This is a genomic window from Edaphobacter sp., assembly GCF_028283685.1.
Classification (GTDB): domain Bacteria; phylum Acidobacteriota; class Terriglobia; order Terriglobales; family Acidobacteriaceae; genus Edaphobacter.
Genome location: NZ_JAPWKF010000005.1, coordinates 1 through 57,671, shown reverse-complemented (window position 1 = coordinate 57,671; position 57,671 = coordinate 1). Strand labels below are relative to the sequence as shown.

37 protein-coding genes and 1 tRNA gene (1 of these 38 running past the window's edge) are annotated in these 57,671 nt (G+C 54.8%); 14 read left to right on the top strand and 24 right to left on the bottom strand.

Going from position 1 to position 57,671, the window contains the following annotated elements; all coding sequences use genetic code 11:
• Positions 1–1,629: the 3' end of a TonB-dependent receptor gene (locus PW789_RS07335; RefSeq protein ID WP_299373671.1), read on the top strand. It extends 1,707 nt beyond the left edge of the window; the window shows 1,629 of its 3,336 coding nt (coding positions 1,708–3,336); its start codon lies beyond the left edge, outside the window; it ends in the stop codon at positions 1,627–1,629.
• A gap of 18 nt (positions 1,630–1,647) precedes the next feature.
• On the opposite strand, the gene PW789_RS07330 is transcribed toward PW789_RS07335, so the two are convergent.
• Entirely contained in the window at positions 1,648–2,466 is an 819-nt protein-coding gene (locus PW789_RS07330) for a hypothetical protein (RefSeq protein ID WP_299373670.1), read from the bottom strand.
• A gap of 343 nt (positions 2,467–2,809) precedes the next feature.
• On the opposite strand from PW789_RS07330, the gene PW789_RS07325 reads away from it, so the two are divergent.
• The gene (locus PW789_RS07325; protein WP_299373668.1) at positions 2,810–3,697 is read left to right on the top strand and encodes a hypothetical protein; all 888 of its coding nucleotides are present in this window, start codon (positions 2,810–2,812) and stop codon (positions 3,695–3,697) included.
• Between the two features lie 78 nt (positions 3,698–3,775).
• Here the strand turns inward: PW789_RS07325 and PW789_RS07320 are convergent, their stop codons facing one another.
• Positions 3,776–4,189 carry an iron-sulfur cluster assembly accessory protein gene (locus PW789_RS07320; protein ID WP_299374380.1) on the bottom strand — a complete coding sequence of 138 codons (414 nt, stop codon included), beginning with the start codon at positions 4,187–4,189 and terminating at the stop codon, positions 3,776–3,778.
• Between the two features lie 168 nt (positions 4,190–4,357).
• A complete protein-coding gene (gene iscU, locus PW789_RS07315) occupies positions 4,358–4,777 on the bottom strand; it encodes a Fe-S cluster assembly scaffold IscU (protein ID WP_299373665.1) in 420 nt (139 codons plus the stop codon).
• 131 nt (positions 4,778–4,908) lie between these two features.
• Between iscU and PW789_RS07310 the strand changes: the two genes are divergently transcribed.
• Entirely contained in the window at positions 4,909–6,129 is a 1,221-nt protein-coding gene (locus PW789_RS07310; protein WP_299373662.1) for a phage tail sheath C-terminal domain-containing protein, read from the top strand.
• A gap of 2 nt (positions 6,130–6,131) precedes the next feature.
• Here PW789_RS07310 and PW789_RS07305 read toward each other — a convergent pair whose 3' ends face one another.
• From PW789_RS07305 to PW789_RS07265, 8 genes are all read right to left on the bottom strand, one after another.
• The gene (locus PW789_RS07305; protein WP_299373659.1) at positions 6,132–6,662 is read right to left on the bottom strand and encodes a hypothetical protein; all 531 of its coding nucleotides are present in this window, start codon (positions 6,660–6,662) and stop codon (positions 6,132–6,134) included.
• 485 nt (positions 6,663–7,147) lie between these two features.
• A complete protein-coding gene (locus tag PW789_RS07300; RefSeq protein ID WP_367182510.1) occupies positions 7,148–8,362 on the bottom strand; it encodes an IscS subfamily cysteine desulfurase in 1,215 nt (404 codons plus the stop codon).
• A 137-nt stretch (positions 8,363–8,499) separates the two neighbouring features.
• Positions 8,500–8,964, bottom strand: coding sequence for an Rrf2 family transcriptional regulator (locus tag PW789_RS07295; RefSeq protein ID WP_299373653.1), 465 nt, complete (start codon positions 8,962–8,964; stop codon positions 8,500–8,502).
• A gap of 395 nt (positions 8,965–9,359) precedes the next feature.
• Positions 9,360–9,944 carry a CDP-alcohol phosphatidyltransferase family protein gene (locus tag PW789_RS07290; RefSeq protein ID WP_299373650.1) on the bottom strand — a complete coding sequence of 195 codons (585 nt, stop codon included), beginning with the start codon at positions 9,942–9,944 and terminating at the stop codon, positions 9,360–9,362.
• Positions 9,945–10,148: 204 nt separating this feature from the next.
• Positions 10,149–11,513: an L-fucose:H+ symporter permease gene (gene fucP / locus PW789_RS07285; protein WP_299373647.1), complete on the bottom strand. Its 1,365-nt coding sequence runs from the start codon at positions 11,511–11,513 to the stop codon at positions 10,149–10,151.
• A gap of 57 nt (positions 11,514–11,570) precedes the next feature.
• Positions 11,571–12,704, bottom strand: coding sequence for a GntR family transcriptional regulator (locus PW789_RS07280; RefSeq protein WP_367182498.1), 1,134 nt, complete (start codon positions 12,702–12,704; stop codon positions 11,571–11,573).
• Positions 12,701–13,783 (bottom strand): hypothetical protein, encoded by a 1,083-nt coding sequence (locus PW789_RS07270; RefSeq protein WP_299373644.1) that lies wholly within the window; start codon positions 13,781–13,783, stop codon positions 12,701–12,703. Before PW789_RS07270 ends, PW789_RS07280 begins: the two co-directional genes overlap by 4 nt.
• Positions 13,784–13,797: 14 nt before the next feature.
• Positions 13,798–14,745 (bottom strand): PfkB family carbohydrate kinase, encoded by a 948-nt coding sequence (locus PW789_RS07265; protein ID WP_299373641.1) that lies wholly within the window; start codon positions 14,743–14,745, stop codon positions 13,798–13,800.
• Positions 14,746–14,955: 210 nt separating this feature from the next.
• Between PW789_RS07265 and aroE the strand changes: the two genes are divergently transcribed.
• A complete protein-coding gene (gene aroE, locus PW789_RS07260) occupies positions 14,956–15,840 on the top strand; it encodes a shikimate dehydrogenase (RefSeq protein WP_299373639.1) in 885 nt (294 codons plus the stop codon).
• A 532-nt stretch (positions 15,841–16,372) separates the two neighbouring features.
• Positions 16,373–16,449, top strand: a tRNA-Val gene (locus tag PW789_RS07255).
• Between the two features lie 235 nt (positions 16,450–16,684).
• Here PW789_RS07255 and PW789_RS07250 read toward each other — a convergent pair.
• Positions 16,685–18,856, bottom strand: a complete 2,172-nt coding sequence (locus PW789_RS07250; protein ID WP_299373637.1) for a hypothetical protein — start codon at positions 18,854–18,856, stop codon at positions 16,685–16,687.
• A 137-nt stretch (positions 18,857–18,993) separates the two neighbouring features.
• Positions 18,994–22,779, bottom strand: a complete 3,786-nt coding sequence (locus PW789_RS07245; RefSeq protein ID WP_299373635.1) for a carboxypeptidase-like regulatory domain-containing protein — start codon at positions 22,777–22,779, stop codon at positions 18,994–18,996.
• Between the two features lie 488 nt (positions 22,780–23,267).
• On the opposite strand from PW789_RS07245, the gene PW789_RS07240 reads away from it, so the two are divergent.
• Together PW789_RS07240 and PW789_RS07235 are read left to right on the top strand one after the other, a co-directional pair.
• Positions 23,268–24,224: a winged helix-turn-helix domain-containing protein gene (locus tag PW789_RS07240; protein WP_299373633.1), complete on the top strand. Its 957-nt coding sequence runs from the start codon at positions 23,268–23,270 to the stop codon at positions 24,222–24,224.
• Entirely contained in the window at positions 24,217–25,512 is a 1,296-nt protein-coding gene (locus PW789_RS07235) for a hypothetical protein (protein WP_299373631.1), read from the top strand. Before PW789_RS07240 ends, PW789_RS07235 begins: the two co-directional genes overlap by 8 nt.
• 643 nt (positions 25,513–26,155) lie before the next feature.
• Here the strand turns inward: PW789_RS07235 and PW789_RS07230 are convergent.
• From PW789_RS07230 to PW789_RS07220, 3 genes are all read right to left on the bottom strand, one after another.
• Positions 26,156–28,045, bottom strand: a complete 1,890-nt coding sequence (locus PW789_RS07230) for an alpha-amylase family protein (RefSeq protein ID WP_299373628.1) — start codon at positions 28,043–28,045, stop codon at positions 26,156–26,158.
• Positions 28,046–28,059: 14 nt separating this feature from the next.
• Positions 28,060–30,309: an acetylxylan esterase gene (locus tag PW789_RS07225; protein WP_299373626.1), complete on the bottom strand. Its 2,250-nt coding sequence runs from the start codon at positions 30,307–30,309 to the stop codon at positions 28,060–28,062.
• A gap of 106 nt (positions 30,310–30,415) precedes the next feature.
• Positions 30,416–33,646 (bottom strand): TonB-dependent receptor, encoded by a 3,231-nt coding sequence (locus tag PW789_RS07220; protein ID WP_299373623.1) that lies wholly within the window; start codon positions 33,644–33,646, stop codon positions 30,416–30,418.
• A 147-nt stretch (positions 33,647–33,793) separates the two neighbouring features.
• Here PW789_RS07220 and PW789_RS07215 point away from each other — a divergent pair, with 147 nt between their 5' ends.
• Positions 33,794–34,573, top strand: coding sequence for a glucosamine-6-phosphate deaminase (locus tag PW789_RS07215; RefSeq protein ID WP_299373620.1), 780 nt, complete (start codon positions 33,794–33,796; stop codon positions 34,571–34,573).
• A gap of 104 nt (positions 34,574–34,677) precedes the next feature.
• Positions 34,678–35,391, top strand: a complete 714-nt coding sequence (locus PW789_RS07210) for a GntR family transcriptional regulator (protein ID WP_299373617.1) — start codon at positions 34,678–34,680, stop codon at positions 35,389–35,391.
• 10 nt (positions 35,392–35,401) lie between these two features.
• On the opposite strand, the gene PW789_RS07205 is transcribed toward PW789_RS07210, so the two are convergent.
• Positions 35,402–36,319 (bottom strand): hypothetical protein, encoded by a 918-nt coding sequence (locus PW789_RS07205; protein WP_299373614.1) that lies wholly within the window; start codon positions 36,317–36,319, stop codon positions 35,402–35,404.
• Positions 36,320–36,485: 166 nt separating this feature from the next.
• On the opposite strand from PW789_RS07205, the gene PW789_RS07200 reads away from it, so the two are divergent.
• Positions 36,486–37,856 carry a sodium:solute symporter gene (locus tag PW789_RS07200; RefSeq protein ID WP_299373611.1) on the top strand — a complete coding sequence of 457 codons (1,371 nt, stop codon included), beginning with the start codon at positions 36,486–36,488 and terminating at the stop codon, positions 37,854–37,856.
• A 286-nt stretch (positions 37,857–38,142) separates the two neighbouring features.
• Here PW789_RS07200 and PW789_RS07195 read toward each other — a convergent pair whose 3' ends face one another.
• Positions 38,143–40,344 (bottom strand): winged helix-turn-helix domain-containing protein, encoded by a 2,202-nt coding sequence (locus tag PW789_RS07195; protein WP_299373609.1) that lies wholly within the window; start codon positions 40,342–40,344, stop codon positions 38,143–38,145.
• Positions 40,345–40,628: 284 nt separating this feature from the next.
• On the opposite strand from PW789_RS07195, the gene PW789_RS07190 reads away from it, so the two are divergent.
• From PW789_RS07190 to PW789_RS07175, 4 genes are all read left to right on the top strand, one after another.
• The gene (locus tag PW789_RS07190) at positions 40,629–44,000 is read left to right on the top strand and encodes a TonB-dependent receptor (protein ID WP_299373606.1); all 3,372 of its coding nucleotides are present in this window, start codon (positions 40,629–40,631) and stop codon (positions 43,998–44,000) included.
• Between the two features lie 97 nt (positions 44,001–44,097).
• Complete coding sequence (locus tag PW789_RS07185; protein WP_299373603.1) at positions 44,098–45,489, top strand: alpha-amylase family glycosyl hydrolase; 1,392 nt, start codon at positions 44,098–44,100, stop codon at positions 45,487–45,489.
• A gap of 849 nt (positions 45,490–46,338) precedes the next feature.
• Positions 46,339–47,739 (top strand): sugar porter family MFS transporter, encoded by a 1,401-nt coding sequence (locus tag PW789_RS07180; protein ID WP_299373598.1) that lies wholly within the window; start codon positions 46,339–46,341, stop codon positions 47,737–47,739.
• Between the two features lie 188 nt (positions 47,740–47,927).
• Positions 47,928–49,472, top strand: coding sequence for a mannitol dehydrogenase family protein (locus PW789_RS07175; RefSeq protein ID WP_299373595.1), 1,545 nt, complete (start codon positions 47,928–47,930; stop codon positions 49,470–49,472).
• A 35-nt stretch (positions 49,473–49,507) separates the two neighbouring features.
• On the opposite strand, the gene PW789_RS07170 is transcribed toward PW789_RS07175, so the two are convergent.
• The 6 genes from PW789_RS07170 to PW789_RS07145 all read right to left on the bottom strand — a co-directional run bounded on the left by PW789_RS07170 (position 49,508) and on the right by PW789_RS07145 (position 57,508).
• Positions 49,508–50,194: an HAD family phosphatase gene (locus PW789_RS07170; RefSeq protein ID WP_299373593.1), complete on the bottom strand. Its 687-nt coding sequence runs from the start codon at positions 50,192–50,194 to the stop codon at positions 49,508–49,510.
• Positions 50,195–50,439: 245 nt separating this feature from the next.
• Positions 50,440–52,206, bottom strand: a complete 1,767-nt coding sequence (locus tag PW789_RS07165; protein WP_299373591.1) for a hypothetical protein — start codon at positions 52,204–52,206, stop codon at positions 50,440–50,442.
• A complete protein-coding gene (locus tag PW789_RS07160; protein WP_299373589.1) occupies positions 52,163–52,450 on the bottom strand; it encodes a hypothetical protein in 288 nt (95 codons plus the stop codon). The genes PW789_RS07165 and PW789_RS07160 overlap by 44 nt, the downstream gene beginning before the upstream one ends.
• Before the next feature lie 70 nt (positions 52,451–52,520).
• The gene (locus tag PW789_RS07155; RefSeq protein ID WP_299373587.1) at positions 52,521–55,943 is read right to left on the bottom strand and encodes a carboxypeptidase regulatory-like domain-containing protein; all 3,423 of its coding nucleotides are present in this window, start codon (positions 55,941–55,943) and stop codon (positions 52,521–52,523) included.
• A gap of 13 nt (positions 55,944–55,956) precedes the next feature.
• Positions 55,957–56,502, bottom strand: a complete 546-nt coding sequence (locus PW789_RS07150; protein WP_299373584.1) for a hypothetical protein — start codon at positions 56,500–56,502, stop codon at positions 55,957–55,959.
• Positions 56,503–56,533: 31 nt separating this feature from the next.
• Entirely contained in the window at positions 56,534–57,508 is a 975-nt protein-coding gene (locus PW789_RS07145) for a glycosyl hydrolase family 28 protein (RefSeq protein WP_299373581.1), read from the bottom strand.
• Between the last annotated feature and the right edge of the window lie 163 nt (positions 57,509–57,671).

Sequence of the window (57,671 nt, the reverse complement as noted above, 5' to 3'; positions counted from 1 at the left end):
CTGTTTACCAACCAGAGCGGCATCACAAACTCAGGGAATCCGCTGGCGAGTTTCTTGCTGGGGCAGGTCAATACTTTCTCCATCGATCTGCAGAACAGCACGATCCGGCCAAGAGCGAAGATCGCGGAACTCTTTGTCCAGGACGACTGGAAGGCAACGCCTCGTCTGACTCTGAATGTCGGGCTGCGCTGGACGCTGAACTTTCCCTCGACCGAAGCCAGCAACCAGGGCGCCGTCTTCAATCTTGCGACACAGCAGTATCAGTACCTGGGCAAAGACGGGTTTTCGCGTTCGGCGCGCGAGTTGCACTATGACAACTTCGGCCCGAGGCTTGGATTCGCCTTCCTGGCGACGCCGAAGACGGTGATCCGTTCGAGCTACGGCCTGGTGTTTATCGAGATGACAGGCATCACGACTCCGTTTACGACACCGCAGTTTCCTTTCCTGCAAACGGTGCAGCAATCAACGCTGGACAGCATCAACCCGGCGTTTGTGCTGTCCAAGGGGCCATCGGTGACTCCCATTCCGCTTACGGCAGACGCGGGGCTGGGGCAGGGTGTCTTTACAGTCGATCGCAAGCTGGGTTCGGGGTACGTGCAGCAGTGGAACCTTGCCGTGCAGCGGGAACTGACGCACGATCTTACCCTGGAGGTCGCCTATACCGGATCGGTCATTACACGCGTTGGCATTCCGGATACCAATCTGAATCAATTAACGACCCGGCAACTGGCCCAGGGAGCGTCGCTGACGGCGACGGTGGCTAATCCGTACTACCAGCAAATCCCCACATCCTCGTCGATCGGAGGAAGGACGATCTCGGTGGCCCAGTTGATGAAACCGTATCCACGTTTTCTGACGGTCGCCTCCTTCCGAAAAAATACGGGACGTACAAATTACAACGCCGGAATGTTGAAGCTGGAGAAGCGGACGAGCTTTGGACTGACGGCCCTGCTGAGCTATACGCACTCGAAGCTGATGGACGATGCATCATCGGTCTTCGATTCGTCGGTGTTGACCGGCCCCGTGGCGAACTTTCCCGTTGCGGACAGCTTCAATCCGACACTGGAGCGAGACGCTTCCCTGGGAGACATGCCGAACATTACGGTCGGGTCTGTGGTGTACGCGATCCCGATGGGCAAAGGGCACCGCATCGCGCACGCGGGCGTGCTGCGATATCTTCTGGGCGGATGGAATACGAATGCGATCCTGACGCTGCAGAGCGGCATGCCGTTTGCAATCACGCAGCAGACGAACTTCAACGCGTTTGCAGGATTCGGTACGCAGCGGCCAATGATCAGCGGCAAGGCAAACTTATCGGCAGATCAGCGCACCGTGGCACGGTTTATCAACACCAGCGCGTTTTCCATTACGCCACAATTCCGGCTGGGGAATGCATCACGCGACCCCGCTCGTGGACCGGCTTATCGTGACCTCGACCTTGGCCTGGTAAAGAACACGCCGATCGGCGAAAGACTTAATCTTGAGCTAAGAGGAGAGCTGTTCAACGCGACGAACACGCCTGCCTTTGCACAGCCGAATGCGACGGTAGGCGCCACCAACTTTGGCTCGATTACGGCAACAGCATCCGACCCGCGCGTGGCACAGGTGGCAGCAAGGCTCCATTTTTAATGGGTGCTTCGAGCGCCTCTACTGCTTATTCTTCTTCAGCTTTGAGAGCTTGTTATTGATATCGGGCCAGAACTCCTTGAAGGCGTAGTTGGCCGAGTCGATGATGACAGCTGTCAGCCACTTCTGTCCGACCTTGGTCCAGGTCCTGTACTCGGAGGGGTAGTAGAGCGTGGCGATACCCTGGGCGGAGCCGGCACCGATGATCTCAGAAGCATTGAAGCCGTTGCGGCCAGAGTCGTTGCGTGTAACCAGGACGCGGGTTGCGGCGTAGAAGGCGCGCCGCTTGAAGCTGCCGTGACCGAGCGTGTAAAAGCGGTTGTCCTGGTGAAAGAGGACGGGCCAGAGACCGGCGACCATGAAGTTGGCATCCGCTGTGTCGAGCAGCGTGTGGTAATAGTACTGGCCGTAGCCTCCGACTCCATGACCGAACTCGGGATAAGAGCTCGACGCCATGCTGATGCCTGACTGGATGCCCGCGATGATGAACGAGGAGTAGTCGAAGCTGTTCTTCGCGGCAATGACGAACTTTTCTTTAACCGTCTGCGGCGGCAGTTTCGTGTCGGCAGAGACTGCGCTGAAGTTCGGCATAATGCCCATGATGCGCTTGGTCTGCTGTGGAGGAGCACTCTGTGGAGGAGCCTTCGCGGATGCGGTTGGCGATTCACCCTGCGGAGGCGGCTGAGACACCTGCCCCGAAGAAGAGGACGGGGAGGAAGTAGATTGCTGAGCCAGCAGAGCGCTCGGGGCATCCGGGAGATCACGAAGCGACGTCACCGCCAGGGACGAGACCGGGTCGTCCTGCTCTGCAAACGAGGTGCCACAGGAGGACAGAGCCATGCAAAGCAGGAGGGTGGACGAGGCGGCCACTCCCCAAGGACGCCATAGGTTGAAGAGCATAGTCACAATAGTCCCATATGACGCAGCTTATTCAGTCAGGACGGGTACGGGAAACAAAATAAATTATTTGCGGGCATTTGACTCCGACAACCGAGTAACTTTCCAGCCTCCATCGAGGCCAGCCGCATTCCCTTGGCCCGGTTATGGGCAGTAAGAAAGCAAGGGGACGCATCTAACAAATCGAAGTATATGCAGACACTTCCTCACCCACGTAAGGTGGTGTCTGTCCGAATGACAACACACCATTCGAGACTTTTTGAACGGAATGAGGTCCGAGCACATCATGAATCACTCCCCATTTTGGAAGCCTGCAGCCGTCCTGGGACTGGCGTTGGCTCTCTTAGCCGGTTGCACCTCCAAACAGGACAAGGCCATTGAGCAAGCCAAGAGACAAGCCGCGATAACCGGTCAGACCCAGCAGGTCATCTCGGTCGACAAGAGCGGCAATACCGTCACGACGACGATTCAGCCGCCCGCACCGGGCCAGTCCGGCCAGGAGGTTACGACGACGGTGACACCGGCGTCGAGCGTTGCAGCGAATACACCGGCGGTCGCTGGTCAGCCAGCTTCGTCAGAGGCACGGGTCATGGCCAACGGTCAGCCAGAAACGGCGGCGGCAGCACCCACTCCCGGCAATCCGGTGATCGTTCCCGCCGACGTGAAGATTCCGGCCGGAACGACGCTGGCGATTCGCATCAACCAGCACATCAGCGTAAAGACAAGCACCGCGGGCGACCGCTTTGACGGCGAGATCGTCGATCCCGTCATGAGCGATAACGGCCAGGTGATCGTTCCCAAGGGAACCCCGGTAGGTGGTGTCGTTGCCGCATCGCACCGGCGCGGGCACTTCAAGGGCGCGTCCATCCTGCAGCTGCGGCTGACCTCGATGACGCTGAACGGCACACGCTATCCGTTGGATACCAGCAGTCTGACGCGCACCAAGAAGGGTAAAGGCAAGCGCTCCGCTGCATTTATTGGAGGTGGTAGCGGTCTGGGCATGCTCATCGGTGGTGTCGCAACCGGAGGAGCCGGGCTGCTGATCGGCGGACTGGCGGGAGCTGGTGCAGGTACGGCCGCAGCAGGCCTGACCGGCAACCGCGATATCGACATCCCCTCGGAGACGATCATCCACTTCAAGCTGGCGGATACCCTGCGGGTGCAGCCGTCATAGCGTCATCAGAGAACGCGAAAAGCCCCGGTATATACCGGGGCTTTTCTATGTCTTGTGGTGTTCCTAAGAAGAAAAGTTCTACGCCGAGAAGCTGGAGCCGCAACCACAGCTCTTCGTGGAGTTGGGATTGATGAAGTTGAAGCCCTGCCGCATGAGGGTCTCCTCGAAGTCGAGCACCATGCCAGCCAGATAAAGGAAGCTCTTGGGGTCAACGAAAACCTGAACCGGCTTGCCGCCACTGGGATCGCCGGGCGTCTCAACGCCTGTGCCAAAAACAAAGACCCGGTCACGCTCACGCGGCTGCGAGTCGAAGCGAATGGAGTAGCTCAAGCCGGAGCAGCCGCCGCCCATGACTCCCAGGCGCAGGCCGCCCTGCTCGGGCGAAACGCCCTCCTTGGCCATGGCCACACGGATGCGCTTCAGGGCATTCTTCGTAATCTCGACGGCCGCTTTGGCTCGGGGCGCGTGACCCTCCGCGTTAAGTAGCGTCATCCCGGCAAGCGGGTCTTTGGACTCCGCCGAAGCGCCAAGCGGCGGGGCAGAAGTTCCGGGTTGAAGGAGGGTGGATGCCATCGTTACCTCAAACTCTTTGGTAGCAGACTAAAACAGCAAGGACCGACGGAGCATTGCTGCCGTCGGTCCAACTGAGGTTTCCGGAGATTAGTGAGCGACAGCAGCAGCTGTCTCGGTCTCGGCAACGTTGTTCTTCTTCTTCCAGTCGCCGATCGCCGCGCGGATGGCGTCTTCCGCCAGCACCGAGCAGTGGATCTTGACCGGAGGAAGAGCGAGCTCCTTCACGATGTCGGTGTTCGAGATCGCCAGAGCCTCGGCGACCGTCTTACCCTTCACCCACTCGGTTGCGAGCGAGCTGGAGGCGATAGCCGAACCGCAGCCGAAGGTCTTGAACTTCGCGTCTTCGATGACCTGGGTCTCGGGGTTCACCTTAATCTGGAGGCGCATGACGTCGCCGCACTCGGGCGCGCCAACCAGGCCAGTGCCAACCTCGGTTGCGCCCTTGTCGAGCGTGCCTACGTTCCGGGGGTTGTTGTAGTGGTCTACGACCTTGTCGCTATATGCCATGGTAGGTTCCTCGTCTTGTTAGATGATAACTCCTATTGTTTGGCTTCACCATAGAACCGGGCAAAATTCATCGTTGTGCGAAAACCACAGCAAAACGTGCATAACTCCAATGGCAGGAGTAATATGCTGGCGTGCCGCCGCCTGACAATCCGGATGCTTCTCCGAAGTTTATTGCGCCCGGTGTGTATATCGAGGAGATCCCGTCGCGAACCCGGCCAATCACCGGTGTCGCCACCAGCATTACCGCCTTCGTCGGTCTGGCTTCCGATGGCCCGGTCAACCAGGTATCAGAGCCTTTCGCCTCGTACACCGACTTCAAAGCTTCATACGGCGATGCCTCGTTAATTACGCTTGCCGATCAGACGCAGGTGAGGAACTACCTGGCGCTTGCCGTACAGGCGTTCTTCGAGAACGGCGGTACAAAGCTTTACATCAGCCGGGTCACGGCAGCGGATGGCACTAACTCCGCGCAGCCGGTTGCGGACGACTACGGCCGCGCGCTGAAGCTGCTCGAACCCATTACGGAGATCGCAATAGTAGCCGCCCCGGGGGCGACGGTAGCGAATGCCAGCGGTATCGCCTCCGTAACGCCGGTACATGCCGCGTTGATCGCCCATGCGGAGCGGCAGAGCGCATACCGGTTTGCGGTGCTCGATCCTCCGCAGGGCTGTTCGGTAGCCGATGTGCAGTCACTGCGAGCACAGTACGACACCAGGAGTGCCGCGCTCTACTACCCGTGGGTGAATGTGCCCGATCCATCTCCCGCAGCAGGAGCAGGGGCGCAGATCAGCCTGCCGCCCTCCGGTTTTCTCTGCGGCATCTACGCTCAAAACGATAATGCGCGCGGTGTCTTCAAGGCTCCGGCCAATATTGCCATCAAGGGCGCGATTGGCTTTGAGACAACGATCAACGACCAGATCAATGACGTGCTCAATCCTCTCGGCATCAACTGCCTGCGCAGCTTCCCCGGCAGGGGAAACCTGGTGTGGGGAGCGCGAACGCTCTCCTCTGATCCAGAGTGGAAGTATGTGAATGTCAGCCGGTATCTCCTGTACCTGGAGCAGTCGATCGATGAAGGAACGCAGTGGGCGGTCTTCGAGCCGAACGCCCAGAACCTATGGACTGCGGTACAGAGCAGCGTCTCCAGTTTTCTCTACAACGAGTGGCGTAGTGGTGCGCTACTGGGAACTAAACCGGAGCAGGCGTACCTCGTGAAGTGTGATCGCACGACGATGACGCAGAACGATATCGACAACGGCCAGCTGATCTGCCTGGTGGGAGTCGCTGTGATTCAGCCTGCGGAGTTTGTGATCTTTCAGATCAGCCAGCTGACGAAGCTCCCGGGCAGTTAGGACTAGCTTGAGCTGCGGGATTCTCCCCAGTGCTCCGACTGAATGGGCTGCAGGTTGTGCAAATCGACCAACGCCGAGTTCGGCGGCGTGACTGGTGCGATCAGCTGACGTAAGCGCGTGGCAGTCTGTGCGGGCAGGATGAGCATGTAGATCATCGATCCATTCCTGACGTGCCTGTCCACGACCATCGAAAGTATCGCCACAAACAGCAGAAGAAATGCAGACCAGGCCCAGTATGGCTGCGTCACCAGCGATTTGGTGGACGCCATTTCGGCTTCGGTCCACTGGAAGTTACGAAAACCGCTGTTGAATCGCATCTCGGCCTTAATCGAGATAGCGATGCCCAGCGCAAACGGCAGCAGGAACGCAGCGATGCGAAGACGATCCGCCCAGAGCATTGCCCCAAATCCGCATCCCACCGGCAACAGCTTTGGTATAGGGACGAAGCTCAGGAACCATGTGGAGCCTGCGAGACCAGCTCCGGCGATTGCCAGAATTGCCAGCGACCTCGGACTGAAGTCTCGCTTCATCATCGCGACTGAAGTATACGTCGGTTCTGTGCCGATTTAGGAAGGTGGCGCATTCATGCTGTCTCATCACACGAGCGAGATGGATCCCGCAAAGACCCCTTCTTCAAAACTCACCGGAACGCAATCCCTGCCGAGCGAAAGACCTGTCAAGCCTCATGAAATCGTAACCAACTCATTCCAAAGCAAATAAATACCAAAAAATCTGCCGATTCGCTCCCCTCGTTTAGCTAACATTTAAACCAGAAGAGAAGCCGCATGCCCAAAACCCAAAACAGCCAGCCGGTAAATCTTTTAGAAACAAGATTTTAGCTGTAAGTCATTTCAATGCAAGACTTTGACAAATTGAAACAAATTAAGCCTCATCGAATGAATACTTTACGAAAAAAGTATGGGGGGGGGTACCCTTGGGTCGGAAGACTCTTTCGAGCGTTAAACAGACGAGGGGCGCAGACCAGGCTGCGCCCCTTCTAGTGTGTTGATCGCCGTAATTAGTGTGCAGCCCACTCGATCTTCGAGAGGTCGATGCCTTCCTTGACCATCTCGTAGAGCGGCGAGAGTTCGCGGAGCTTCTGAACGACGTCGATGATCTTGTCGGAGACGTAATCGACCTCGGCCTTGTTGTTGAAGCGTCCGAGACCGAAGCGGATGGAGCTGTGCGCAACATCGTCGCCGAGGCCGAGCGCCTTGAGCACATAGCTGGGCTCGAGCGTAGCCGAGGTGCAGGCCGAACCGGAGGAGACAGCAATGTCATTGATGCCCATCAGCAGGCTCTCGCCTTCCACGTAGACGAAGCTCATGTTCAGGTTGCCCGGCAGATGGTGATCCATGTTGCCGTTGACGTGAACATAGTCGAGAGCCTTCTCGAACTTGGCCTTGAGATAGTCGCGGAGCTCCTGCTCGCGCTTGCCCTCGGCCTCCATCTCGTTCAGAGCGATCTCGCAGGCTGCTCCAAGCCCCACGATGCCGGGGACGTTCAGCGTGCCGGAACGCATGCCGCGCTCGTGACCGCCGCCGTTGATCTGCTCGGAGATCTGGACGCGCGGGCTGCGGCGACGGACATAGAGAGCACCGACACCCTTGGGGCCGTAGATCTTGTGGCCGGAGAGCGAGAGAACGTCGATGTTGTCCTTCTGCACGTCGACGGGAATCTTACCAACTGCCTGCACACCATCGGTGTGGAAGATGATGCCCTTCTCGTGGCAGAGGGCGCCGATCTCCTTGACCGGCTGGATAACACCGATCTCATTATTGGCATACATGATCGAAACCAGGATGGTCTGGTCATCGATGGCGCGCTTGAGATCTTCGATGTCGATAAGACCGTCGGCCTGCACCGGCAGGTAAGTGACGCGGTAGCCCTGCTTCTCAAGCTTCTTACAGGTGTCGAGGACGGCCTTGTGCTCGGTAACCTGGGTGATGATGTGGTTGCCGCGCTCGCGGTACATCTCGGCGATGCCCTTGATGGCGAGGTTGTTGGACTCGGTCGCGCCGGAGGTGAAGATGATCTCCTTGGCAGTGGCGCCGATAAGCTTTGCAACCTGTTCGCGGGCCTTATCGACAGCCTTTTCCGCCTCCCAGCCGAAGCTGTGGTTACGGCTGGCGGCGTTGCCGAAGATGCCGGTCAGATAGGGCATCATGGCTTCAAGTACGCGTGGATCCAGCGGCGTGGTCGCGTGGTTGTCCATGTAGATGGGAAGATGCACACCCTCTGGGAGCGGCGTTGCCGACTCCGCGATGATTACTCCAGTTCCATTGCTGCTCATAAGGTCGTTCTCCAGAAACGTGTTGTCTCAAATCTTCATAGCGGCCACAGGGCGGGCCGATTGATGGCTGCGCTCGTCTAAAGAGCGATTGTGACCAGGCCGCCGCCAACGGTCACGCCACGCGAAGGGGCGTTTTCCGACGATTCGACCAGGTCAGAGATATAGATTCCGCTCAACAGCTCTTTGATGCTGTCATTCACCTTGCGAAGCGGCTCTTTAATCGTGCAGGTGCTGGTGAGATCGCAGGCACCGTGGATGGTGATGCAGCTGGTGATGAAGAGCGGTCCGTCGATGGCACGGATAACCTCGAAGGCCGAGATATCCTTGGGCGCCTTGGCCAGCGCATAACCACCGTTGGTTCCTGCATGCGAAACCAGAAGGCCGGATTTGGCCAGTGTCTGAAGGATCTTGGCCAGCAGCTGCTGCGGGATATGGTAAGCCTCTGCAATATCCTTAGCGCTCTGCGCGGAACCGTCGTTCTGCTCTGCGAGGTACTTCAGGGCCATCAGGCCATAGTCGGCTTTTTTGGTCAGCCTTAACATTGCTTGATGTCTCCCCCTAGCCGTAATGCTGACGGGGTCAGCCTGCCGTGAATAGCACCTTCGGCGCAGCAACGGCAAATTACGGTCTATAGCCAGTGTATGACTGCTTGAAGACTGCCGCAAGCGGGACCGAGGGGAAGACTCCATCCCCAGCAGTCACAACGTGGGTTGACAAGCCGCCGGACCAAAGGCAAAATCCAAAGCATTCCCACCAAACTCCCTTATTCCATGATGACCCAATGCAAACACCCCATCGTAAAGATAGTGTCCCGAGACGAGGACGCTGAATTTGTCGAATGTCAGAGCTGCGGCGAGATCTTCGATTCTTCCGAATTCAGCGATATGGCGATTGAAGACGCAGCGGAAGAAGATGCCGAAGAAGAGACTGGGCAGAGCTAAACGGCGGCAGGCGTGTCGATACGGCGCAGGATGATCCAGGCATATTGAGCCGCCGACAGCGGAGCCAGGACAGCAATCATCCGCAGCAGGCCGCCGGTAAGCGGAGTCATCCAGCGCGCCGCCTCCCAGCCGGAGGTGACCGTAACCCGCTCGGTCATCACCGCGACCAGCCCGACGATCTGTATGAGCGTGTTGAGTTTACCGAGTATGCTGGGTCGAAAATCGCGTAGTGCGCCGGTCGCAAAAAGCAGGGTCGCAATCAGCAGAATCCCAAGGTCCCGGCTGAAGACCAGGACCGTGACGTAGCGCGGAATCAAGTCAACGTGCGTCAGCACCAGGAAGAGCGTGCTCAGCAACAACTTGTCGGCGATTGGATCGAGATATTGGCCAAGCGTCGTCTTCTGCCTGAGCCAGCGGGCGAGCAGGCCATCAAGAGCATCGGTAAGCCCGGCGAACAGAAAGAGTGCGAAGGCGATCCGGTAATCACCATCCAGAATCTCGATCACGATGAACGGCACAATAAAAAGCCGCAGAAGCGTCAGCAGATTGGGGGTTGCGCGAACTTGAGCGAGAAAGGGCACGATTCTTCAGAAATCTATAGTCAGGGTCACCTTATGTTAAATGACGAAGACGTCTTCCGAAGAATATCTGCTTTTGTACGAAGAAATGCCTTCCTCGGTTTGGTTGTTCCTTAAAAGGGCGCACAACTTCTTCGTCGTGCGCCACCTGGGAGTAAAAGGAAGCTACGCAACGGACTAAATCTTCCGAACAGTGAGAACGACGGACTACGTCCTTGCGACGCTTCTCGCAGCCGGCTCGGATACTGATTGCCGCGGCCTGATGCGCGATCCGATGAACGAAAAATATGAAACCACCAGATAGCACATGAGAGGAATGTAGAAAGCCTTCGCCGTACTATTCGTGTGCTCTGCGAGCCAACCCAGCATAGGCGTGCAGACGGCACCTCCAATGATCGCCATCACAATAACGGAGGCACCCAGCGTCGTATTCGGACCAAGCTGCTTCAGCCCCAAGGCGAAGATGGTGGGGTACATCAGAGACATGAAGAAGCTCGTCAACATCAGAGCCCACAACCCAGCCCAACCAGGAAGATGAATCGCGATAGAGAGCAGGGCAACGTTGATGAGAGCAAACGTTCCCATCAGCACATTGGCGCGAATGTACTTCATCAGAAATGTAGAGGCAAAACGTCCGAGAGCAAAAAGCAACAGCGTTCCACTCAAGAAATAACCGGCCACCTTCTCAGGCTGGTGCGCATATTCCTGCACGTACTGGATCAGGAAGCTCCATGTCCCCACCTGCGCTCCGATGTAGAAGAACTGAGCAACAACCGCCCAAAGGAAGTGGGGGATGCGTAGAAGGCTGACGGCAGTGCCGCGCTGCTCATGGGGGAACTGCTCCTGGCTAAGCGTCTGCGATGGGAACTTTACTCGGAGAAGAACCATCGCGACGATGAATCCAATCACAGACAGCACGAGATATGGCGTGATCACCCGCATGGTTTCCGTATGAAGATAGCCGGCATACGTTCCCGCGGATTTCATCGCTTGCACTTGAGCAGTACTCGGTTCGATACCGGAAAAGATGAAAACAGTTCCGATGAGAGCACCCACAATGGTGCCCGGAGGGTTGAAGGCCTGCGCAAAGTTAAGGCGGCGTTCCGAGGTAGAGGGATCTCCGAGCTGTGCGATGAAAGATGCCGCTCCCGTTTCAAGAAAGGCCAGCCCCGCCGCAATGACGAAGAGTGCCATAAGGAAGAAGCTGTAGCGATTCACCATAGCAGCGGGCCAGAAGAGAAAGCAGCCCAGCGTGTAAAGAAGAAGGCCCGTGACCAGCCCAATGCGATAGCCGAATCGCCGCAGCACAAGCGCGGCCGGCATCGAAATACAAAAATAGCCGAAATAGAAGGCGGACTGTACGAGCCCTGCTTGCAGCCGTGATAGCTGAAACGACTTCATGAACTGACGAATCAGCACATCGTTCAGATTGCTCGGTAACGCCCAAAGAAAAAACAGCGCCGTCACCATCATGAACGGGATGCGATAGCGTGAATCGAATAGCTGCGGCTCGTTCGACGAATCGTAGACCTTGGTGCGTGGGGATTCCGAGAGTTGCGTAGGCGAATACATTGAGGTGTTCCTAAGATGAAAATGTTTAGCCCGCGAGGGGCACAGTTGCTGGCCTTGCTAGCGCGAAATTTTCTTGCGCGAGGACGAAGCGTTCGTTCGTGCTGTAGACATGCGGGAGACGAGGCTGAAATCGAGCAGGATATCGCGCGCCGGTAGTTCTGGACGCGCGACACGCTCCAGCATCGCGGCAATGGCTTCTGCCCCAATCTCCATGCATGGCTGGTGGATCGTCGTAAGCGGTACGACGAGGAGCTCAGCGTGCTTCACATCGTCGAAGCTCGCGACCAGGAGATCGTCGGGAACGGTATAAGCATTTGCGGCCAGTGATTGCATCAGGCGCATTGCCGTGACGTCATTCGCACAGATGATAGCCTGCGGCTTTTCATGGCGCATGATGGTTGCGATCGCTTCTTTGTCACCAGGATCCATCGACTTGACGTCGTCCACACTGCATTGCAAGCCATATTGGAAGAGCGCATCGCGATATCCCATGATGCGTGCGTCTACTGTGGAGGCAGAACCAGGGCGCGCGAGAAAAAAGATCCGCGTGCATCCCTGCTCCAACAGGTGCTGCGTCAGCATGTACCCAGCACGCCTGTTATCGATACCGACAAGGTCGTACCGGCTTCTCCTGGGATACGCTTCAAGATCACGGTCAAGCAGGACCACGGGAATTCCGGCTTTGTCGAAAGCCTCTACGATCCGTTGGTTGACTTCGTTGCGGGCCTTCGTAATCTCAAAGGGCGCAAAGAAGACACCGGATACACCGAGTTCAAGAAAGCGCTGGCAAAGATTCTCTGCCTGTATCTCTGAAGCAGAGTGCGGGCCAAGGCTGCCGCCCCACACCAGCGAGAAGTGCCTCGAGGCCCGTTGCGTCTGCGCCATTCCACTGCAGATCGGCTCAAAGATCTCCGTGCGTCCCAGGTCGGGTATCAGCAGGCCAAAGCTTAGCTCCTGCTGGGCCTCTGCGGAACGAACATACGTTCCGTCGCCGACGCGACGCTCTACGTAGCCTTTCATGTGCAGTTCCTGAAAAGCCCGGGCCACCGTTATGCGCGATGTCTCATGCTGATTCGCGAGATCGGCTTCGCTGGGCAGACGCGATCCAGGCAAATACCGCCCGCTTTCGATGGCGTCACGTAGCAGATCGTAGATCTGACGATACTTCGGTTGGATAAGATCGCTGCTCATAGCGAATGCTCTTCACTGTCCTCGAAACGAAGCGTCACATTCGTAGCTCCGTCCCACTCGACGGCGCTGGGAAGCGCGTCAGCCGCGCGGACGAATGCACAATAGTGCGCGCTATAGGTGGCTCTGGCTCCGAGCCAGCGGAAGGTTGGCGTGTCGAACATCGTGGCGCGCTGCACGATCTCGCGCCGGTTCTCTACGAACGGGGACACACCAAACTCCAGCCCCAATGCAAATCCCTCACCATTCCAGGGCGCCCACGAGCGCAGATGGTTTTCCTCCCACCGTGCAAGCCAGGGGAAGTCCTCGCGCCGCCAGACATAGCCGATCAAAATCCTGGAGGATGGCGACCATGCGACAAAATAGGCATGCTGCCTGGCACGATCCATCTGATGCGCCGTCATTCCGCCGGAGTGCGGCTCCGAGGTCAGGATGCTTAGATCGTCTTCGCCGCTGTCGCGCCGTGGCGCGTGGGGCCAATCAAAGTCTGCATCCGGAACGCAAAGCCCCAGGCCTTCATTGAACTGCGCACCGATGACACGCGAACTCTTCGCCGACAGGAGAAACTGCGTCAAGCCTGGCTCCAGAAATGGCTTGCCCAGCGTCACATGCTGCGTCCAGGCGATCGGCCTGTCCGTGCAGGAGAGATTCTCCACTGCTTCACAGATCGAGACCACCCCCTGCGATGCCAGACGTACTTTGCGAGTAAATCGCATCTCTGCCAGGGGCAGCGATGTGTCCAGTACCACGCCGCCATCGCTCGCTTCGACATCATAACGGGCCGTGGCTGCTTCACCATGCACCGGCATGCCTGCAGCTGCCTCCTCTGGTGTAGGAGCACCGAAGAGATCCAGACAGATCATATGACCGAGCATGCCGGCAACGAGGCGCGCTTCGTTACTACCGCCAAAGCCAGGATACTTTTCGCCGTTGAACTCTGAGGGCTCGATGGAAGGCCAGGTCGGTGCCCACATGGGATCCACGCCGGTCGCCTTATGGCGAATCGAGGCAATGTGTCCACCTTCTTCCGTTAGAGTCACGACCAGAGTGTCATCTTCCAGTTCGACGGCACGACGATTCAAGTACGAGGTCTTCTTCACCGGGCACCTGCCAACAGCTCTGCCTGGGTCTTGGCAAGGATGCCCTGGATCCTTTCCGCAATCTCTGGCGTAAAGACCGGAGTCGCGGAGGTATGCGTCACCACCCAGCTCGAGAGGGTCTCAGCCAGCTCCGAGCATCTGGACAGGTCCCATCCGGCCACGACGCCAAACAGAAGCCCCGCAGAGAATGCATCCCCAGCTCCAACAGGATGCACCTGATCCTGCGGCAGTGAGGAATCGGCGAGCCTCAACCTTTCGCCACCCCGCATGAGCAACGCGCCGCGCTCCCCCCGGGTAATGGCCACCATGTCGAGTTTGTACTTACCGCACAGTGCAGCCACCAGACTCCAGATACGCTCTTCGCCCGGCGACAGGTCACTTTTGACCGCCAGCATACTGGCAACCTCTTCCAGCTCCGTATCGTTCATCTTCAGGATGGTCGCAAGCTCCAGGCATCGCTCGATGATCTCGACCGAGTAGCCCGCCACTCCATCGGTCGTGTTGCGTCGCAGATTCACGTCGTACAGTCGGGGCCCGTTCACCTGAGCGACAAAGCTTTGGATTGTTTCGCGAGAAGGCTCCGAACGTTGCGCAAGGCTGCCGAAGACAACCGCATCGCAGCGACGTGCCAACTGCTGTAGCGCATCCGTCCTTTCGATTGCGTCCCATGCAACGTGGGGCACGATCTCAAACCCGGCACCACCGTTATGCGCAAACACATTGGCCGATCCCGTGGCGCGCACCGGATCAATCTGCACGAACTCTGCACTCATGCGTGCATCCTGGATACGCTTTAGGATGTGCTGGCCCCAGGCATCGCTGCCGACTCGGCTGACCATGACGGCTTCTCCATAACCAGAAAGCATCAGCAGTTGATGGAGTTGAAACGTGAGGTTGAAGGGAGCTCCCCCCATCGTTACTTCCCCATCTTCAAATCGATCCATGAGGATTTCGCCAATCCCGGCGAGGCAGAGTGCAGTCTTCATCTGTGCTCGATCCCATCCTGCCTGGCAATAGCTTCACGATCCCAGGAACAGCCAATAGATAGGCCCTCCAACTAAGACATGTCAATTGTTTTATTGACATGTCTATTTAGCGAATTTCGATTGTTAGACTCGTCCTCACGGGCAGCACACTCGTGGAGATAACGGACCATGGACGCATTACCAGATTCCCTGAAGCTCGATTTCTTACCCCGCCTCACCGGCTCACTCTCGACACCGGCACGGCAAAATCCCACGGTTGCCATGATCGAAGCCGCCTATCAGCACCACAAGTTGCATGCTCGCTATATCAACTGCGAAGTATCGGCGGCAGAGCTTGCGGATGCTGTGCGGGGCGTGCAGGCGCTTGGATGGATCGGCTTCAATTGCTCCATTCCGCACAAACAGGCGATCATTCCGTTGCTTTCCGGCCTTGGACGCTCGGCCTCGCTTATCGGGGCGGTGAATTGCGTTGTGATTCGTGACGATAAGTTGATTGGAGAAAATACCGATGGTATCGGCTTCCTGAAATCGCTGCGGCATCTTACCGATCCCGCTGGAAAGAGATTTGTTCTTCTGGGGGCTGGTGGCGCTGCACGCGCAATTGCAGTGGAACTCGCCCTGGCGGGCGCAAGCCATCTCACTCTTGTGAATCGAAACCGTGCACGAGCAGAAGAAGTGGCAAAGCTCGTTGCCGACAACACGAAAACAACCGCAGAGGGACTTGGGTGGGATAAGGCGTTTGCCCTTCCCGCGGATACGGATATTCTAGTCAACGCAACTTCGATCGGTTTTTACCCCGACACGAGCGCGATGCCGAATGTTGTTTTGGAGAGTCTGCGGCCCGGCATGATCGTAGCCGATGTTATCCCCAATCCTCCACATACAGCGCTGCTACAGGCAGCCTCGGAACGCGGGTGTGTCACTCTTGATGGACTTGGCATGCTGGTTTATCAGGGCGTGGCAAGCATTGAGCACTGGATGGGAGAAGCTGTCGATGCGTCCGTCATGCGCTCGAAGCTGGAAGATATCTTTCGCATCTCGCGGGCCTCTTAGAGTTCCACGCCCCGTTTTCTCGGCTACGCCCGAAAGCCAGCACCAAGGTGTAGTTTTCCTGATCCGCCTAGCGCAGAGCTTCGATATAGCGGCGACGAACATCACCAGCAGCAGCAAGGTCGTCCATCGTGAACGGGCAGCTTCCAACAGCGTTGCAGATCCCGGCTTTGGCGCAGAAGATCTTGGCGTAGCACCGAGGGACCTGCCGCCTCGAACGTCATGTGAAAGTAGGGTCGCCACTCATTCGCCAGATCACCTCTCATGGAGAGGCCCGATTGCTACGAGACGCCAGAGGAAACGTGTCGGCGCGTCATTTGGCGTAACTGGATTCTTTGCTACAATCAATGAGGGCCGTGACAGTGTTCGCGGTCTGTACCCAAGACTCCTCGGCGATCCCCATAGTCGCCGTTTAGTCACCGAATTCACCCGGAAATTGGAAATATTCAATGGAAGGGGACGATTCTAGAGAAAGTGTGGAAAGTCAGCCGCCCTTTTGGAATCAGTGATTTGGACTAAGGTCTTGAAACAATGCAGGCGCGTAGCTCAGTTGGTTAGAGCGCTACCTTGACACGGTAGAGGTCAGCGGTTCGAATCCGCTCGTGCCTACCATATAAGTTCGACAACTTACCTCTACCTTTCCCAACTTTCCATACTCCCGATTGCCCCATTTAGCAGGCTAAGTGGTCCAAGATATGCACTTGAACTCAATCGCCTGGCGATCAAACAATAACGCCCGCACATGGATCATCCAGGTCCTAGAGCGTGTTGCCTTGATATCGAGTGACCATATCAATTCTGCGGAGTCTGTGGGGTTATTGTTCTCCCCTCGAAGCCCGAGCCCACTTTACTTATCGTTACCATCCATGGAATCAGCTAACTTTCCTGCCTGTCGATAACGGTACATTGCGGCTCCTATTTCGCGCGAAGCCGATGTCATCTCTCGATAAGGAGTATCTGTAACGTCGACAAATCCAATCTGGTAATTCTCTCCATCTCCCCTGCCGGTTAGCGGCTGGTCCCGATACTGGAACCATTGGGTGCCCACGATGTTGGGGTGAACCAATGCACCCTGGACAAAGCGCTTATACGCTAAAGCCCTGTCCTCTGGAGTCGTTCCCGCCTGGCAGAGACTTGGACTGAACATTCCACGCTGAAGCTCGCCGAACTGGAACTCCGTCACCAATACGGGCATATCCGGGAAGTGATCTGCTGGAAAGTTGGCGACACTGTGGGCATAGATGTTCACCGACAGGACATCACAATACTTGCTGCAGGCTTCATAAAGTCGTGGGCGTACAGCATCTGTACTGATAAAACGAGCTCCGAGATACAGCCGATTCGGGGCTACGGACTTAATGGAATCCCTCGCTAATTTAAAGTATTGGTCCAATACCCGCTGAAAGAATACTTCAGAATCTGCGCTGAACTGGTCCGACGATGGGACTGTGGTGGCCTCCAGAAAATCTGGCCAACTCTTGTAGGAGGTGTGCCATGCAGCATTCAACCGGTTCACGGTCGCATATTTAAGCTTCAAGTCACTGGCGAGTTCTTGTTTGATTGCCTGGGAGCTTGGAGTCTTGAGAATCTCGGCTATCAAGATCAGAGGACCGCGGTTCCCAAAGTTCAACTCGTTGTCGATGAAATAGCCAATGCACATTGGGTCGGTCAGAGACTTACGTACCAGCGGGTCAGAAGCTGCTCTTTCCGCAAGGAGGTTCTTCATCTTGTTGATGTACCGGGGGTCAAAGACATCATAGAACTTCAGCTTTGAACTACCGATCTTCGGCATCTTATCGTCGTAGTCCGTAAGTTGAAGCGTGTATGGAATCGCTCCGAGCGACATCAGATCGGCAGAGCTCCAGTCGCCTAGAGAGTTGAAGCCCCATGCAGTCAGGCGTCTTGCGAGATTCCTCTCATAGTCATTTTTATAATCATCACGACCATATTTCACGCGCAGGTTTGCGCCCACAGCGTCATAGTGATTTTCTTCGCCGAGAGGAGCATCAAACCAATCCGTGCTGTTGGCCCCCGCGCGCAGACTATCGTTCACACCGCCAGCCACATCCACAGCTTGAGAGAAGAACAGATGGCCAGCAGGATCGACAAAATACCATTTGCCCCTGTACCTTTCCGTGCGGAAACTTCCGGTCGCCTTCAACTGCGGCCCGGCGGCCCAGCCACCATATTGATCCCAGCCACGAGGACGGCGTAAGGCTTTGAGCTCCTTCGATTCGCTGATGTAGTTAGCACGGAGATCAGCATCGGTGTGAACCTTCGACGGCCAGTCAGCATGTATGAACTGTCCGTATCGATCGATGAACGGAAGATACGCGGCCTTGCTTAGCGGCGCAACCTTTTGCAATCGTCCCTCCACACGAAGATGCGAGACGGTGCAGTCAAGGAGCCCTTTGGTCGCACTCTCAAATGGCCATTGAATAAGAAACTGGATGCGCCTTATCTTCTCGGTATTGATTGTTTTCACTCCAGGAAGACCGTCGGGCGCCTTGAATTGCCATTCATGAGGAAGTGGCATACGCATAGTCCGGGACTCATGTGGGTTCAGTGCAATCCCAACCGTCCATTGCTTGTCCTTGGGGCCATCCGTGGCAGCCGAGAGAATCATGACTAAACGCATTTGCCGGTTTAGCGAAAGGTTTTTGACATCGACGGCGAGAGTGCTCCAGGGTGAGAGGTCCCATTCTCCCTCTCGTGGTTTTACCTCAAGCGCAGAGTCATGTTCAGGATCATCAATCTCAAGATGAACCTCCTCTCCTGCACGATGAATCCTTGCGGAACCAGTCGCGGTAAGATCGGCACTTTCTACGGAGATGGGCATTATTTCTTTTTGCTCCGATTTGGTACTGGAGTGAGACAACGTCTGTCCCGCCTGACCACATAAATGAGGAGCGAAGAGTGAGACAACGGCTAAGAAAATGCCGCCGGGCAGCATTCTCTTAGCCGAGCGAATCGGAAAAAACCCATGCTTGGTCATTTTGTACCAAAGGCTTTCTTTCATATGTTTTATAGAGCTCGGTCAAAGACAAGACTTTTCATGGATCTACCACGAGTTACTGCTTAGCCAATCAGAAGCATGCGACTTGCATTGGTGTAAACACAATGAGAGGACGGCACCTGATACCGTCCTCTCTATTCCTAGAAGTAAAACTTTCCTGCCAGTTCGATTTGCCGTGGCAGGTTGATTGCCGAGATTGTGGAACTGCCACTGAGCTTGCCGAAGTAAGCGCTCGTAGGATCGACGCTGATATTACCGAATTGCGGGTGATTGAGAGCGTTGAATGCATCCATGCGCAACTGAAAGCGAACATTTTCCGTGAAGTTGAAGTTCTTGCGGATTCCGAGCGTGAGCTGGTTTACCGGAGGGTTACGAATGTCCCCAAATGCGGTTGGATACAGCGTGTTTCGCACAACAAAATCGTTATAGACTCCGTTCTTTGCTGAATCGCTGGAACTGGCCGGTTGCCAGCTATAACCTGGCAAACCGGCGATCCCGGTCCAGTCCGGATACTTCGTCTGATTGTGGACGTCTGCGTAGCTCGTGCTCTTGTTTGGATAGGGCGCAAAGGCAGTTGTATCGAAGTACGTCCCGGTATGCCCACGCTTCACATTGCGATTCGGAGATCCATCCCCGCGATAAAATGCGCTGTTGGTTGGCAGTGCGATCGGAGTACCCGAGTTGAAATGGTATGAGCCCGTCACGGTCCAGCCACCGGCGATGAGATCGCCAAAGCGACTTGTATTCCTGAGCAATGCTTTTCCACGCCCAATTGGCAACTCATAGATCGGCGTCACCGTGTAGTTGAAGCGAACATCACTCGTATAAATCTGGTGCGGCCGATACAACAGGAGTGTCGTGTTTCCCCGGAAGCCATCGGTGGTGTAGTTCCTGCCCCATGCGAATGACTGCAACAGACTGAACCCATTTTTGTAGCGCCGCTCAAGCTTCGCCAGCATCGCATAATAGCTGGCGGTACCGATGCTGCTTGTAACTGGAATATCGCTATTTACGACAGGATTAGGCCTGAGCAGCTGCGATGCCACAGTGGTGGTGCTCGTGTATTGCGAAGAAGTCACCGGGAGTCCCGCTACGTTATGGAATGGGTTCGCGACCAAAGTGTTTCCTGGCAGGGTATCGACAGGACGGCCCGTTGAATCGAAGGTGGGACTGAACGCTGCAAGATACGCATCGACAGGAATGCGGTTTGTAGGAACGGCCAGGGCCAGGTTGTGAGAATGGGCATAGGTCCACCCGATCTCGGCGAGGAAGGACTTGACCTCTTGCTGCAGGCTCGCACTCGCTTCGTCGACGTAAATTCTTCCGTATCCGGGCGAAAGGTAGCTTGTCGTGCCGCCGATATTGGACTGTTCAGCGAGGGCATTCCCTGTGATGGGCTGCAATCCACCTGGATATGGATTGAGAATATTGTTTGCCTGAGTACGATACCCGTCGGTCGTTGCGGCGTAGTTTGTTGTCTGGCTAAAGCCTGTCTGGATGGGTTCGTCGAAGCTTGCCTGAATGAACCGGCCGGCCCCCGCACGGAGAACAGTCGCGGGATAAACCCGATAAGCGAAGCCGACCCGTGGTTGAAACAAATATAGGCGGGTTTCATATTGGGTGCGCGGGTTCGTACCGGTGGACGTATCTCCGGCGTACTTGTAGGCTCCTGTTGTGACGAACGTTCCTGCATTCGGTCGATAGGCCTGTAGCAGCTTGACGCCCAGGCTTGTAGAACCTCCCGCTAGTGTCGATGCATAATTACTCTGAGAGACTGACGTGACACCCGTCTGAACGTAGTCGGGATCATAGCGGGCCACCGCTTTATCGTGGCGTTCCGTAACACCGCTCTGGAGGTCCCAGCGAAGGCCCAGATTCAGGGTGAGCTTGCTCGTCACGCGCCAATCATCCTGAAAGTAAAGTGCCCGGTAATGCTGAGAAAAGAAAGGCTCCGAATTCACTGGCATTGATCCGGAAAGTGCCATTCCCAGCATGAAGTTCGCGATGTTTGAGCCGTTGCCAACGCTGGCGGGACAGTTACTAATCGGATTTTGGCAGGTCCAATAATTTGCCGTCGAGTTTGTCGCAGAACCGAAGTTCAGCACACCCGCCGGAGTTCCTGGCGTTTGTTCCCCCTGCTGCTGGATCAGATATTCGCCGCCATACTTGAAGGTGTGATTGTGGTACGTCTGCGTGAGGTTTCCGTCGATGGTATGGAATGTGTCTTCCGTCGCCTGATCAAGCGTCGTCCCAAGACTATTGGGAGCACCGTTCGCAATGCCAGAAACCTGAGGAATAGATGGCGTCACCATCTGGCTGATGTAGAGACTGGAAAGCCCGAGAGTGCCTGGATCATAGTTCGCTCCACCGGAAAGCAGAGCGCTGTAGCTGTGCATAACGTTGTACTTCACATCAAGCAGCAGACTATTGCTCAAAACGATATTGTGGTCGAGTGCAATGATCTGCTCGCGGCGCTCCTGTAACAGGCTCGCAAGAACGTCACCTGCAAACCCTCCAAAGGGATTCCCCGCGATTTCAGTGAAATGATTGAAGTTGATGCTCACATAGGAGTGGTTAGCGTTGTTCCACGCCTGATCAACACGTATCGAATTGGTCGCGAACTTGTCGTCCTGAATGGCCCTGATCGTGTAGTTGTTCGTGTTTGAAGAGACGCTGGTATCTGCAGGGTGATCCGGAAGGGGCATAAGCGCCAGGATTGCTTTTGCAAACGGCGAGATCCGCGATTGAGGAATCTTGTTATTGGGAAATGGCTGGCGGTTGCCGTTTGCGTCAATGGACAGAGGATCGTAGACAGCAATGGGATATTTCTGACCGGACGTGACCTGGAAGGACTGGCTGAAATCGCCATTACGCTCCGCTTCACTCGGAATGGTCATATATCCAACGTTGGACGGCTGCCTTTGCCGGATGCCATCGAAGGAATAGAAGAAGAAAGTCTTCTTATTCGGACCAGAGTAAAGGTGTGGGATCCACACCGGACCGCCAAACGTACCGCCGTATTCGTTGTAATGGAGTCCGATTGGGGCGGGGGTACCGTAGGTCTTGGCATTCAATGTGGGATTTTGGTTGTACTCGTAGACGCTTCCATGAAACGCCTTTGTCCCTGATTTGCTGACCATCGTCAGAGTTGCGCCACTCTGGCGACCAATCGAAGCATCATAAGCGTTACTCAGGATGCGGAACTCCTGAATAGCATCCTGCGGAGGGACAAAGGCGACCATGCCGTTTGCCGTGCTATTCGTTGCTCCATCAAGTTGATATTGCACGGCATAGTTGTTGTTTCCAGCGCCGCCCCCCGCGACACTCCCCAAACCGTTCACCTGCACCAGGGAATCATTTGTATTTCCCCATAGGCGCGGGCCACCAGCCGGATTGCCGACGAGGCCGCCCGGCGTCAGCCCCACAAGCAGTGTGGGGACATGAGACTGGGTAGGTATTTCCTGCAGTTGCTTTGTGGAGAGTACCGTGCCCGAGACGGCTGCTGTCGTATCAATTAGTGGCGCCTCTGAGGAAACATCGACGCTCTCGGTATTGCTGCCGACTTCCAGTTGTGTGTCCACCGTCTTCTGGTCGCCTACCTGTAGTTCGATCGCTCCATGATCGGCCCTCTTAAAGCCTGAGGATGTGATGTAGAAGGTGTAGTGTCCCGGAACGAGATAACGCACCGACCACTCTCCAGCGCCATTCGTTTTTGCAGTCCGGCTGACTCCCGTCCCCACAGAAACTACCGTCACTATCGCGTTTGGGACGATGGCCGAGGTTGGGTCGGTGACTCGTCCGGCCAGACTTGCTCTTGACTCTTGAGCCCTAACCGAGGGAGACAGGCAAAACACGATCGCCACCAGGAGCGAAAATCGAGATATACGAAGCAAAGCATTCAAGTTTCCAAATACGTTCGACTGCATAAACCCTTACCTCCAAAAGCAAAACCAGAGAATGCTTATTCAAATGCGGGCCAACTATGGAGGTCGGGTGGCAATTTGTTCAAGGGTTTGTCGCAGAACTGTGACGGAAATCGCGTGGAACTAATAAGTTGTGCATTTTGTGCTGTTTACGGAAACAGTAGAACAGTAGTTCTATCGTCGATTCCAGGTTTCATGGTCGAGGTCGGAAGAATGCCGATGCCAGGAACCCTCTTCCATCGCCTCTTACTCCACCGGGAGCCAGGGGAATAAGGCCAGATTGCATTCTGAAAATGGCGAGGGAGCAAAGGAGCTGTGGCCCGGCACAGACGATCTCCTCACCGCGGCGTCGGCTGTTCTATCATGGGCGGGTATCCATGAACCGATGATCCAACGATCCTACGGACGACCATTCCGTCAGGTTCGGATGTTTATGCGTTCACGGAATGAAAAATGCTTGTGTCTCCTGAAAATCGCGAAAGGTTCGCATTGTGAGCGATCGTACTTCGTTGCCCTGGTCTTTCTCTGCAATAAACCCGACAGGGGCTTCGTTCGGCCTCTTTGAAGTGAATTTTGAGCGTCAGGAGTTATTGAAGGCCGGGCGCCGGATACATCTGCAAACCCAGCCCTTCTTAATGCTTCTCGCGTTACTCGAGCATCCTGGCACAATCATCACCAAAGATGAGCTCCGGAGACGCATCTGGGGTGAAGCGACGAACGTTGATTTTGATCAATCCTTAAGCAAAGCGATTAACAAAGTACGAGAAGCGCTGGGCGACTCCTCAGACAACCCTCATTTCATCGAGACCATACCGCGGAGGGGCTATCGTTTCATTGCGCCCGTTGCCTTACTCGAAAGACAGCTACCACGTTCTGCGGAGACGGATTCTTCGAATCTGACCGAGAACGTCGTGCTGGAGGTGGTAAGCGTTGCTTCACCGATTGCAGAGCTGCAAGCGGGGCCTCGCCTAGATGGGCACTCGCGGTCGACGTTTTTAGGTTTGCAGCCGCGAAACTACTTTTGGGCACTGTGCGCCATCGGAATCCTCTTGGTGGGGGCAGGGCTGGGGGATCTCCTTGCAAGAAGATCCGATGACACGCCCCCTCCCGCGATGCGTCAGTTAACATTCGATACGCGAGTTGGAGTTTCGCCCCACACAAAGGGGATGGAGGGTTTTCCGTCGTTAGTGACCGATGGAGAAAGCCTCTTTACCTCCGGATACGATAGCGGCAGCTTTGCATTGCTACAAACCTCCGTCAACGGCAAGGAATTAAGAAAGGTTACGATCCCAAAGGAAATTGTCTCTCCGCAGATCGGAGCAGTCTCGCGGCATACTTCCAGGCTGCTCCTTAATAGCGCGTCTTCTATTTGGATCTTGCCATTGGATGGCAGCATCGGCACAAAGACTTCCGGGAGTCGTAGCGCAAGACGAGACGTGGATGCCTGATGACACAAATATTCTTTACTCAACGAATAATGAACTTCGCATCTTCAATATCCAGAAGGGGACGACGACAACGTTCGCAAAGACTCCCGGAAAAGCCTATTGGCTTCGCTGGTCTCCATCTGGAGATCGCTTGAGATTTACGGTGCTGGATCCGCTCACCCATGCCTATTCTCTTTGGGAGCTTACCTTAAAGGACCCTACACCCAAACAACTTCTTATCCATTGGCGCGAACCATCTGATAACTGCTGCGGCGTTTGGGGTGCTGATGGATCGTTCATCTTCCAGTCGATCCACAATAATGAATCAGACCTCTGGCTATTACCTCGCAACAGTCGATCCACCGCCAAACAACTGACGAATGGCCCTTTCTGGTTCGAGTCCCCCACAGCATCTCCCGTTGAGAATCGGCTGTTTTTCATTGGAGTTAGTGAACGTACCAATGTACAGGTGTTTAATGCGGTAACAAGAGGCTTTCGGCCGGCTCCGCCGTTTCTCCACGATGCCCAGGAGATCGATAACTCGCGCAATAACCAGTGGGTCGCCTGGGTGGATGGAGCGGGAAAACTGTGGAGGGCTCGTACAGATGGGAGCGACAAGCTACAACTGACTCCTGACATGATGACCGTTTATATGGGGCGCTGGTCACCGGATGGAACCCGGATAGCATTGATCGCACGAACTGCCGGTCAGCCGTGGCAGCTGTACATCGTCCAATCGGATGGAGGCCATCTGGAGCAATTGCTCAAAGAACCACAAAATGACACCGATCCAACCTGGTCTCCAGACGGAAGATCGATCATGTTTGGGAGGATGCCTCTCTACCTCGGAGGTGAGGAGTCCCCCTGGGGCTTGAGGACACTGAACCTGGAAACACATCAGGTCAAGACCCTGCCCGGGTCCGGAATGTTCAGTCCGCACTGGTCGCCTGACGGCAGATATATTTTGGCGTTGACCAAGGATCAAAAAGGATTGCTCTTATTCGATATGCAGACCCACGAATGGACGAAGCTGCATGCTGGGGGAGAGTCCGAAGATCGATTCTTCTCAAACCCAAGTTGGTCCGCCGATGGCCGAGCCGTTTATGTGCAGGATACCCGCGATATTCAAGAGCCCATCCTTCGAATCTCGGTGCCCGATGGTCATGTGGAGGAGATATGCACTCTGCAGAATTTCTTATCGAATAATGCTGTGGACTATACCTTTGTCGGACTAACAGCTCAAGATATTCCATTGGTTCGAACCCGGGTCAACGGGGATATTTATTCGCTCACTTTCCCTGTACATTGAACATATCGAGGCGAGGCAATGGAACCCGGCTCACCTTTGGTGTATGTGACGATCAGTTCACCCCCATCTCCAATCCAGCTGCATTCACAACGGAAGCCATCTGTGATGCCGGATTATCGTCGCGCCGAATCGGAGTTTGGGAGAGGGCAATCCTGCAAGCGAAGAAGCTGGACTTCCTCGTCGAAGGTTTACGGCATATTGGCTTTAATAATCCCACTCAAAGTTCTCGGAGTAGGCAGCATAGAAGTCGAATCGGTGAGCCTCCGCTCCCTTCCTAATTCTCTGTTACCAGCGTGCGATCGCGTGATCTTGCGCACTCAGTCAACCAATCGCCAATAATATGGCGCCACAATCTGGTTTGGCTAATGGAACATTTGTTGGCAGCCGCGATCATGTGCGAGAGAAATTGACAACCAGAACAGAATAGACATGTAGATCTATAAAACACTCAATGCCTGCATCTTCGTGCCACTTTATCGTCGAGCTTTCGGCAGTATCCGGAGAGTAATGCATTATCTCTGCTACTCTCATTCCCTCAGGAATATTGAATCGCACTGGAAGGTTACTTATGTTCGACGTCCTGGAGAAATCATAGTTGAGCAGATGCAGAACCCACCGCTGTTTATGTCTTTGCTCGCGGAGTTCAATCGTAATAAAATTGCGCACGAGGATCTGGAATTTGAATGGAGGGCCGCGCCGCTAATACAGATTCCACCGACTTGCGCAGTACATCATTGTTTTCGGCAAGTTTCCATACCCTCTGATTCCTAATATTTTCCGAGATGTTGTATTTCTGCAATCGAATCTCTGGAATATAAACAGCGAAGCCTTTGCCTACTTTCTTGCTGACGGTTGGTCCGGTAACATTTTGATCGGCTTCACCAATCTCTGGCCTGCCGGCGCCACTCCAAATAGGTGCCTTCACTCCAAGACAGTCCGCAAGTGCATAATCCACTCTCCTCTCACGGCGCTCATTATAAAGAGAGGTATGTCCGGTTGCGATGAGACTTCCGCCTGCAATTACAAAACTGCGGATTGCCTCCACCTGTTGGTCACTCAAACATTCCTGATCAGCAATAAAGAGAGCACGGTACCGAGAGAGATCGGACAAATGCTGATCGAAGATGATCTCGAATGGGATCTGAGCCTGGATGAGCATCTGAGAAGCGAGCATAAATGCCGAGGCGGGACGGTCGCCGCTGAACCCCATACTGGGTGTTGAGTACAACAGAGCGACATCTGCGCGTGGTGTTGCATCACGATAAAACTCAAAGTGCTCATGAAAGAAACGGATGTATTGGAGAGGCTCATCTTCGAGATCTCCGATTGCATTGAAGTTGCCCACCATACCAAGACAGTTCTTGTTATAGGCCATAGACTCCGCCATCTGCAGGCGGCTTCCTGTATTCTCCGCAAAGCCCCAGTTTCCCCGAGCGCCCCACGTATAGCAGAATATGTGTTTACCCAATGTCGTCGCGGCTTTTAGCGTACGAATTCTGGAGACCAGTACGCCATCCGCATTAACGCCGGAGTCTATACCTTCTTCCGTCCATGCGGCATCGACAGCTCCAAGCAACTGGGCATAATCCATTCCTTGCGACCACATGAGATTTCTTGCGCCTAACCCCGTCGAAGGATTGTTATCAATTGCAACCGCAGGATTCAAAGAACGAACATACGCCTGCATCTCTTTGTAATAGCTCACGAGTTGGTGGTTACGGAATAGTGCCCACTCCTGCAGAAGCGGATCATTGAGGAACTTCGGATCATGCTCCAGGCGTGGAGCCGTCACATACCTGATGTCTGTGATTCCCAATCGAAGCTTCATCTCGCTCGGTGGATATTTCTTGGCAAGATACTTCCTAAAATCTTCAATAGCTAATGGGTGCTGAAAGACATCTGCCTGAGCTCGCTGAGATGTATTGTCAAAATGAATTAAATCGACCCCCAGGTCAACGATCGCAAGATGAAGCACCTTCTTGATGTATTCGCGATAGCCAGGGTGCATCATATAAACGCGACGGCGGAAGGTCTGGTCGCCATAATAGACAGGATGCCCCATATAGTCAGGGACAAGCCATTCCGCGGCCTCAGGCTTTTCGACAAGGAAGGTTTCATAACCAAAGGTACTGCCAACATAGACGCCAACACGAATGCCGTGCTTCTTCATTAGCTTCGTAAGCACGCGCGTCTGCGCAATATGTTCTTGTTCCGCCTCCAGCCCGAATCCTTTAAAGAAATGGATAATACCGAGGGTGACACCTGCCTTCTTCATATTGAGGATGGTCTCTTCGCTGCACTGCTTGCGATACAGATCATCCAGCCAAACCGGTGCACCTCCAAGCCGGCGCTGATAGAGTGGGAAATCATCCCAACAACCCGCGAATACGATGGGGCCCTCAGTAAGCCACGAAGGAGCGGTCGAAGAAGCACCTGCAGAAGATGGAGAAGTCTGCTGCCCAAGAAGTGATAAACCGTTATTGACGGCAAGGCCGGCAGCAATGCTCGTACCCAAGAATTCGCGGCGATTCATTTTATTCACCTCTACTAAGAAATAGATGTTTGATGGAGCCACTCAAGACAGATAGCAAGGTTGTCAACGGCAGTGTTATGAACCTGAAGACCGGCGGGCAGTGAGCTCGAAGCCAGCCTTTCACGATAGATTTGTATCGCTTGCGAAGCATCCATCAGGCTTCCGTCAGCATTGCGCGGATTATCAACCCACACAGGACGAGGCAGGGTAGCTGCTACTAAATCCGGCAAGTCAAAGTGCTTGAGAATTCCCGGGACAAACCAATCAAGATCCAGAGTGTAATCTTCAGTACTAACAACAGATTGATATGTTTGTATGACATCGCGCAGCAGTAATGACCTGACCCCCGAATCGAGCACAGCGGTCATGAGCGCAGTCAGACCTGCTGGACCTTCTCCCATTACATAAATTGCAGAGGGATCGACATCGCTCCGTGACCGAAGAAAGCGAATGGCTGTCAGCGCATCGCAAACCCTTTGCCCGATGATCGATCTCCCGAGAGAAAGATTCGCCCAGGCATGACGCTCGGAGATATTCATCGCACGGTAAAAAACAGGCCCATTGGAAGGGTACCTCGGACTTGAAATGCCGCTTCCTCGTAAATTGATGGAACAAACGGTATATCCGGCACGCAAGATCTCGTCGAAACGCCCCCCCTCAAAGAGGGGATCATTCACCAAGCGATCACTAAGGAAGAGCATCACCGGCCTTCGTTGTTTCATTGCGGCGACAGACGAAACGTGCCAGCCTACTGTGCGTATACCCGGTTCCGGCTCACACTGAAACTCTTCCACACGTAACTTTGGACCAACATCAACCGAGAGTGTAGCGATTGAAATATCCGTTTGCATCGCAGGCAAAGCAAGAAGCTGCTTTAGCCGCGATCGCACCATATCTTTTGTTGGCTCGGATTTAAGGTCTGTGGCGAAGGGGCTCTTTGGTAGCAGCCGTTTCATCCATTCCACATTTAAATCAGTGACTGTCCTGCCCCTGAACGACGTCAATACCTGACCGGTCTTTGTACAGTTCAGATCCTCCTCTGGAGATGCATCGAAGTCTGCCTCTGGTACCTCATCTGTCACGTCTCGGAGCCAGCGGTCGAACCATGTATAGACGGCACGTCTGGATAGAGCATCCAATCCATGAGGAAGATGACCAGCCACAACATCCAGCTTATCCGTTGCGCGAAACAGGCTGTAGAAACGACGTAGCTCATGGACATTCTCTGCGATCGCCTCTTCATAAACTGGAGAATAGGTCTGCCCCTGATCATGCACCGTATAGCAGATACGTAAAGGCCTCGGCGCAAATGCATTCAATAGATCCCCACGGTCCAGGCCAAGCGGGAGGTTCCCGACCATATCTTGCTCGGCATCTGCGATAGCGCCTGGCGGCTGATAGGAAGGACCGGCCAAATTCTCAAAATTGCCTTCCACCGGAACGGCAACATGAATCCTTTGATCGAGAGCCATCAGATACATCGTGATGGTGGCGCCGCCAGATTGGCCTGTACAGCCTATGCGGTTTGTGTCCACCTCTGGCCTGCTCAGAAGATAATCAAGAGCACGTATGCCATCCCATACACGATGCCGAGCAAAACCGCTGCCGAAGAGCACCATGGGCCGGCCGGCCTGCAGATGTTCTGGCGTTACGTCATAACGCGGCTGATTCGAGTTCTCATGAAGATATTGGCGCCTCTCTCCCTGGCCAAAGGGATCATAGGCAAGGACAACATAGCCCATCCTAGCCAGGTTCTGAAAACAGTGCTGATAACTGCGATAGAGCTTTCCATTCGGACTATGACCAAGCGGCGCCAGAATGCCGGGAAATGTTCCCTGCTTCTTCGGCAGATAGAGATGGGCCGTGACATAGATGCCCGGCAGGCTCTCAAAGATCACCTTGAGGATCTGGTACTGGGGGCGGTCGACTGTGCCGACGATACGTTCATTCAGAGGTGTCCGTTCCGTTGGCTCACCGCCCAGCATCTGCCAGATCTGGTCTCGGACTAGCTCGGCACGCTTCTGGACACCCTGCTGTGTTTGAACATCCACAATCAGCTTTTTGCGATGAGCAGCTGCCTGATTCATCTGCTTTGTCACAAACTGCGGCCAATCATTCCAGTAATCACGCAGACTTACCTGTCGTAGAGAAGAGTCGCTACGGCTTTCAGGCGACTTCGCGGAAGCGACAGACAGCTTTGGAGCGAATCCCGTCATCATGGCAGCGAGGTTGGTTCCTAAAAATCTCCTGCGTGTATAGGGCATCAAAAATCTCCTCTCAGCTCTATCGCATCTCCCGTCCGAGATGCAACGTAATACGTGGGCATTCCCGTGTCTTCAGCCACGGGAATACCCATATTTCGTTGAAGATTTAGAACGACATCTTAAGAGCGAGTTGCAGAATTCTTGGATCGGACGCTGAAGTGATCGTACCCGCCGCGCTGGAGCTTACAGTTGCGTTTGGATTCGAGAAGTTCGGGCGATTGAGTAGATTGAAGGACTCAGCTCGGAACTGCAGCGAGCTACCCTCGAAATAGTGCCCTTTCAACGGGAACATGCGAACCAAGGAAAAATCTACATCCTGATATCCGGGGCCTATCAGAAAGTTCCTGCGCGTATTGCCGTATGTACCAAGAGCGTTGGTTGTGAAGGCAGCAGTGTTGAAGTACTTCTTCACTTTGTCGATATTGCTCCGGCCATTGGACAGCCAGGGATTGCCGACAATGTCAGCTCGATCTGATCCAATACCACTGGTTGAATTATCAATTCCCGACAAAGCACTAAAGGGCTGTCCAGAACGTAGCGTGACGATTCCATTGACCTGCCAGTCGCTCAAAATCAGATTCGACACCGTCCATGCAAAGTGAGTTGCAGGAAGGTTCCAAACTACGGAGCCTTTGAACTGATTCTTTACGTCGTACGAACATCGTCCGTAGTCAGCCTTAGGATCAGGCGTAGCGTAAGCGTTGTTGTCATAAAAAGCCGCTTCGCTTTCATTCATGCAGCGCGACCAGCGATAACCTGCGAGAAACGTCAGGCCGTGAGCAGCCTGTTTCTGTACCGAAGCAACTAATGCATGGAAGTTTGCCGTCCCAACGTTGCGCCCCAATGGTAGCTTTTGATAGCTCTCACCCATCGGACGGCGAATGTTGTAGTCCGCGACATTCTGTTGATAGGTCTTCTTCGGATCATAGACAGCCGCATTACCCTCTACGGAGCCAAAGAGATGATGCGCGGCCTGCCCCTCGTAGGCGACGCGGAAGAGCATGCTGCTAGGCAGTTGCTGCTCGACGGTCAGATTCCATTGCTGGATCGTCGGCGCCTTCATATTTCGCGTCATGGGGTTTGCCGCCATGGGGATCTGAAACGCAGTGGTATTCGGAGCAGGTCCGGCAGGCAGCGGGAACGGGTTGACCTGGCCCGCATAAGGGTCAGCAAAGCTCGCAGGATTCGTGAAGGTCACGCTGGTGCTGAATGGGCTGAAGTTCGGGTTGATCGTATTCGCGGTCATCTGGTCCTGGTAGTGTGCGTAGCCTCCCCGGACACTGGTATGTCCGTCGCCAAAGACATCAAGTGCAAAGCCTACGCGGGGATCAAACAGACGATAGTTCGAATCGATAACGCGTCCCGGTACAGTCGGATCCCCTGCCAGCAGAAGTCCCGCTGGAAGCGTAGGGTACTGCGTGGAGTGGATATTCTCTGCGTAAGCATCAGGATCGAAGATTGCTTCCTCGTGATACGCCGAATCGAAGACCGGCACGAAGGGATTCCAGCGAACTCCGAGGTTCAGAGTGAGCCGTGGGGTCACCTTCCAGTTGTCGGTGACATAAAGAGCCGGCAGCGTTCTTGTCGGCACAAAATATAGCCCTGCCTGCTGCGTAAAGCTGGATGCCTTGCCCAGGAGAAAGTCCAACCCATTGTCCCCCGAGAGAGCGCCGCCGAAGATGTAATACCCATTTCCGCGATAGTCCTGATTCTTGATGACCTTGCTGAAGAGGATATCTCCACCGAACTCGAGAGTGTGAGCGCCATGCACCCAGGTCCACTGATTTCCGGCGCCACCTTCAGTCGCAGGAATTGCGTAGAGGCCGTTCCAGTTCTTGGAGAAGTAATTCGTAATTCCGAGATAGAAGGAGGTCTGGCCGTCAGCAACCATGTTGGGGACATTCGCGCCGAGATCACTCCATCCCTGGAAGCCAGGAGGCGATGTTGCTTTATTAGAACGTCGACTGAGCGAGCCTACAACAGTAGTTGTCAGGCTTGGGCTAAAGAGATAGGTCGCATTCAGAACTGCAAACTGACTAAGCCAACTCTGATTCGTCGAAGCTGTCAGAAGATTACCCTGAATGGAGGTCGATGGCTGTTTGAAGGAGTCATAGACGTAGCTTCCGTAGATCTTGAAAGTGTCGCCAATATTCTGATCGACCCTGGTCACAAACTGATTGCTGTTCTGCACCAAACGCGAAAGATATTGAATATTTCCCGTTGTCGGATCACCAACAGGAACAATCGCCAGTATCTTCGACGCTATCGGATCAAAAAGCGAAGTGGAGACCTGATTGCCGGAAAACGCCGCGCCAGTAGCAGGATTGATAAGCTGCTTCTTGCTTGCGGAGAAGTCCCCGTTGCGCTGCGCCGCCGTCAACACCGTAGCCGAGGACGTTGGATTCTGTCGGATCGTAGTGCGTTGATACGAGAAAAAGGCAAAGGTCTTTCCTTTAAGGATCGGCCCCCCGACTGTACCGCCGAACTGATGACGCTTTAGACCATCCTGCTTTACCGCAAAGTAATTCTTTGCGTTCAACGAACTATTGCGGACAAACTCGAAGAGGGTTCCATGAAACTGGTTGCTCCCTCCCTTTGTCACCGCGTTCATCATTCCGCCGCCACGGCCAGAAAACTTAGCACTGTAGGTGCTCGTCGCATAGCTGAACTCCTGAATAGCATCTGGGTTCGGGTAGACGTTTGCGATCTGTGTCAATGCATCTTCGTTCAGTGCTCCATCCAGATAATAGGAGGTCGATCCACCACGTCCTCCGCTGGCGCCGACGAAGTTGTTTGCCTGATCCGGACGAGAGGCACTCTGCTGGTAGCTGCTCGTGCTCGTAGGCCCCACATCAGGAGCAAGCTGCATCAGTTGCAACACATTCCGTCCATTCAAAGGCAGCTGCGTGGTCATTTGGTTATCGATCGCAGTCGAGATCATCGGAGACTCCACGTTCACCATGGTCCCTCCTTCTTCAACGGTCATCGTCTGCGACACCGCGCTCACGCCCAGCGTTCCATTAATAACCAGGTGCTGACCGACGGCAATCTTTAACCCTTCCTGGGTATAAGGCTGAAAGCCGCTGTGAAGAATCTGGATGCGATATACATTCGGGGAGAGCCCCAGCAAAACGTAATTCCCCTGGCTATCTGTCTTCGAGCGCACGATGGAACCAGTTGCGGTATCTGTCGCAACGATCTCTGCGGCGTCGACGACTGCCCCAGAGGCATCAGTTACCCTTCCAGAGACCGTTGCAGACGTAAGCTGGCTAAACGCCACCCCGATGCCGATACATGCGGAGAACACAATAGAGAGAAAAATGGAGCGGGTGCTCATATATAGCTATAGCCTCCGTAGAATCCGAATTTTTACAACGAAAAGGCGGAAACCTAGAAACGTGAGTGTAGCGGTGTGTAAAATAGAAAATAGATTAACGTTAAAAGTTTGTCAAACACTCTTACGCTTTTGAAATAAGGAGACACCATGACAGCTACAGAGGAGCGAACCTATCGCTATGGCACAGCGAAGGTTCGTGTGTTCCCAAACCGTACCGATTTAGGCCAGGCAGCAGCACTTGATGCCGCAAAGCTGATTGCTGATGCCATTCAGCAGCGTGGCAGCTCCCGTATCATGATCGCCACCGGCAACTCCCAGCTGGACGTCGCCAAAGAGATCGTTAAACTGCCGATTGAATGGTCCAAGGTTGATGTGTTTCACATGGACGAGTACGTTGGCGTCGACGGAAATCACCCCGCAGGATTTCAACGCTGGATTCGGGAGCGCATCGAAGACCGCGTTCACCCCAGGACGGTGAACTACATCTCCGGTTTGGGAGATGCCGATGCCGAGATCGCACGCTATACCGACCTGCTCAACTCCGGTCCTATTGATATCGCCTTTGTGGGTTTTGGGGAGAACGGCCATATCGCCTTCAACGACCCCCCGGTGGCCGACTTTCATGATCCAAAGTTGCTGAAACGAGTCCTTCTGGATAACACCTGCCGCATGCAGCAGGTCAATGAAGGGCACTTTGCAACTGTCGCGGATGTCCCCAGCGAAGCGATAACCGTAACCTGCACAGGGCTGCTGCGCGCAAAGGCATGGATCTCATGTGTGCCCGAAGCTCGCAAGGCTGAGGCTGTTCGCCGGGCCTTAGAAGGGGAAATCTCGATAGCCTGCCCTGCTTCAATTGCGCAAACGCATCCGAATACAACGGTATATCTCGATCCTGAATCCTCCTCCCTGCTGAAGCTGGAATCGTGAGCAACACTGGCGGGCGCACTGTTGCGTAACTTTGCTCCCGCCAAGCTCAGGTTGTCACCGTCCAGCCTTCGAATTGCGTTATAAATTGAATACTGGAGTACGCATTGCCTGAAAGCCCAACGCTACGCGAAGAACCGATTCGAGCAAGGGGATTGCTCAAGTCAATCCCCCGCACCTCGATGAAGTCTCTGGCCGTGCAGCAGATCCGTGAAGCTATCGAACATGGAGAACTTCTCGCAGGGGAAAAGGTCACCGAGCTGGGTCTGGCAAAAAAGCTTGGCGTAGGCCAGCCCACCATCCGTGAGGCTCTGCTCGAACTTGAATTTCTCGGATTCATCGAGCGCAAAGGACCTCGCGATACGCGGGTCACCCTGCTCACGCGTAGCACCATTCGTGATATTTATCGGGTTCGTGTCCGGCTTGAAACATTAGCAGTAGAGTTAATTGCCTTTATGGATAAGCCCGATCTGAGCACCTGCTGGAATGAGGCTCTTCGCATGGAAAATGCCGCACGCGATGGGCGAGCTGCGGATTTCTATCAGGCCGACCTTGGATTCCACCGCGAACTATGGGCTGTCACGCAGAACGAAAGCCTGCAATCCTGCCTTGAGCAGCTTGTACCGAGGTTGATGACGTTCAGCATCATTCAGCGCGTGCAGCCTTCCTCCGATAAGCTTTTAGAGATTGCAATCCTTCACAGACGGCTTCTGGAAACGATCAGCTCGCACAATATCGCAAGCTCCGTTGCCCTTATGGAAGAGTCCATGAAGAACGCGTTGATGGACGACGAGCACATGCCTGGACTTGAAGGTGAATAACATCTGGCTTTCACTCCGCGGCTAAACCAATTGCCTTACGAGGATTTTTCTCTAGAAGCAGTCTCGTCTGGCCGCTGTCCAGCCCCAAGTATCGTTGTAGATTTTCAAAGCTCCGCTGCATCGTAACGGTGGAACCTACAAGGTGAGACCCATCCGCAGATCGTGCTACCAGATCATCGCCAATTGAGAGTTCCCACCGGCCAAGCGTGTAATGGCCCGGCCCCAGGCTTGCAGCTGATATCGCGTCCGTAACAATTACTGCACGCTCCAGCCCTACCAGCTTCAGATAGTTCTTCAGAGCGAAGAAAGGAATATGAGCGCCGTCGGCGATAAAACATATCCAAAGCCGGTCCGACAGGCTCAATACCCGCTGAATGATGTTGTCGTGGCGGTCAAGCGCGGCCGGACATCCATTTCCCAGGTGGGTAAACATCGAAAGTCCTACATCGATGGCACGCTGCAACTCCTCCAGAGAGGCATTCGTATGTCCGGCAGAGACAACAATCCCGCGATCGACCAACAACCGCGTCGTTTTCATTGCCGTATCAACTTCCGGGGCAAGCGTAACAAGTTTCGTCAGCCCGCCAGCGGCCTCCAAAAGGCGCTCCGCTATCTCCTCCTGCGCGGCGACGATAGCATCAGCCGGATGAGCTCCTCGAAATCCAGGGGAGTGATTAAGAAAGGGACCCTCAATGTGAATTCCCTTCACGATGCCACGAACGAGAGACGATTCGGCATGGAGACTCGCAATCTTTCTCAAACGGCGCTCCATCGCGGGAATCGTATCGGTTATAACTGTCGCAAGAATGCCGTCAACTTCCTGCCGTCCTAGACAGGCACAGGCTGTTTCCATCTGGACAAGATCCAGATCGTCGCTATTGAAATCCACGCCGGCATAGCCATTAACCTGAAGATCGAAAAATTTCATATTCTCCACAAATATAGATTAAACTTTAAATTTAATAAATGTATAATCTCCAATGCAAGCAAACCTTACCTGGCTTGATTGGATTGTGATTGCAGGATATCTAGGCGGAACCACCGCGCTAGGGCTCTACGTCAGTCGAAAGGTACGCTCTTCGGAAAGCTTCTTCATGGGCGGCCGCGCTTTCGGCAAGGCCATCATGATCGCTCAGAACCTGGGGACCGGCACTCACTCGGACCAGGCAGTAGGTGTAGCAGGTGCAGCTTACACCGTAGGCCTCTCAGGAATTTGGTATCAGTGGATATGGCTCTTCACCACACCTTTCTACTGGCTTCTGGCTCCAGTCTTTCGGCGGCTACGGATGCTGACAACGGCGGATTTTTTTGCAGTTCGCTACGGCAGGAGTTACAGCATAGCTTACGCCGTCTTCTGCATCTATCTCTTCGCGCTGTGGCAGGGCATCGCCATTAAGGGAACTGCCGAAACAGTTGCTGCGATTATTGGTATGCCGGAGTGGATTGTAGCGGCCACGGTAGGCATCGCATTTACCCTGTACGGCGTCGCCGGGGGCCTTGTTGCGGCGGCCATCACCGATTTTGTTCAGGGATTCTTGATCGTCCTACTCTCCTTTCTTGTTGTCCCCTTCGGGCTAATCAAGGTAGGTGGATTCGCCGGTATGCGCCATGCACTGCCCCCACATTACTTCGCGGTCTTCAGCCCTGATGGAGGAGAGTTGTCGGCGTTCAATGTCGCCATGCTCGTCATAAGCGGTCTCGCAGGAATCGTCGTGCAGCCTCATATGATGGCCGTCACCGCCAGTGGCAAGACCGAGATGAATTGCAGGGTCGGCTGGACCTATGGAAACTTTGTCAAAAGGGTCTGCACCATCGGCTGGACACTGACGGGCATGCTGGCAGCAAGCCTCTTTCCCGGCATTGCGTTTCATGACCGGGAAAAGGTCTTTGGCATGGCAGTCACTTCCCTGCTTCCTACAGGCCTGATTGGTTTGATGACAGCGTCCCTTCTGGCAACGGTCATGTCAACATGTTCGGCTTTTATGGTGGATGGTGCTGCACTCTTTACCGAGAACATCTACCGCCCTATCGTGGGAGCCGATAAGAGCGACGCACATTTTCTGAAGATTGCCCGCATATCTTCGGTCGCAATCACAGGTCTTGGGTTCATCATCGGAAGTTCGATGGGGTCAGTTATCAATGCGACAGTGCAGTTCATCAGCATCCTGCCCTTTATTGGAGTGGCCTTCTGGGTCGGTATTATCTGGCCTCGAGCGACGCGAACGGGAGCATGGGCCAGCACCATCGGATCTGCAGCTGTATTCTTTATCACCAAGTGGCGGGGCGAGTCTAACGCCTGGTCGTCGCTTTACAGCATTTTGACCGGGCTGGGCCTGATCATACTCGTCAGCCTCTTTACGCCAAAAGAACCAGAAGAGAATCTGCTGCGCGTATTCGGATATATGCGAGTACCGGTTGGCCAGGAAGAGCTTCTACCTCAAGGGGGTGTGACGGATGGAGCCTAAAAACACTGGTGAAGCTTCGCTGATCGTAGACCTGCTCCAGCTCCACAAGCTATTTTCGTGGAGCACCTATCGGGTCGACCTCCTTGGCTTCTTAGGCGCCTGGGCCATGGTTGCAGCTTTTATCGTCTTCTACCTCTGGCTTGCAACCTGGTAAATACTCATTTTGGTGAGTTCCACCGCATTTTTCTCGGCACCGGTGGATCTCATCCTCACCAGGAATGTTAACTGAGGCTGGTGTCAGATTGATCGACACCCAAGCTTCAGCCTCCTGGCGGTTCAGTAGCGATCAATGGTCCAGATCTAGCGTGTATAGATTGCTCGTTCCGACGCGCGGCAGGATGAGGGGTTCGTTGGTTGGTGTCAGGCCGGAAAAGAAATAGTTCTCCGCATCTTTGAACTTCACATTCGAAAGATCAGCAATTACCTGTTCTTCACCACTCGGAATGTCCAGCTTGAGGATGGGCTGCCGATCCTTTTGGAAGGCGTGCACATAGATAGCCTTGCTATCGCGTGCCCAGACCGGATCAGCAGCGCTCGTCTCCGCCAACACTCTCCAAGTTTGGGATGCCCAATCGAAGAGTAAAACCCTTCTCTGGTCGAGCGAGAGGGCGACGATCCACTTACCATCTGGAGACCAGCGCGGGCTGAAGAATCCTTCTGATCCGGGAAGAGCTGTGACCCGTTTCGTTTGCACATCAAGAACGAAGACTTGCCGGGAACCCGATTCCTTGCCCATCAAATCGGGCTCGCATCCGAAAGCGATTTTCTTTCCATCCGAGGACCAACTGGGGTCTGCAGCATTGTGGTCCCGATTGAGCAGAGGTACGAATTCACCTCCTCTGGCGCTTACGAGATAGATCGACCATGGAAGCCCCTGCCTTCGCGCCATTACAGCAATTTGCGTACCGTCCTGCGACCAATGCGCCGCGAAAACCTCGTACTGAGGAGGTGCCAGTTGCAGGCGATCTGAGCCATCCGATGCACGGGCTCGCCAGAGACCGCCATCCTGATCCGTCCACAACACAGCTCTCCCCTCGGGAGAGTATTCAACTCTCGTAGCATTCCATAGAAAGGAGGAGGAAGAAAGAAAAGCGTGTTGCCCCGTGTCGTAACGTTGCAGTCCTGCAGGTTCGTCTGAACCAAGAAAGAAGATCCGATTCCCGGAACGAGCTGGAACCGGTGAAAAATAGTGCTCTGGTCCATGCGTAAGCCGCATGAGAGTCTCGTGCCCGAAGGAGCGGCTGAGACTCCAGAGATCACTCCCTCGTTCGCGATACATCTGAAACAGGAACGTCCCGCCTTCAGTCCAAATTCCACAACACATCGGGTTGCCATAGCCCTTGACACCTGAGAGAGGGTGGGCGCTGTGAGATCCGCTGGCAGCTTCCCAAAGAGTGCTCGTGTGGGCAACGGCATCGAACATCGTAAAGCGAAGTAGTTCCCCGTCCGGAGACCATCGCAGCCAAAACGCTCTCCCAGGCAAACTCATAACATGCGCAGAGCCCCCATCATCGACGCGAGCTGAGAAGAGGTCATTTCCCGCAGCGTAAAGGATGCTCTTGCCATCCGGCATCCAGGTTGCCGCATGCGCCTGGATATTGCCGACCCGGAACGCACTTCCGCCGGAGGTAGGAACCACCCACAGTGGTTGCTCGGCGTTGGAATTGAGGCGACTAAAGACCAGAAGACGTGTACCGTCCTTCGAGATATCAGCGATGGAGACAGAGGCCAGATCTTCCGGAACAGGCACGCGCTGTATGTATCCGGTTGCAATCGATATCGATGCCAACTGTGGCTTGTCATCAATTCGTGCCGTCGCGAAGATTGAGACGCCATCCGTAACGAGCGTAGGTAGATTCTCCGGATTGGGTGGGCCCTCGGAGATGGGGCTGCCGTGAGTCAGTTGATCGACCTGAGGAATTGATCTGATTTGGGGGCGAACCAGGAGCAGCACCACAGCGACGAGGAGAACACCCGCAAAGCCACACGCTGCGAGCGATAGGATACGAAATGAATTTCTGCCGAGAGCCGGAGTGGGCAGGAGGGGGGCATCTTCCCCCTGAACCTGTGAGTCGGGAGCTCGGTCCTGCTTCGTTGCCGGTTCAGCGAAATCTGTCTCTTTCCCAGCCAGCGCCGCACGAGGAGTCCTGGAGACGACGGTGATAGGAACTAGAAACCGGTAGCCCCGCTTAGGGAGCGTCTCAATGTAATGTGGCGTATCGGCCGAATCACCCAGGGCGTCCCGGATCTTATTAATAGCTCCGGCAATAGCCCGCTCGAAGTCGACATTCGTTTCACGGCCCCACACCCTTTCCTGAAGCTCCTCCTTAGAGACGACTTCTCCCGCGTTCTCGAGCAGTGCGACCAGCACCTTGAACGGCTGCGCGGGAAGACGAATTCGGAAGGCATCCTTCCAGAGTTCACCAGTCTGTAGATCGGCCTCGAAGCGTTCGAAGGCCACACGATTTGTCTGCTCGAAGCCCGCCACTCAGGAAGTTCCTCAACCGGTTTACTGTAAAGCCAAACAGTTAAACAACGCAATTTAGAGGGTTTAGCTATCAATAAAAAATCAATACACAATCAGATCGGAATCCATTGCTTAAAACCCGGGCGAAGATCGAGCGTTCTCAACGATTCTCTGAATCGATCAGGTGACTCGTCTTCCAAGGAGCCTCGGTCTCAGAGATTTTGGAGGCTGGAAACATGCTAAGCAAGTCCTATAACTCTCGGACCCTTCGGATTGTAAGGTGGGGAGCTCAAACGCTAACGGCCATGATTGTCTTGGCCAGCGCCCTGACGCTTAACGCATATGGACAATCGGAGTCCGGAAAAGTCGTGGGTACCGTTACAGACCAAACCGGGGCGGAAATCCCACAAGCAACCCTCACATTGACAAATGTGGCGAACGGCCTTGTACTGTCGACCGTAACGAATGGTTCAGGCGAACTGAATCTTCCGGGAGTCCCCCGCGGCGATTACACGGCCAAGATTACAGCACCCGGTTTTGAATCCCAGACCCAGAATATAACTGTGACGGTAACCCAGGTTCAGACGCTTCTCTTCAAATTAGCGCCCGGCTCAGTCTCGGATACCGTGACCGTCTCGTCGGCTGCCGCCCTGGTCAACACGACCAATGCCACACTTGGGGAGACGATCGGCTCGAAGCAAATTGAGCAGCTGCCGCTTAACGGGCGAAACTCACTCAATCTTGCCCTTCTGGCACCGGGCGTTACTCAAGGAGCCAATGTTGAATACGGCCAAGACACAGTAAACCGGTTCAGTGATTCGGGCGGTGGAGCGATCTCCGTCAATGGCACGCGAGCGCAGGCGAACAACTTTATTCTTGACGGCGTCGACAATAACGACGGCCTCCAGAACATCATTCTGTTCTTTCCCCCGGTCGACGCAACGCAGGAGTTCAAGATTTCTACGAGCGTTGCTCCGGCGCAGTACGGCCGTGCGGGCGGGGTAATCCAGGTTGCCTCCATTAAATCCGGCACAAATCAGATCCATGGATCAGCATTTGAGTTCTACCGCAGTGGGAAGTGGGCTGCGAATCCCAATTATCGTTTCCTCGGCGCAGATGCCACCCCCACGCCCCCTTACCGTCATGAGCAGTTCGGAGGATCAGCGGGTGGACCAATCATGAAGAACAAGCTGTTCCTCTTTGGCGATTACCAGGGAACGCGCATCGGTTCGCCGGACGGAACGCATTTCGACACTGTTCCTACAGCAGCGATGCGAAAAGGCGACTTTTCGGAACTGCTGACGACCGGCCTGAGTACAGGAGACTATACCTACTTCCCGATATGCGTTCCGGGTTCCGGCTCTTTGAACAGCAATATAGCCCAGACCAGCAAGGGACAAATCTACGATCCGCAGACTTGCACCCCAATTGCAGGGAATATCATCCCAGCGAATCGGCTGAATCCCGCCGCCGTGAACTATCTGAATGCGTTTCCGATGCCCACGCGCACGGATCGTCTCCTCAACAACTATTTCGTCAACAATAGCTCCACGTCAAACTACAACACCTTCGATGCCCGCCTGGACTGGAACCCGAGCGCCTCGGATCTGCTCTTCCTTCGGTTCTCCTACGATAACTCGACCTCGAATAATCAGTCCGAACTGCCGCAGCAGCCAAATTATCCTCTTCTCTCGGCAAACGGCAGCAAGAACTATACGCACGCTCGCGGCTATGCGCTGGGCTATACGCACACGTTCTCTCCTACCCTAGTGAACGACGCACGCATTGCCTACAACCGAGACAACTATGGATATCAACCGGGTAATTTCGGGTCGGACGTTGGTGGCCAACTCGGCATACAGAATACAAATCTTGGCGTAGCTAACAGCGGGGGGCCGCTCATTGGCGGTAATGGCTCGGAAATAGAATATACCGGGGATTACGGCCTTTTCGCCGTACCGCAGAACACCTACGAAGTGACGGACACACTCACGATCAACCGGGGGAAGCATTCGCTAAATGTGGGTGGCACATGGCTTCGCCGTCAAGTCTCGTACTTCCGTCCCATCTGCGGGAAGGGCTGCTTTTTCATAGGCGGTAACGGCAGCGACTTCACTGGATACGAAGTCAGCGAATTGCTCGTTGGCGGTTTTGATAACTATGGCATCGGAACGCAGACCGGATTCTTTGGAGAGATCAGCCAGGAAGATGCCCTGTTTGCGAACGACGACTGGCGTGTGACTCCGCGCCTCACGCTGAACCTTGGTGCCCGCTGGGATTTTTTGCAGTGGCCCGTGGAAATGCACGATCGCCAGGCTGCCTTCGATGTGAAGACCGGAACAGTTTTACTGGCCGGTCAGAACGGCGTACCACGTAGCATCATCAAGCCGACGTACACGGATTTTGCTCCTCGCGTGGGCTTTGCATACGATCTGCATGGTGACGGAAAGAGCTCCCTGCATGGTGGCTACGGTATCTATTATTTTCCGGATTACGGCGGCATCAGCAATCAACTAGGCCAACAGATTCCGTACGGAGGCGACGGCACCTATTTCGCGTTCAGCGGCCATTGCCTGACATTCACCGGTCAGACTGCACAAGGAGCGCCGTACACTTGCCCGGGATATACCAGTGGAACTTCCCCGAATGTTTCATTGCCGCTGCCGGGCTATCCGAACTTCAATCCGGCATCGCCTCCGTACGGCATGAGCGGGCTGGCTGTCGACCAAGACAACCGTCATAGCCGCCAGCAGCAGTGGAATCTGCAACTGGAGCAGCAGATAGGTCCCCGGGATGTTGTGCGAATCGCGTATGTCGGAGCCCACGCGGACCATCTCTCGACCTACTACAGCTACAACACTTACGCAATCGGCAGCACCACGAAACCGTTTCCGAACCTCGGCGGCATCAGTCTGAACCGATACGACGGTCACTCCAACTACAACGGCCTGCAACTCCATGCCGAGCACCGCGGCACCAACTTCACTGCGACGGCGTCGTATGCGTGGTCCCATGCTCTCGATGATTCGGCGAGCGCCTTTGGGGGCACACCCGTCACGCTGCTGCTCTATTACAACCAGCCCTCGAACTACGGAAACTCCATCTTCGATGAGCGCCATATCTTCAGCTCGTCGTTCGTCTACAACCTACCCTTCGGACGCGGACAGATGTTCGGCGGCCATTCATCGCGTGCGATGGATCTTCTGATCGGCGGATGGCAATTGAATAACATCGTGCTGCTGTCGACGGGCCAACCGGTCGACTTATCCGCTGCGGGCAGCTCGGCTCCGGGTAATCGCCCCGATCTGACCGCTCCGATCAAATATCCGAAGAGCATCGGCGGCTACTGGTTCGATCCGTCGTCGTTTTCGAGTAACATTCCGGTCACCACGGCCACGGATGGAACCGGCACCTCCATCTTCACTCGCATCGGAACACTTGCGCGAAACCAGGTCTATGGGCCGGGCTTTCGGAGCGTCAATCTGGGTGTGCAGAAGAACCTGCACATCTCGGAAGGAAAACAGCTGGAGTTGCACGGGGATGCCTTCAATGTGCTGAACACAGCGAACTTTTCCAACCCGAATAACAGCCTTGGAAATCCTTCCCTGTTCGGAAAGATCACAGGGCTGCATGGCGAGGTAAGGCAGATTCAGATCGCCGCACGCCTAGTCTTCTAATTCCAATACTCACTCCTGTCGGCCCATCTGGATTCGGACGGGCCGACGCCCTCTTGTCTCTCTACCACGCGCTTCATAAGGAAGGACAGATTTCGATATGCGAACGTGGCCCCCTACGGCTTTTGTGTTGCTTGCTGTCTTGTGTCTTAATCTCACCCACCTGGACGCGCAAGAAACCGCTCCTTCGTCAGAGATCGCGAAGTCGCATGCGGCCGATGAGCCCGCGTGGATGCAGGATGCTGTCATCTATGAAATCTTTCCTCGGGCATTTTCAAAGCAAGGCACGCTGGCGGGGATCACCGAGGGTCTTGATGCACTGCAGCATCTCGGCGTGAACGTATTGTGGTTGATGCCGATTTCGCCGTCCGGCAAAGAGCGCCGCCTGGGTCGGCTTGGGAGCCCCTACTCCATTCGAGACTTCTATGCAATCGACCCGGATCTAGGCACCAAAGCCGATCTGCAAGCACTCGTTCAAGGCGCTCACCAACGCCATATCCGCGTCATTCTGGACATGGTGGCCGATCATACGTCCTGGGACAGCGTTATGATGACGCACCCGAACTTCTATCAGCACGATACGGCAGGCAAGATCGTCTCGCCGCATGGCTGGAGCGATGTCGCCGCTCTGAACTACGACGATCCCCGACTGCGCACGTACATGAATGACGTGTTTCTTTATTGGATGAAGACCTTTGACCTGGACGGCTTCCGCTGTGATGCGGCCGGCATGGTGCCGACCAGCTTCTGGAACGAGCTTCGTCCATTGCTTAAGAGTGTGAAGCCGGATGCCCTGCTGCTTGCGGAGGCGTCAAAGCCGGAGCTGATGCAGCACGCGTTCGATCTCGATTATGCGTGGCCACTGCTCGCGACGTTCGACAAAGTGATCGAAGAGGGAGCGCCCGCTACGGCGATCAGAGACACGATCAATGCACAGAACGCGCTCTTTCCTGAGGGCACACAGCACATGCTCATCAGCGACGATCACGATGAGCCGCGGGCAACCGTAAGGCTTGGCATCCACGGCGCCCTTGCCGCCACGGCTTTGGTCTTCACTCTGCCCGGGGTTCCGCTCCTGTACAACGGCATGGAAGTGGGAGATGCGTCAGCGTCCGGCGGGCCTCAGCTATTCGACAAAGTCGATGTGGACTGGACCTCCGCCGCCATCTTCCCTTATGTGCCGGTCTTCTACCACGCATTGATTGCTCTGCGTCAGAGCTCTCCTGCCCTGCGGCACGGAGCGATCGTATGGGTACACAATTCGCAGGAGCAGCATGTGGTGACCTTTCTACGCCGATCCCCAGAAGAGACTGACCTCATTGCAGTGAACCTGTCAAACACGCTGTTCCGGGGAACGATCGAAACGTCGGCCGGCCCATGGCAGGAGGTCTCGCTTGCAAGCTCCAAGCCAGGCGAAGTAGCTCTGCCCGCACTTTCGCTCGATGCCTTTCAGACTCGCATCTTCCGAATCGTCCCACCCTCAACCCACTAGGAGGTGCACCGTGTCTACAGACATTGCCTTCTCGCCGTCGTTTCCTTTGTCGGTATCTCCTCCTTCTGCGCACGCACACGACAGAGACCTGTTGCGTCTTGATAATGGTGTCCGCGTCAATGACAACAAGCAGGTGATGGAGCTCACGGCTCTCCCGTAATGAGCCGCAGCGGAGGGAGAAACGCTTTTTATTTGTCGCAGGTCAGGCACGTTTACGCATCTTGGAGATGCAACTGTGAACTGCGAGGTCATTTGGCTGCATCCAACATGTGTTTTATACTTAAGACATCGAGCCGAATGTATTGAATCAACGGAAGGCTCTTGAGGTCGATGGTTTCGTTATAGCTTTCGAGACCACTTTGAGCAGATTTTCAAACGGATCCCCATGGACATGGTTCCATTGGCAGTGTCGTCCTTGCTAACAAGCTAAATAGCTGAATCGAATGCGAGTCAATTGCTCAAACCGGTTGGCTCAATAAGGGATAATATTTTTGAAATTCCAGCAATTTCAATCCGATGAAACAGTGCTGAACCTTTGGGCTTTGACGGTCAAAGGTATCCGCAATAGGCATCTTTTCCGTCCCTGATTTTTGTTGCCAGGTCCTCGTTCCGTTTCACAGAACGGGTAGTACCAAGCAATACGTTCTCGCACTTCCGATCCTGGTGATTAATTGCAGTCGATGCGATAGCATCCGCCTTCGCCCGCAACCAATGAATCATTAAGCTGAAGCCCTTCACTTAATGTTCGCGCGTACCTTCGCGTGCGAACTCGGAATTGTTATGCCCTGCTGATCGCTATAAGCAGGGGCACCGATATGCTGTTCATCCTGGATAGGAGGTCAAACGACGATGAGTACCGCTGTCTATCGCGCTCCCGGCACATCGCAATCCACGACTGGAGTGAGCAAGTTTCTGGTGTTGGCCACGACCATCACGTCTATCGCCGGATTTCTCTATGGCTACGACACCGGGATTATTTCCGGTGCCCTGATGCAGATTGCGCGTGAATACAAGCTGAATCGTCAAATGCAGGAGATCGTTGCATCCTCGATTCTGGTGGGCGCTGTAATCGGTGGCCTTTCCTGTGGATGGCTCTCTGAACGCTTCGGCCGGAGAAATACGGTTTCTCTCGTAGCTGCCATTTTCGCATTGGGCGCTGTGGCTTCGAGCCTTGCTTCTAGTCCATTGATGTTGATTCTTGCTCGGATATTTCTGGGGTTCGCTGTCGGCGGCTCTTCGCAAACAGTTCCGGTTTACATTGCCGAAATTGCTCCAGCCGAACGGCGCGGCAATTTTGTGACAGCTTTCAACGTTGCTATTGGCCTGGGCATCGTTACAGCGAGCATTGTGGGCTATAGTTTGCACAGCCCGGGATCGTGGCGGTGGATGATTGCGCTGGCAGCAATCCCTGCGACGGTGTTGCTGTGCTGTATGCCGCTGTTTCCCAAAAGCCCTCGCTGGCTTGTCGGAATGTCGAGGCACGAGGAGGCCCGCAAGAGCCTGCAGCGCGTTCGTGTCGCTGGCGATGACCTTGAGCAAGAACTTACGGCAATTCAACAAACGAGCGAAAAGGAACACTCCGAGATAAAGGGGTGGCCTGCGCTCTTTCAGCCGTGGGTGCGTCCAGCAACGATTGCAGCTCTTGGCGTTGCCGCCTTCACCCAACTGAGTGGCATCGAGATGATGATCTACTATGCTCCGACTATTCTTTCCGGTGCCGGTTTTGGATCCTCTGCGGCGCTGCTGGCAAGCGTTGGACTTGCTGTCGTCTATGTGGTGATGACTGCCGTAGGACTGATGATTGTCGAGTCGATCGGTCGTCGCAGACTCATGCTTGTGATGATCCCGGGTTCCGTCATCAGTCTTGCGATCCTGGGAAGCATGTTTTCGAAAGGGATGGCAGCCGGCTCGCACGCATGGATTCTTGTTGCATGCCTTCTGATTTATATGGTGTTCAATGCAGGTGGCATTCAGGTCTGCGGCTGGCTGATGGGGTCTGAGGTATATCCACTTTCGGTGCGTGCCGCAGGAGCCAGTGCGCAGGCAGGAATGATATGGGGAGCGGATCTGGTTGTGACGATAACCGCTCTCTCTTTGGTCAACCTGGCCGGGACGTCAGGCACGATGTGGATCTATGCCGGGATGAACTTATTGGCCTTCCTTTTTGTCTGGCGTTTTGTGCCGGAGACAGCAGGGCTCAGCCTGGAAGAGATTGAAGGAGCGCTGCGAGCGGGAACCTTCAAGCCGTAGCCTCGCACCGAAGCGGCGATTCAGCCGAGAGCAGAAAAGGCCGCCGGTGTCTCCATCGTTGGGACGCTCGCTGTTTGTCCATGTCAATGAGTGGAGGATCGCGGAATCGCCGAGGTTCGAGGCGCTTCCGTGATCCTCCCAAGGAAATTTCTGCCCATTTGTACAAAGCGAATAAGAAAGGAGTAAACATGCTTCAACAGAACGAATATAGCGCTACGACGCTTCAGGATGTACGTGAGAGCATTCAACTCTCCCATGGAGAGCTTGGAAGACTTCCAGCAGGCCTCAGACGCCCAGGCTTCGATCCGGCCGATCTCAAGACCGGGGTGCTTCATCTGGGATGCGGCAATTTTCATCGAGCCCATCAGGCTGTTGCGACACAGGCAGCAATCGAGGCCGAAGGAAGAGCCGGCCTGCGATGGGGCATCGCTTCTGTTTCCATGAGGAGCCCCGAGGTGGCCCAGATACTGACACGGCAGAATGGGCTGTATACCGTGCTACAGTGTGATTCCACGGAGACGGAACCGATGGTCGTCGGTTCGATCGTCGAGGCCGTGTTTTCGCCGAACGACTCGCGAGGTCTTGCCGCTCGCATGGCCAATCCAGATATTGCTTTGGTAACTCTGACAGTGACTGCCGATGGGTATCATCTGGAGCCGTCGACTTGCCAACTGATTTCGGACCACCCCCACATTATTCAGGATCTTTCCCATCTATCGCGCCCGAAGACGGCCGTGGGTGCGCTGGTATCGGGGCTTGCGTTAATACGCGAGCGCGGGGGCAAACCTCCTGTCATTCTTAGCTGCGATAACCTGTCGGCGAACGGCAGCACGTTGCGACAAGCAGTTCTTGATTTCGCATCCCTCGTCGATGACAGGCTCAGTGCCTGGATCGCGGGCAACGTTTCGTTTCCCAATACGATGGTTGATCGAATCGTACCGATGACGAAGGCTGAGGATATTGCCGAGGCACAGGAACTGCTTGGCGGCATGCTCGACGAGGCACCTGTTCCCACGGAACCGTGGTTCCAATGGGTCATCGAAGACTTCGATGGGCCACGTCCACTGTGGGAGGCAGGCGGAGCTCGGTTTGTGACGGATGTGGCACCGTTCGAACTGGCGAAATTGCGGATGCTGAATGGTACGCATATGCTGCTGGCTTACGTCGGCGCATTGGCCGGTAAAAACACTGTTGCCGAAGCGGCAGGAGATCGAACGATCGGCACGCTGGCTCTGCGATTCATGCAGAAGGAGCAGGCAGCTCATGTACCGTTCCCATCAGTCACGCTTGATCAGTATGCGAAAGATCTGATGCAGCGGTTTCGCAATCCAGCGATTGTTCACATGATAGAGAGGATAGGACGCAACGGCTCCGGAAAAATCGCTACCCGCGTACTGGAACCGATGCGGCAGAATCTTGAGGCAGGCATTCCTGTCCAGGGCGCAATGCTTCTTATTGCAAGCTGGATACGCTGGTTCGCCCTGCATGAACAGGATGAATTGGATGTGCAGTTAGTTGATCCGCGAGCGGATGAGCTTCGTCGGATCTGCCGCGAGGCAAGTGAGGATTTCCGGGCGCAGGCAGAGGCCTTCCTCTCTATGGAAGAGATCTTCGGACCGCCCTTGCCGGACCATGACCGTATCGTTGCAGAGATTGGCGATCTCATGCGGCGATTGGCGCATGAGCCAGTGGCCGAAGTGCTCGCCGATCTTGCGCGTAAGGTCAACGCATAAGACCGGCGCGTAAGACCACCGGCTATCTATTTCTTTCAGCTGTTGGCGTGCTCGATAAAGCGCAGCACCGAATGCAGGTCGTCCATGATCGCCAGGGCCTTCTGCCGAATCTCTTCCGTTGGCTCCAGCAGATCCGGCACGACGATGACGCGAATCTTAGCTGCATGAGCTGCTCGTGCTCCGCTGTGGGAATCTTCGAGCGCCACGCATAAATCCGGCGCTACACCGAGTTGCTTTGCGGCGGTCAAATAGGGTTCTGGATCGGGCTTGCCTTTCGTTACATCGTCACGAGTCACGATTGTGTTAAACCGTTGATCCAGGCCAACGAGGGCAAGGTGATGATCTGTACGATAACGGCTCGATGACGTGGCAATTGCGCGAGGTATATTGTGCGCGTCTAGATAATCCAGCAGCGGAATAACTCCACTTTTGAGGGCGAGCCGGCCTGCATCGACGAACTCGCGCAGATGGATTTCCTGCGTGTCGAAAAAGGTCTCCAGCGGAAAATCAGGACCGTAGGTTTCGCGCACGAGCTTACGGCATCCATCCGCAGCTACTCCGATCATGCGGCGGCAGAAGGATGCCGGCATATCGTATCCCAAAGCCGTACCTGCGCTGACCAGGGCATCCATCGCAAGGGTTTCGCTGTCGAGCAAAAGGCCGTCCATATCAAAGATCACGGCATGAACAGGTTGGTGCAGATTACGAATCTCTTCAGACATCTTGTTCCTTATAGCTTATTAGACGTTACGCCCGAGCGAACGAATGTGCCCGCTCCTCTACGTCGGAGAGATTATTAAGTGTAATAGCTGACGCCACCCAGTTTCACTCGGACACAGGCGAAACAGCTTTATATCCCCGACCGTCCTAAAGCCCGGGACGACCAGACAGTCGCGACGTCCCCAGAAGCGCTATGCAGACGTGGCTCGCGACACCCAACCTCCCATTAGTGAAGCGGCTTTCAATCTCATCTCCAAAAGATCGGCGTCTGGGATCCTTCGTAAAAATTGATCGTTGTTGGCGCAGCCAAATCAATCAGTTGGTTCAAATCAAAGACTCGATAAAGATCGAGACAAGCTAGCTCAGGGCTTTCTGCATACGAAAACTTTCCATTGAATAATTCAGACAAAGAATGGATTCCTTCTTCTGCCCCAAAGGAAGAGAAATGGTTAGGTTCCAAGGCCGCAGCTACAAGTGCCACCACCTCCGAGCGAGGGCCTCGAGTCAATATCTCCATCTTTTGTCCGGAATAAGGAGCAGCAGGTTTCGCCGCTCCTGGCGATGGACTTCCATCGGTGTTCGAATCGGACAGCCACTGGGCCACTCCGGCTATCTGAGCTGCCTCGATTCCAAGCGGGCGTTCTCCGACGGTATTCAGCATCTGGGCAGCGCTGCTGAGGTTCGGACGTTCCGGAGTTCCGGGAATACTATCTCCAAATAAAATTGGGTCAAGCAACAGGACGCGATACCCCCGGCTCAGCAGATTACCTGCCTCGACTGCCAAAGAGAGATGTCCCTTATCGGAGATTAAAATGGCAGTCTTCCCCGCAGATCCGATAGACGACTGCACCAGAACGCCTGTAGCGCTCAAACCATTGCTGAACTCAAAACGGTATCCCCGACTCTCGATCCCTTTTTCATGGGAAGCACTTATGGGCCAGGCATGCGTCACATCTACTGTTTTAAATCGCGTGATGCTGCGCAACGATCCCCGGGCCTTATCCATCTCTGATGGCTGGATGCGATTGTGATGGATTTGCTCGGCCATCTTGCCCGCGAGGCTAACGATCGTGAGGTTATCTTTTGGGAGACCGACAATCAGATCTTCTTCGGAGAGTACCTCCGCATCGGTATCCGGCTCCTCCTCTGCGGATGTTTGCAGATGGAACTGGTTCTTTAAAAATCGATACGACTGAAGACGGCTATCAAGCTGATAGTTGTGCGTCCCGGGATCGTCATTCTGGTACCACTGCAGATTGTCCGGATGATGAGCAGCGGTATAGAAGGGTCTGAGGTCGTCATAGACTCCTTGCTTCACTACGCCCGCGCGGAAGCAGCAGTCATCCATCGAGTTGTAGATCAATAAGGTCGGCCGGGGTACACGTAGTGTCATCAACTGGGCATAGTCAGCGATCGACCGCATATCAGGTGCATTCTGTTCGGCGTCCCCGGCATACTCTGGATGCTCAACAGCCGTGGTTAGCGAGCTGAACCCCGCGACAGGAATCGATGGTCCAATGCGCTCATCGAGCGTGCTAAGAAGCATCGTCTGCCACCCGCCTCCAGAAAGACCTGTCATTGCAATACGCTTACGATCGACCCGCGGATCGTTGTAGAGGAAGTCGAGTCCACGCCGCATGGCCAGATAAAATAGCCCCTCCCCATTCGCTCCCGCGAGATCGAGCAGTCCAATATTGTTGTGGGCGTTTTCTGCGGAGGCCAGTTCCCCGAAACCTATCCACTCCAGACTCAGGGCCAGCATTCCATGACGAGCTTGATTAATACAGCGCTTCTGTTTGTGCTCCACGGCCTTTCCGCCTGGGCCATGGCCATTCACATTCAGCACGGCAGGCATATTAGGAGTCAGCTGGTCCGGCTCATAGAGCAGAGCTACAGAGTTGAAACCGGGAACGATCTCGTAGCGGTACTTAACGATTCGGTAGCCTTTTCGCTCAATAACTCCGACGCGCTCAAATGATTGGTTCAGACTTGATCCACTCTTCCGGCCAGCCATGATAGATGGTTGCGAGAGCATGCTTCCGCAACGTCTCAGCTTGTTGGTGAAGAGCTGCCTCAGAGACAGCAGCAGGCAGTACCGGTACTTTTTTCAGCAAAAAATGCCGTAGCTCATCGGCGACGATAGCCGGGTCTTGTAGCTTCTGTTGCAGCAACGGATCCAGCACCTTGCGAGTAGTCTGTGCCGATAAGCCCATCGAACAGACAAGGAGAGACAGGCTGAGCATTCCAATATTTTTCATAACGTTATTACGGTAAAGAGATTGACCTTGCGACGGAAGCGCAAACTTCCGCCGCAGGGTATTGAGCAGGTTAGAAGATGAGTTTCAAGCCAAGCTGGCCGATGCGTGGATCGCCAGCGGACAAAATATTCCCAAAGCCTCCACTGTTGATGGTGGCTACCGGATCGGACAGGTTGGTGTGATTGAGCACGTTGAAGAACTCTGCACGAAACTGCGCATGGAAGCGCTCGGTCGTCCCGAAGTTCTTATAGAGGCTTACATCCCAATTTACAAATCCCGGCCCGCGCAACGCGCCTTTGCTGATGTTGCCATATTTGTATGGGTAAGCAGCATAGGTTGCTGGATCTGTTCCGACGGCGGGAAGTGGCAGAGCAAACGAACTCTTATTGAGCCAGTTTGCGCATGCGGTGGTTGTCGTAGCGCATCCGTTGCCTCCATAAGGCTTTCCTTGCAGAAGCGCCCGCGGCGCAGCTCCGGTTGCGGCGACGTCCGTGCCGGTGAAGACGGTATACGCATCTCCTGTGGCGGCGGAAAGAAGACCACTGGTTCCCCATCCCCCGATCACGAACCGTGTCACCCGTGGTAATGCATTGAAGTTGGGAAACGTCAGGACATAGGAACCATTGAAGATGTGGGTTCGATCGAATGGGGATGGTCCATACTCGAAGTCGCTGAATCCCGGCATATAGATTGGCTGACTGAAACTGCCGCCGCCGCCATTCTGTAGCGTCTGATTCTGTGGAATATTGTCCAGCGACTTTGAGTAGGTGTAGCTGGCTTGAACCGTAAAATTGCGGGCGAAACGATGCTGTACGGCGGCCTGGAAGGAGTGATAGCTCGAAGCTCCTGTCTGGGTGAGCATGTTGATGTTGGAATAGTTCGGTGCATACCTGGTACGAGACATGATTGAAGCGCTGGGATTGCCGAAGATACTCGAGTCGCCGGGTATGTAGATACCAGGATTGAGCTGCATGTCGCGACGGATATGCCGCCCTGATGAGCCAACATAGGATGTTCGCAAAGACCATTGCTGCGTAAGCTGGCGCTCGACGGAGAGGTTCCAGTTGTAGCTGAGGGGAACCTTGAACTTCTGCAAGGGATTGAAGGTCAGGACAGTAACAGGCAGCGGGAAGGTAAAGTCCGCGGGCGCGGGATATTGAAAGGGCGGATGAGAGCTCAGGCCGTCATACGGGTTGCTAAACGTTCCCGGCAGCGTAGTAATGGAGATCGACGGGCTAAAAGGATTGTTACTGACGACCGCCTGTGTGATCTGCGAAATACCACGGGAGTCAAAGAAGAGGCCGAAGCCACCACGGACGCTGGTTTTGCCATCGCCGGTCGCGTCATAAGCGAAGCCGAAGCGGGGAGCGAAGTTCTTGTACGAAGCGTTTGTGCCGCCGCGCGGGAACCCCTCGTCGCCCGGAAACATGAGGCCCGGAGGAGCGTTGTAGTAAACCGACGAACGCCGCCCTGCTGCGTATGCCTCAGGAGAAAAGAGCTCCAACCGACCGTTAATCTCATTCCACGGACGGAACGGGTCGTATCGCACGCCGAGGTTTAAGGTCAGGCGAGGTAGCGGGTGATAATCGTCCTGGAAGTACAGGCTCCAGATGGTATTCCGTGCATTCTGGAATTGTCCGCTGCTCTGCGTAAAGCTGCGCACGCGTCCAAGAAGGAAGTCGGACATTGCATAACCGCTTGCATCGCCCGAAAAGCTAAAGGATCCAAACCGACGATAGTTGTTCATCACATCGAGACCAGCATTCTGAACAGATCCGCCGAAGCTGATAGCGTGACGTCCGTGAACCCACTTCACGTCGTCGTCGAAGATGTAGTTGGCGCGGGTGAACTTCCCAAAGGGGTAGCTTCCAAATGAGAACAGTCCGGAGACATTGATGGATTCGATCGCTTTGGGGATTCCTGTCGGTTGATACATATTCACGCCAAGATCGGCATAATCGGGCGCATTCGATGGCGGATTCTGATTGCCGTCGACCGACGAGCGCGTGAATCGGAAATCGTTAAGCCATGAATTATTGAAGATGTGGCTTTCGCTGAACAATAGGTTCTGCGAGATGTTCGGAAATCCATCCTTGTACGTCAGGATATTTCCATCTTCATAGATTGCCGGATTCATATAGGTGTCGCGGAAGTAGCGACCGGTAATCCGATCATGACTGTTTAGCGTATGGTCTATGCGAATCAACTCTTCATGAAAATTCTGCGGCGCATTCGGCTGGATATAACTGGTAAGCCCATTGGTCGAAGCCGCCGACGGCAATAGCTTCAGAGTATTCAGCGCTGCGGCGTCGAAGTCCGATGCCGGAATAATATTTCCGGGATAGGGCTGACCTGTCACCGGGTTTTTGATTGTGATTGCACGACCTAGAGGGTTCGCAGGATTACTTGCCGAGAGCATGGCCGAAAAGTCACCATTTAGATTGGCCTGTGTCGGCAGATAGACCCTGTTTGTCGCACTGGCACTATGAAAGATCGTGCCCTGAAAGCCAAAGAAGAAGAACGTCTTTTCACGCCCGTCATATACCTTGGGCAGAAAGACGGGGCCGCCGATGGTTCCACCAAACTGATTACGCTTGATGGTGTCGCGGCTGGTTGCTGCCCAGTTGCGGGCATTCAAGGCCGAATTACGAATGAATTCAAAGGCGGTCCCATGCAGTTGATTGGTGCCGGAACGTGTCACTACATTCACGACCGCGCCTGAGTTTCCGCCATATTGTGCGCTGTAGTTGCTGGTCTGAACGCTGAACTCGCGAATGGAGTCGGGCATGGGAAATGGCTGATTGACGTTTGTGTACTGGTCCATGTTGTCGCTGCCATCCATCAGGTAGTTGCTGCTGGTCTGGCGTGATCCATTCACTGAAATGGTGACCGCTGCAGCCTGTCCGCCGACTGCCTGATTACCAAATGTGGACGATTGAATGGCTCCGTTTGCAGGAGCATTTACGGCCCCCGGAGCGAGCGTCGTCAGCGTCGCCGCATTCCGGCCATTCAGCGGCAACTCCACAATCCGTTCCTGGTCTACGATCTGGCTGATTGTGGCCGTCGAGGTATCCACCTGAGGAGGAGCATCACTCACCGTAACGCTCTGCGAGGTGGACTCCAAATTCAAGGTGACGTCCACAGCTAACGTCTTGTCCGCCTGCAGCATGACGCCGGTACGAATCGCATGCGCAAAACCTTTGATCTCAACCTTGACCTGATACTCGCTCGGAGGCAGCGAGTTGATGACGTAATACCCCTGATCATTGCTTGTTACCGACCTGGTCCGGCCCGTCCCGGTTTCAAGGGCAGTTACATGCGCTTCCCCCAGAGCCGCTCCGGTGGGATCGGTAACCGTTCCGACGATCGTGCCGGAGTTCTGCGCATATGCGCTATTCCCAACAAAGAGAGCGATGCAGGCAAGAACAAGCAACAGCACCCTGGTACAGACAGCTTTTGACCGTACGATCTTAAGACCGTGCGAAGACAACATGAAATTCTCCTTATTATTGTGGTGTGCGTTGGATGGAACCGGCCTTCACGTCGGCGAGGATCTCTACCCGATCATGAACGGCCGCGGAGGTCGCGCCGGGGAACCGCAGGTCCGCGCTCTTGGAGCCGCTGACACGACAGAAGTTGGTCTCCGCAAGATCCACGCTGGAGCTACTGCTGTTGTGAAGCCACAATGTTGGCCTGGACTTTGCGGAGGTTTCGATTGAGGCGAACCGCAGGTCCACTGCATCATCCGCCGCAATCATGGGAAGTTCTTCTCCTGCCGCCGCTTCAACGGTGAATTGATAAAGACTCACATTGCGGACATGCCGAAGAAATACCCCATGCGAGGGCAGGAGGCCGAACATGATGGGTTCGGGATAGCTGCCAGGGCGCTCGGGGATATCGCTGATGGACAAGGTTCCCTTGACTTTCTCCGTCAGGGTGACCTGGATGCCCTGAATCGAAACTCCGACGACGGGCGCATCCGGAAGGCCGGCGATCACGCTCGGCAGCTTTGCTTCCGTCGCAACGATGTCGGAGATCCGAATGGAGGCCACGCCTCCAGGACCTCCTCCAACGCCACACCGGTCACGGTTGCCTCGCAGCACCGTAAATGGCGTTCCAACGCGGTTCATTACGATATTGGAGGCGACGATATTCGAAAGCCCCCCTCCGTCCACCGTGTAAAAGGCGAGCCCAGGGTTTCCATGCCGCATCCCCATGCCAGCCCTCGAAGACACAGTTCGAGATCGCGATATGGCGAAAGTCGCCGCAGCTTTCGGTGCCGCATTTGAAATAAACGCTGGCGGTCCGCAGGATGCAGTTCTCGACGGTAACGTACTCCGTCGCCTTGCGTTCACCGAGTGCTCCGCTGGCCTTCAATACAATTGCGTCGTCGTAGGACTCAACAAAGCAGTTGGAGATCCGTACATGACGGCAGCAGTCTGGGTCGATCCCGTCTGAAAGGCCGTTCCGAATAGTGACATTATCAAGAGTTACAAACTCACACCCAAGCAGGCTGATGTTGTAACTGGGGGAGTTCCGTATCGTAATGTCCCGCACGAGGACGTTGCTGCAACGACGAAGCGCGATCGGCTTGGGGCCACCAGACCTGGTATATCCGCAATCGATCTCACCATCACCGACAATGGAAACGTGTTCAAGCCCGTCCCCAACAATCAGGGCAACATGGAAGTTTGAGGTTGCGAAGTTGGCCTTCGTGTCATAAGCGAACTTTTCGGGGGGGAGAAATTCCGTCGAATCCCCACTCATCACGAGAGTGGCACCATTTCCCAGCCACAGGGTTACCCTGGAACGCAGCCGGAGAGTGCCGGAGATATATCTTCCAGCGGGGAGATAGACCGTCCCCCCTCCGGACGCATCGGCCTGGTCGATCGCCCTTTGGATGCGGGGCGTGTCTGTTTGTTCAATTGGCAGGCGTGCCCCTGGCACAATGCTGGTGTTTATTTCCGGGACAATTGCCAGGATAGGAAATCCGATTGCGCCCTTCAGGAGCTCCCGCCGCGATGACAGACCGCGACGCATTGCTTGCCCTTGTTTCAACACAGGATCCTGTCCTTTATGAGGGCCTCCATCTCAAGCAGGAAAGATTGCCCTTGGTTTTGCGTTGGTTAAGGGCAACATAGAGATTTGTCTGCGAGGGTTCCAGACAATTCACCGAAACACAGAAATCGTTTTTATTTTCAGTAATATGGCTCGATGTGAA

Excerpts from the sequence above, each read along its gene's own strand:
- PW789_RS07215 (WP_299373620.1), top strand. The coding sequence starts at position 33,794 with ATGACAGCTACAGAGGAGCGAACCTATCGCTATGGCACAGCGAAGGTT.
- iscU (WP_299373665.1), bottom strand. The coding sequence starts at position 4,777 with ATGGCATATAGCGACAAGGTCGTAGACCACTACAACAACCCCCGGAAC.
- PW789_RS07190 (WP_299373606.1), top strand. The coding sequence starts at position 40,629 with ATGATTGTCTTGGCCAGCGCCCTGACGCTTAACGCATATGGACAATCG.
- PW789_RS07225 (WP_299373626.1), bottom strand. The coding sequence starts at position 30,309 with ATGCCCTATACACGCAGGAGATTTTTAGGAACCAACCTCGCTGCCATG.
- PW789_RS07230 (WP_299373628.1), bottom strand. The coding sequence starts at position 28,045 with ATGAATCGCCGCGAATTCTTGGGTACGAGCATTGCTGCCGGCCTTGCC.
- PW789_RS07200 (WP_299373611.1), top strand. The coding sequence starts at position 36,486 with ATGGGCGGCCGCGCTTTCGGCAAGGCCATCATGATCGCTCAGAACCTG.
- PW789_RS07165 (WP_299373591.1), bottom strand. The coding sequence starts at position 52,206 with ATGGCTGGCCGGAAGAGTGGATCAAGTCTGAACCAATCATTTGAGCGC.
- fucP (WP_299373647.1), bottom strand. The coding sequence starts at position 11,513 with ATGTATTCGCCTACGCAACTCTCGGAATCCCCACGCACCAAGGTCTAC.
- PW789_RS07305 (WP_299373659.1), bottom strand. The coding sequence starts at position 6,662 with ATGATGAAGCGAGACTTCAGTCCGAGGTCGCTGGCAATTCTGGCAATC.
- PW789_RS07170 (WP_299373593.1), bottom strand. The coding sequence starts at position 50,194 with ATGTCTGAAGAGATTCGTAATCTGCACCAACCTGTTCATGCCGTGATC.
- PW789_RS07280 (WP_367182498.1), bottom strand. The coding sequence starts at position 12,704 with ATGAGCAGCGATCTTATCCAACCGAAGTATCGTCAGATCTACGATCTG.
- PW789_RS07185 (WP_299373603.1), top strand. The coding sequence starts at position 44,098 with ATGCGAACGTGGCCCCCTACGGCTTTTGTGTTGCTTGCTGTCTTGTGT.
- PW789_RS07205 (WP_299373614.1), bottom strand. The coding sequence starts at position 36,319 with ATGAAATTTTTCGATCTTCAGGTTAATGGCTATGCCGGCGTGGATTTC.
- PW789_RS07325 (WP_299373668.1), top strand. The coding sequence starts at position 2,810 with ATGAATCACTCCCCATTTTGGAAGCCTGCAGCCGTCCTGGGACTGGCG.
- PW789_RS07250 (WP_299373637.1), bottom strand. The coding sequence starts at position 18,856 with ATGAAAGAAAGCCTTTGGTACAAAATGACCAAGCATGGGTTTTTTCCG.
- PW789_RS07320 (WP_299374380.1), bottom strand. The coding sequence starts at position 4,189 with ATGACGCTACTTAACGCGGAGGGTCACGCGCCCCGAGCCAAAGCGGCC.
- PW789_RS07220 (WP_299373623.1), bottom strand. The coding sequence starts at position 33,646 with ATGAGCACCCGCTCCATTTTTCTCTCTATTGTGTTCTCCGCATGTATC.
- PW789_RS07265 (WP_299373641.1), bottom strand. The coding sequence starts at position 14,745 with ATGGATCGATTTGAAGATGGGGAAGTAACGATGGGGGGAGCTCCCTTC.
- PW789_RS07245 (WP_299373635.1), bottom strand. The coding sequence starts at position 22,779 with ATGCAGTCGAACGTATTTGGAAACTTGAATGCTTTGCTTCGTATATCT.
- PW789_RS07160 (WP_299373589.1), bottom strand. The coding sequence starts at position 52,450 with ATGAAAAATATTGGAATGCTCAGCCTGTCTCTCCTTGTCTGTTCGATG.
- PW789_RS07295 (WP_299373653.1), bottom strand. The coding sequence starts at position 8,964 with ATGTTAAGGCTGACCAAAAAAGCCGACTATGGCCTGATGGCCCTGAAG.
- PW789_RS07235 (WP_299373631.1), top strand. The coding sequence starts at position 24,217 with ATGCCTGATGACACAAATATTCTTTACTCAACGAATAATGAACTTCGC.
- PW789_RS07180 (WP_299373598.1), top strand. The coding sequence starts at position 46,339 with ATGAGTACCGCTGTCTATCGCGCTCCCGGCACATCGCAATCCACGACT.
- PW789_RS07155 (WP_299373587.1), bottom strand. The coding sequence starts at position 55,943 with ATGTTGTCTTCGCACGGTCTTAAGATCGTACGGTCAAAAGCTGTCTGT.
- PW789_RS07330 (WP_299373670.1), bottom strand. The coding sequence starts at position 2,466 with ATGGCTCTGTCCTCCTGTGGCACCTCGTTTGCAGAGCAGGACGACCCG.
- PW789_RS07175 (WP_299373595.1), top strand. The coding sequence starts at position 47,928 with ATGCTTCAACAGAACGAATATAGCGCTACGACGCTTCAGGATGTACGT.
- aroE (WP_299373639.1), top strand. The coding sequence starts at position 14,956 with ATGGACGCATTACCAGATTCCCTGAAGCTCGATTTCTTACCCCGCCTC.